Source organism: Kosakonia sp. YIM B13571 (genome assembly GCF_042788095.1).
Lineage (GTDB): Bacteria > Pseudomonadota > Gammaproteobacteria > Enterobacterales > Enterobacteriaceae > Kosakonia > Kosakonia quasisacchari.
Map to the genome: position 1 here is coordinate 115,343 of NZ_JBHZPL010000009.1, position 56,340 is coordinate 171,682.

The 56,340-nt window shown below is 55.1% G+C and carries 56 protein-coding genes and 1 tRNA gene (1 of these 57 running past the window's edge); 18 read left to right on the forward strand and 39 right to left on the reverse strand.

The genetic code is table 11. The annotated features are described in order from the left end of the window. Positions 1 to 537 carry the beginning of a formate dehydrogenase subunit alpha gene (fdhF, locus tag ACFX4O_RS18675; RefSeq protein ID WP_380210191.1) on the reverse strand. It extends 1,611 nt beyond the left edge of the window, so the window shows 537 of its 2,148 coding nt (coding positions 1–537); it begins with the start codon at positions 535 to 537; the stop codon falls past the left edge of the window. Between the two features lie 257 nt (positions 538 to 794). Here fdhF and ACFX4O_RS18680 point away from each other — a divergent pair, with 257 nt between their 5' ends. Continuing rightward, positions 795 to 1,526, forward strand: coding sequence for a response regulator (locus ACFX4O_RS18680; RefSeq protein ID WP_131407112.1), 732 nt, complete (start codon positions 795 to 797; stop codon positions 1,524 to 1,526). Positions 1,527 to 1,529: 3 nt separating this feature from the next. On the opposite strand, the gene ACFX4O_RS18685 is transcribed toward ACFX4O_RS18680, so the two are convergent. From ACFX4O_RS18685 to ACFX4O_RS18710, 6 genes are read right to left on the reverse strand one after another with little or no spacing between them, the layout of a single operon-like run. Then, complete coding sequence (locus tag ACFX4O_RS18685) at positions 1,530 to 2,522, reverse strand: carbohydrate kinase family protein (protein ID WP_380210248.1); 993 nt, start codon at positions 2,520 to 2,522, stop codon at positions 1,530 to 1,532. Continuing rightward, complete coding sequence (locus tag ACFX4O_RS18690) at positions 2,522 to 3,382, reverse strand: ketose 1,6-bisphosphate aldolase (protein WP_131407113.1); 861 nt, start codon at positions 3,380 to 3,382, stop codon at positions 2,522 to 2,524. Before ACFX4O_RS18690 ends, ACFX4O_RS18685 begins: the two co-directional genes overlap by 1 nt. Before the next feature lie 11 nt (positions 3,383 to 3,393). Further along, entirely contained in the window at positions 3,394 to 4,080 is a 687-nt protein-coding gene (locus tag ACFX4O_RS18695) for a D-lyxose/D-mannose family sugar isomerase (protein ID WP_131407114.1), read from the reverse strand. A gap of 51 nt (positions 4,081 to 4,131) precedes the next feature. Next, positions 4,132 to 5,073 (reverse strand): ABC transporter substrate-binding protein, encoded by a 942-nt coding sequence (locus ACFX4O_RS18700; RefSeq protein WP_131407116.1) that lies wholly within the window; start codon positions 5,071 to 5,073, stop codon positions 4,132 to 4,134. Positions 5,074 to 5,113: 40 nt separating this feature from the next. Then, a complete protein-coding gene (locus ACFX4O_RS18705) occupies positions 5,114 to 6,115 on the reverse strand; it encodes a ribose ABC transporter permease (RefSeq protein WP_131407119.1) in 1,002 nt (333 codons plus the stop codon). Then, positions 6,108 to 7,631: a sugar ABC transporter ATP-binding protein gene (locus ACFX4O_RS18710; protein WP_380210195.1), complete on the reverse strand. Its 1,524-nt coding sequence runs from the start codon at positions 7,629 to 7,631 to the stop codon at positions 6,108 to 6,110. The genes ACFX4O_RS18705 and ACFX4O_RS18710 overlap by 8 nt, the downstream gene beginning before the upstream one ends. 125 nt (positions 7,632 to 7,756) lie before the next feature. Between ACFX4O_RS18710 and ACFX4O_RS18715 the strand changes: the two genes are divergently transcribed. Then, positions 7,757 to 10,321, forward strand: coding sequence for an ATP-binding protein (locus ACFX4O_RS18715; protein WP_380210197.1), 2,565 nt, complete (start codon positions 7,757 to 7,759; stop codon positions 10,319 to 10,321). An 80-nt stretch (positions 10,322 to 10,401) separates the two neighbouring features. Next, the gene (gene yjdP, locus ACFX4O_RS18720; RefSeq protein WP_131407127.1) at positions 10,402 to 10,713 is read left to right on the forward strand and encodes a DDRRRQL repeat protein YjdP; all 312 of its coding nucleotides are present in this window, start codon (positions 10,402 to 10,404) and stop codon (positions 10,711 to 10,713) included. A 5-nt stretch (positions 10,714 to 10,718) separates the two neighbouring features. Here the strand turns inward: yjdP and ACFX4O_RS18725 are convergent, their stop codons facing one another. From ACFX4O_RS18725 to ACFX4O_RS18785, 13 genes are all read right to left on the reverse strand, one after another. After that, entirely contained in the window at positions 10,719 to 11,054 is a 336-nt protein-coding gene (locus ACFX4O_RS18725) for a low molecular weight protein tyrosine phosphatase family protein (protein WP_131407129.1), read from the reverse strand. Positions 11,055 to 11,260: 206 nt separating this feature from the next. Continuing rightward, positions 11,261 to 12,019, reverse strand: coding sequence for a phosphonate metabolism protein PhnP (phnP, locus tag ACFX4O_RS18730; protein ID WP_380210199.1), 759 nt, complete (start codon positions 12,017 to 12,019; stop codon positions 11,261 to 11,263). A 60-nt stretch (positions 12,020 to 12,079) separates the two neighbouring features. After that, positions 12,080 to 12,631: a ribose 1,5-bisphosphokinase gene (gene phnN / locus ACFX4O_RS18735; protein WP_380210249.1), complete on the reverse strand. Its 552-nt coding sequence runs from the start codon at positions 12,629 to 12,631 to the stop codon at positions 12,080 to 12,082. Beyond that, entirely contained in the window at positions 12,628 to 13,764 is a 1,137-nt protein-coding gene (gene phnM / locus ACFX4O_RS18740) for an alpha-D-ribose 1-methylphosphonate 5-triphosphate diphosphatase (protein ID WP_380210201.1), read from the reverse strand. The genes phnN and phnM overlap by 4 nt, the downstream gene beginning before the upstream one ends. Beyond that, positions 13,761 to 14,447 (reverse strand): phosphonate C-P lyase system protein PhnL, encoded by a 687-nt coding sequence (gene phnL, locus ACFX4O_RS18745; protein ID WP_380210251.1) that lies wholly within the window; start codon positions 14,445 to 14,447, stop codon positions 13,761 to 13,763. Before phnL ends, phnM begins: the two co-directional genes overlap by 4 nt. Positions 14,448 to 14,457: 10 nt before the next feature. After that, positions 14,458 to 15,216, reverse strand: coding sequence for a phosphonate C-P lyase system protein PhnK (gene phnK, locus ACFX4O_RS18750; protein WP_131407138.1), 759 nt, complete (start codon positions 15,214 to 15,216; stop codon positions 14,458 to 14,460). After that, a complete protein-coding gene (locus ACFX4O_RS18755) occupies positions 15,213 to 16,061 on the reverse strand; it encodes an alpha-D-ribose 1-methylphosphonate 5-phosphate C-P-lyase PhnJ (RefSeq protein WP_380210203.1) in 849 nt (282 codons plus the stop codon). The genes phnK and ACFX4O_RS18755 overlap by 4 nt, the downstream gene beginning before the upstream one ends. Further along, positions 16,054 to 17,118, reverse strand: a complete 1,065-nt coding sequence (locus ACFX4O_RS18760) for a carbon-phosphorus lyase complex subunit PhnI (RefSeq protein WP_380210205.1) — start codon at positions 17,116 to 17,118, stop codon at positions 16,054 to 16,056. Before ACFX4O_RS18760 ends, ACFX4O_RS18755 begins: the two co-directional genes overlap by 8 nt. After that, positions 17,118 to 17,702: a phosphonate C-P lyase system protein PhnH gene (gene phnH / locus ACFX4O_RS18765; protein WP_131407143.1), complete on the reverse strand. Its 585-nt coding sequence runs from the start codon at positions 17,700 to 17,702 to the stop codon at positions 17,118 to 17,120. The genes ACFX4O_RS18760 and phnH overlap by 1 nt, the downstream gene beginning before the upstream one ends. After that, positions 17,699 to 18,151 carry a phosphonate C-P lyase system protein PhnG gene (gene phnG / locus ACFX4O_RS18770; protein WP_380210207.1) on the reverse strand — a complete coding sequence of 151 codons (453 nt, stop codon included), beginning with the start codon at positions 18,149 to 18,151 and terminating at the stop codon, positions 17,699 to 17,701. The genes phnH and phnG overlap by 4 nt, the downstream gene beginning before the upstream one ends. After that, positions 18,152 to 18,877 (reverse strand): phosphonate metabolism transcriptional regulator PhnF, encoded by a 726-nt coding sequence (gene phnF / locus ACFX4O_RS18775; protein WP_380210252.1) that lies wholly within the window; start codon positions 18,875 to 18,877, stop codon positions 18,152 to 18,154. A gap of 159 nt (positions 18,878 to 19,036) precedes the next feature. Beyond that, positions 19,037 to 19,483, reverse strand: a complete 447-nt coding sequence (gene yjdN, locus ACFX4O_RS18780) for a VOC family metalloprotein YjdN (RefSeq protein WP_131407147.1) — start codon at positions 19,481 to 19,483, stop codon at positions 19,037 to 19,039. 93 nt (positions 19,484 to 19,576) lie between these two features. Beyond that, positions 19,577 to 19,912 carry a zinc ribbon domain-containing protein YjdM gene (locus ACFX4O_RS18785; protein ID WP_017459520.1) on the reverse strand — a complete coding sequence of 112 codons (336 nt, stop codon included), beginning with the start codon at positions 19,910 to 19,912 and terminating at the stop codon, positions 19,577 to 19,579. A 602-nt stretch (positions 19,913 to 20,514) separates the two neighbouring features. On the opposite strand from ACFX4O_RS18785, the gene crfC reads away from it, so the two are divergent. Both crfC and ACFX4O_RS18795 read left to right on the forward strand, forming a co-directional pair. Further along, complete coding sequence (crfC, locus tag ACFX4O_RS18790) at positions 20,515 to 22,869, forward strand: clamp-binding protein CrfC (RefSeq protein ID WP_380210210.1); 2,355 nt, start codon at positions 20,515 to 20,517, stop codon at positions 22,867 to 22,869. Then, positions 22,866 to 23,744, forward strand: a complete 879-nt coding sequence (locus ACFX4O_RS18795; protein ID WP_380210212.1) for a diguanylate cyclase regulator RdcB family protein — start codon at positions 22,866 to 22,868, stop codon at positions 23,742 to 23,744. Before crfC ends, ACFX4O_RS18795 begins: the two co-directional genes overlap by 4 nt. A gap of 213 nt (positions 23,745 to 23,957) precedes the next feature. On the opposite strand, the gene kdgT is transcribed toward ACFX4O_RS18795, so the two are convergent. Further along, on the reverse strand, positions 23,958 to 24,956 hold the full coding sequence (kdgT, locus tag ACFX4O_RS18800; protein WP_380210214.1) for a 2-keto-3-deoxygluconate transporter: 999 nt from the start codon (positions 24,954 to 24,956) through the stop codon (positions 23,958 to 23,960). Between the two features lie 651 nt (positions 24,957 to 25,607). Between kdgT and proP the strand changes: the two genes are divergently transcribed. Beyond that, positions 25,608 to 27,110, forward strand: a complete 1,503-nt coding sequence (gene proP / locus ACFX4O_RS18805; RefSeq protein ID WP_131407155.1) for a glycine betaine/L-proline transporter ProP — start codon at positions 25,608 to 25,610, stop codon at positions 27,108 to 27,110. A 35-nt stretch (positions 27,111 to 27,145) separates the two neighbouring features. Here proP and ACFX4O_RS18810 read toward each other — a convergent pair whose 3' ends face one another. The 3 genes from ACFX4O_RS18810 to ACFX4O_RS18820 form a co-directional block, all read right to left on the reverse strand. Continuing rightward, positions 27,146 to 28,099 (reverse strand): nickel/cobalt transporter, encoded by a 954-nt coding sequence (locus ACFX4O_RS18810; RefSeq protein ID WP_380210254.1) that lies wholly within the window; start codon positions 28,097 to 28,099, stop codon positions 27,146 to 27,148. A gap of 78 nt (positions 28,100 to 28,177) precedes the next feature. Continuing rightward, positions 28,178 to 28,789, reverse strand: a complete 612-nt coding sequence (locus ACFX4O_RS18815; protein WP_380210217.1) for a DUF2238 domain-containing protein — start codon at positions 28,787 to 28,789, stop codon at positions 28,178 to 28,180. Positions 28,790 to 29,054: 265 nt separating this feature from the next. Then, positions 29,055 to 29,130: transfer RNA gene (locus ACFX4O_RS18820), tRNA-Phe, on the reverse strand. 183 nt (positions 29,131 to 29,313) lie between these two features. On the opposite strand from ACFX4O_RS18820, the gene ACFX4O_RS18825 reads away from it, so the two are divergent. Continuing rightward, the gene (locus tag ACFX4O_RS18825) at positions 29,314 to 30,159 is read left to right on the forward strand and encodes an AraC family transcriptional regulator (RefSeq protein ID WP_131407159.1); all 846 of its coding nucleotides are present in this window, start codon (positions 29,314 to 29,316) and stop codon (positions 30,157 to 30,159) included. Positions 30,160 to 30,196: 37 nt separating this feature from the next. Next, positions 30,197 to 30,802 carry a LysE family translocator gene (locus ACFX4O_RS18830; protein WP_380210219.1) on the forward strand — a complete coding sequence of 202 codons (606 nt, stop codon included), beginning with the start codon at positions 30,197 to 30,199 and terminating at the stop codon, positions 30,800 to 30,802. Here the strand turns inward: ACFX4O_RS18830 and ACFX4O_RS18835 are convergent. The 5 genes from ACFX4O_RS18835 to aspA all read right to left on the reverse strand — a co-directional run bounded on the left by ACFX4O_RS18835 (position 30,799) and on the right by aspA (position 36,347). Beyond that, positions 30,799 to 31,374 (reverse strand): transcriptional regulator, encoded by a 576-nt coding sequence (locus ACFX4O_RS18835; RefSeq protein WP_131407163.1) that lies wholly within the window; start codon positions 31,372 to 31,374, stop codon positions 30,799 to 30,801. The two genes, ACFX4O_RS18830 and ACFX4O_RS18835, sit on opposite strands and share 4 nt — an antisense overlap. A gap of 47 nt (positions 31,375 to 31,421) precedes the next feature. Continuing rightward, positions 31,422 to 33,113 (reverse strand): protein-disulfide reductase DsbD, encoded by a 1,692-nt coding sequence (locus ACFX4O_RS18840; protein ID WP_380210221.1) that lies wholly within the window; start codon positions 33,111 to 33,113, stop codon positions 31,422 to 31,424. Beyond that, positions 33,089 to 33,412, reverse strand: a complete 324-nt coding sequence (cutA, locus tag ACFX4O_RS18845) for a divalent cation tolerance protein CutA (protein ID WP_380210223.1) — start codon at positions 33,410 to 33,412, stop codon at positions 33,089 to 33,091. Before cutA ends, ACFX4O_RS18840 begins: the two co-directional genes overlap by 25 nt. Before the next feature lie 84 nt (positions 33,413 to 33,496). Continuing rightward, positions 33,497 to 34,798, reverse strand: a complete 1,302-nt coding sequence (locus tag ACFX4O_RS18850) for an anaerobic C4-dicarboxylate transporter (RefSeq protein ID WP_380210225.1) — start codon at positions 34,796 to 34,798, stop codon at positions 33,497 to 33,499. Positions 34,799 to 34,910: 112 nt separating this feature from the next. Continuing rightward, the gene (gene aspA, locus ACFX4O_RS18855; protein ID WP_380210227.1) at positions 34,911 to 36,347 is read right to left on the reverse strand and encodes an aspartate ammonia-lyase; all 1,437 of its coding nucleotides are present in this window, start codon (positions 36,345 to 36,347) and stop codon (positions 34,911 to 34,913) included. A 337-nt stretch (positions 36,348 to 36,684) separates the two neighbouring features. Between aspA and ACFX4O_RS18860 the strand changes: the two genes are divergently transcribed. Next, positions 36,685 to 37,155, forward strand: coding sequence for an FxsA family protein (locus ACFX4O_RS18860; RefSeq protein ID WP_131407173.1), 471 nt, complete (start codon positions 36,685 to 36,687; stop codon positions 37,153 to 37,155). Between the two features lie 31 nt (positions 37,156 to 37,186). Here the strand turns inward: ACFX4O_RS18860 and yjeH are convergent, their stop codons facing one another. Then, positions 37,187 to 38,443, reverse strand: coding sequence for an L-methionine/branched-chain amino acid transporter (gene yjeH / locus ACFX4O_RS18865; RefSeq protein WP_380210229.1), 1,257 nt, complete (start codon positions 38,441 to 38,443; stop codon positions 37,187 to 37,189). A gap of 230 nt (positions 38,444 to 38,673) precedes the next feature. Here yjeH and ACFX4O_RS18870 point away from each other — a divergent pair, with 230 nt between their 5' ends. The 4 genes from ACFX4O_RS18870 (at position 38,674) to ACFX4O_RS18885 (ending at position 43,356) form a co-directional block, all read left to right on the forward strand. Then, the gene (locus tag ACFX4O_RS18870; RefSeq protein ID WP_007372708.1) at positions 38,674 to 38,967 is read left to right on the forward strand and encodes a co-chaperone GroES; all 294 of its coding nucleotides are present in this window, start codon (positions 38,674 to 38,676) and stop codon (positions 38,965 to 38,967) included. 40 nt (positions 38,968 to 39,007) lie between these two features. Then, positions 39,008 to 40,654 (forward strand): chaperonin GroEL, encoded by a 1,647-nt coding sequence (groL, locus tag ACFX4O_RS18875; RefSeq protein ID WP_131407179.1) that lies wholly within the window; start codon positions 39,008 to 39,010, stop codon positions 40,652 to 40,654. A gap of 379 nt (positions 40,655 to 41,033) precedes the next feature. After that, entirely contained in the window at positions 41,034 to 41,387 is a 354-nt protein-coding gene (locus ACFX4O_RS18880; protein WP_131407181.1) for a DUF4156 domain-containing protein, read from the forward strand. A 331-nt stretch (positions 41,388 to 41,718) separates the two neighbouring features. After that, on the forward strand, positions 41,719 to 43,356 hold the full coding sequence (locus tag ACFX4O_RS18885) for a methyl-accepting chemotaxis protein (RefSeq protein ID WP_380210232.1): 1,638 nt from the start codon (positions 41,719 to 41,721) through the stop codon (positions 43,354 to 43,356). Between the two features lie 73 nt (positions 43,357 to 43,429). On the opposite strand, the gene epmB is transcribed toward ACFX4O_RS18885, so the two are convergent. Further along, positions 43,430 to 44,458 (reverse strand): EF-P beta-lysylation protein EpmB, encoded by a 1,029-nt coding sequence (gene epmB / locus ACFX4O_RS18890; RefSeq protein ID WP_131407185.1) that lies wholly within the window; start codon positions 44,456 to 44,458, stop codon positions 43,430 to 43,432. A 40-nt stretch (positions 44,459 to 44,498) separates the two neighbouring features. Here epmB and efp point away from each other — a divergent pair, with 40 nt between their 5' ends. The 3 genes from efp (at position 44,499) to ecnB (ending at position 45,509) form a co-directional block, all read left to right on the forward strand. Next, positions 44,499 to 45,065: an elongation factor P gene (efp, locus tag ACFX4O_RS18895; RefSeq protein WP_380210234.1), complete on the forward strand. Its 567-nt coding sequence runs from the start codon at positions 44,499 to 44,501 to the stop codon at positions 45,063 to 45,065. A gap of 59 nt (positions 45,066 to 45,124) precedes the next feature. After that, positions 45,125 to 45,256 (forward strand): entericidin A/B family lipoprotein, encoded by a 132-nt coding sequence (locus ACFX4O_RS18900; protein WP_017459192.1) that lies wholly within the window; start codon positions 45,125 to 45,127, stop codon positions 45,254 to 45,256. Positions 45,257 to 45,362: 106 nt separating this feature from the next. Then, positions 45,363 to 45,509, forward strand: a complete 147-nt coding sequence (gene ecnB, locus ACFX4O_RS18905) for a lipoprotein toxin entericidin B (RefSeq protein ID WP_020456213.1) — start codon at positions 45,363 to 45,365, stop codon at positions 45,507 to 45,509. Between the two features lie 29 nt (positions 45,510 to 45,538). Here ecnB and ACFX4O_RS18910 read toward each other — a convergent pair whose 3' ends face one another. Continuing rightward, a complete protein-coding gene (locus ACFX4O_RS18910) occupies positions 45,539 to 46,141 on the reverse strand; it encodes a LuxR C-terminal-related transcriptional regulator (protein WP_131407189.1) in 603 nt (200 codons plus the stop codon). Between the two features lie 266 nt (positions 46,142 to 46,407). Here ACFX4O_RS18910 and sugE point away from each other — a divergent pair, with 266 nt between their 5' ends. Continuing rightward, positions 46,408 to 46,725: a quaternary ammonium compound efflux SMR transporter SugE gene (gene sugE, locus ACFX4O_RS18915; protein ID WP_131407191.1), complete on the forward strand. Its 318-nt coding sequence runs from the start codon at positions 46,408 to 46,410 to the stop codon at positions 46,723 to 46,725. Here sugE and blc read toward each other — a convergent pair. From blc to frdA, 5 genes are all read right to left on the reverse strand, one after another. Then, positions 46,722 to 47,252 carry an outer membrane lipoprotein Blc gene (gene blc / locus ACFX4O_RS18920; RefSeq protein ID WP_131407193.1) on the reverse strand — a complete coding sequence of 177 codons (531 nt, stop codon included), beginning with the start codon at positions 47,250 to 47,252 and terminating at the stop codon, positions 46,722 to 46,724. The two genes, sugE and blc, sit on opposite strands and share 4 nt — an antisense overlap. 85 nt (positions 47,253 to 47,337) lie before the next feature. Continuing rightward, entirely contained in the window at positions 47,338 to 47,697 is a 360-nt protein-coding gene (frdD, locus tag ACFX4O_RS18925) for a fumarate reductase subunit FrdD (RefSeq protein WP_131407195.1), read from the reverse strand. Between the two features lie 10 nt (positions 47,698 to 47,707). Continuing rightward, a complete protein-coding gene (gene frdC, locus ACFX4O_RS18930) occupies positions 47,708 to 48,103 on the reverse strand; it encodes a fumarate reductase subunit FrdC (RefSeq protein ID WP_131407197.1) in 396 nt (131 codons plus the stop codon). 10 nt (positions 48,104 to 48,113) lie between these two features. Continuing rightward, a complete protein-coding gene (locus tag ACFX4O_RS18935; protein WP_131407199.1) occupies positions 48,114 to 48,848 on the reverse strand; it encodes a succinate dehydrogenase/fumarate reductase iron-sulfur subunit in 735 nt (244 codons plus the stop codon). Beyond that, entirely contained in the window at positions 48,841 to 50,631 is a 1,791-nt protein-coding gene (gene frdA, locus ACFX4O_RS18940; RefSeq protein ID WP_131407201.1) for a fumarate reductase (quinol) flavoprotein subunit, read from the reverse strand. Before frdA ends, ACFX4O_RS18935 begins: the two co-directional genes overlap by 8 nt. A gap of 307 nt (positions 50,632 to 50,938) precedes the next feature. Here frdA and epmA point away from each other — a divergent pair, with 307 nt between their 5' ends. After that, a complete protein-coding gene (epmA, locus tag ACFX4O_RS18945) occupies positions 50,939 to 51,916 on the forward strand; it encodes an elongation factor P--(R)-beta-lysine ligase (protein WP_200552105.1) in 978 nt (325 codons plus the stop codon). A gap of 53 nt (positions 51,917 to 51,969) precedes the next feature. On the opposite strand, the gene mscM is transcribed toward epmA, so the two are convergent. Both mscM and asd read right to left on the reverse strand, forming a co-directional pair. Continuing rightward, positions 51,970 to 55,302, reverse strand: a complete 3,333-nt coding sequence (gene mscM / locus ACFX4O_RS18950; protein WP_131407205.1) for a miniconductance mechanosensitive channel MscM — start codon at positions 55,300 to 55,302, stop codon at positions 51,970 to 51,972. A 24-nt stretch (positions 55,303 to 55,326) separates the two neighbouring features. Further along, positions 55,327 to 56,295, reverse strand: a complete 969-nt coding sequence (asd, locus tag ACFX4O_RS18955; RefSeq protein ID WP_131407207.1) for an archaetidylserine decarboxylase — start codon at positions 56,293 to 56,295, stop codon at positions 55,327 to 55,329. Between the last annotated feature and the right edge of the window lie 45 nt (positions 56,296 to 56,340).

Consider the following 56,340-nt stretch of genomic DNA (forward strand, 5'->3'; position numbering starts at 1 on the left):
ATCCGCCGGGTTGTAACCAAAGATAAACACTAAATCTGTGTTATCAATTTCATTAATGGCATTACTCATCGCGCCATTACCGACCGACTGGTGCAGACCTGCAACCGATGGGCCGTGTCAGACGCGAGCGCAGCAGTCGACGTTATTAGTACCAATAACGGCGCGCGCGAATTTTTGCATTATGTAGTTGGTTTCATTACCCGTACCGCGGGAAGAGCCGGTGGTCTGGATCGCGTCCGGACCATACTTCTCTTTGATGTCGCTCAGACGACCGGCGACATAATCGAGCGCTTCATCCCAGGATACCGACTCCAGTTTGCCGCCGCGCTGGCGGCGGATCATCGGGGTTTTCAGGCGGGGCGTCAGAATCTGGGTATCGTTAATAAAATCCCAGCCGTAGTAGCCTTTCAGGCAGAGAGTGCCCTGATTGGTCTTGCCCTGCGCTGCCTCCGCCCGAACGATTTTGCCGTTATCGACCACCAGGTGAATCTTGCAACCTGAGGCGCAATACGGGCAAACCGTGACGACTTTTTTCATCACTTTCGCTCCAGTTAAGAATATCGCCCCCGATTATGCATCTTCTATGCCACAGTGTTGCTGGGGGTATTCACTGATATTACGGCGGATATTTGGTCAAAATACTGACGAAACGCAGGTCATCGTCAAAAGTGACGTGTCGAAAGGCGAGGGGGATGTGACCCCGGTTAAAAATCCGGCATTTATTCGCTGCATTTATCAATCGCAGCCAACAGAATGAGCCAGAATGAGCAAACGAAGCCTGGCGGAAGCGGACAATGAAACCTGCGATTCTGGTTGTGGATGACGATACGGCGGTGTGTTCACTGCTGGAAGACGTGCTCAACGAGCACGTCTTTACGGTCTATGCCTGCCATAACGGGCGCGATGCGGTAAACCTCTGTGCGCAGCATGCGGATATCGCGCTGGTGCTGCTAGACATGATGTTGCCAGATATCAACGGATTGCAGGTATTACAGCAGTTGCAAAAACTTCGCCCGTCGCTGCCGGTGGTGATGTTGACCGGGCTTGGCAGCGAATCAGATGTGGTGGTCGGGCTGGAAATGGGTGCCGATGATTACATTGGCAAGCCGTTCAACGCGCGCGTGCTGGTGGCGCGCGTCAAAGCCGTATTGCGGCGTACCGGCGTGCTGGCGGCGGAAGTGACCGCAATAAAAACGCCGGGGTTTGTCTTTAACGGCTGGCATCTCGATCCCGAACGTTGTGAGTTGTTTAACCCGCAGCAGCAGAGTGTTGGCCTTACACAGGGGGAATACAGTTTATTGCTGGCGCTGGTGCAAAACGCGCGTCGGGTACTGAATCGCGAACAGTTGCTGGAGCTAACGCACAGCGAAAGCGTCGATGTGTTTGACCGCACCATTGACGTGTTGATTATGCGCCTGCGCCGCAAAATCGAAATCAATCCCCACCAACCCGCGTTGATCAAAACCTTGCGCGGGCTTGGCTACGTGTTTGCCGCAGACGTTTCTCACGGCGATAAAGCTGCCTGAGTTTCAGCACTCTTGTAATAACGCATCCAGCGTTTTCGCGCCGTCAATGGCGTTGGCGCACAGCAGGCTGGCGCGGGCGCAGGCATGCGCGAGCAGGATGCTTTTTTGCAGCGACCAGCTTTCGTGGCAACCATATAAAAACCCGGCGCAAAAGGCATCTCCCGCTCCCACGCTGCCAATAATTTCGGCCTGGCTCAACATCCGCGAAGGCACCCAACTGCCCGTTTCGCCGGGTGCTGCACCCCAGGCACCTTCCGGACAGTGAATCACTACTCGCTGTTTTACGCCCGCCGCCAGCAGTTTTGCTGCTGCGAGGGCGATATTGTCGATATGCGGCCCGTCGTCGGCAGTGCGCATCGGCAGTCCGCTGAATTCGCCCGCTTCCAGTTCGTTGATCACCAGGTAGTCGAGATGCGGCAAGCAGGGGAGCACCAGCGGCTGATAACGCGGATCGCCCTTGCGCGACACTAAATCCAGCGACGTTTCAAAACCCTGTTCGCGCATTTGCGCCAGCAGGCGTGCGCTGCGGGTGCCAAATTCATCATCTGCTTTATCAAGGCTATCGAGCAGCAGCAAATAACCGAGATGGAAAATCTTCAGGCTGCCATCCAGCCCGTCAAAGGCCGACAGATCCAGCAGACGGTTCGCACCCGGCGAGTGGAAAAAGGTGCGCTGCCCGGAAGGATCGGTCATCACCTGTGACATGGATGTTGGTGCAGAAGTCGTGCGCTGCACATGCTGGCGGTTGACGTGGTACTGCTCCAGCATCGCCAGAACATAGTCGCCGTCGCTGTCTTCTCCCACCAACCCAACTGCCTGCAACGGTAAACCAACGTGCATTTTTGCCAGCGTCAGCAACACATTCAGCGGCGCACCGCCGGTGGAGCGTTCGCTGTGGGTGATTTCCGCCAGCCAGCCGCGCTCCGGCCACTGCACAATCTGGTGGACATGATCGACCAGCATATTTCCGGCGGCGATAACCCCTTTACGTTCCATCACAGTTGCCCCGCGCTGCCAAAGATGCGCATCTGCCCGGCGACGGTATCGGTAATGGCTTCTTCAACACTGAGCAATAGCTGCGCGAACTCATCGTACAGCGGCTGGCGGTTGCCCATGCGCTGCTCAATGGCGCCCAGCGCGGCTTGCGACATGCCGGTGTAGAAATTGATCTTATGAATGCCGAGCGAGATAGCGCGGCGGAAATCCTCATCGCTAATGCCGGAGCCGCCATGCAGCACCAGCGGTAGGCCGGTTTGCTGGCGAATGGCGTCAAGGCGTTCAAAATCGAGTTTCGGTTCGCCTTTGTACTTGCCGTGTGCGTTACCGATGGCGACCGCCAGCGTATCGATGCCGGTGCGATCCACAAAATCACGTGCCAGCGCCGGATCGGTGAAACAGGCTTCATCAGCGTGGCCATATAATGCACCGCCTTCATCGCCGCCCACCGCGCCCAGCTCGGCTTCAACGGAAACGCCCACCGCGTGGCACATCTTCACCACTTCCCGCGTCTGGCGAATATTCTCTTCGTACTCCAGCGTAGAGCCATCAAACATCACCGAGCTAAAGCCGAGCCGCAAGGCACGCACCACGGACTCAAAGTGCAAGCCGTGGTCGAGATTTAATACCACCGGGATCTCACTGCGGGCGGCTTCGAATTTCACCGCTTCAACCAACGAATCCAGCGAGATGTATTTAAAATGCACTTCGGCGATATTGATGATAAAGGGCGATCGCTCCTGTTTCGCGGCGGCGAACAGCGCGCGTAAAAAGTGGGAGTCGAGCACGTTGAACGCGCCTAAAGCGTAGTGATGCTCGCGGGCGTGCGCCAGGCCTTCGGCAAGAGAAATCAGCGACATAGCAATCTCCTTTAGCTTAGAAACAGAGGATACTCGTTACACAACACCAGCAGCGCCGGTTCGTCTTCCAGAACGTTGTTGTAGCGATCCATGGTGTGCAGGAAGTGGTTGTCATGTTCGTCATCGTTAACCGATGAAACCTCCCCGACCAGCACATCGCCAAAGCCTGGCTCGCCCCAGAAGCTGTGATACAGCCCCGGTGGCAGGCAAATACTTTCCCCTGGTGAGAGGCGCAGCTGGCTGCCCGCCGCGTGTGTCTGAATGCAGCCATCAATGACCACGGTAACGTCGGTATTCAGCGTCTCGTCATTCGCCCCGGCGTTCCACAGTTCAATAATTAAATTGCCGCCGCCGCGATTAATGATGTCCTCGCGCTTGCGCCAGTGAAAATGCATCGGTGTCACCTGCGCGTCGCGCACATGCATGATCTTTTCCGCATAGCATTTTTCATAGGGCGCGCCGTTGGGCGAGCCGTTACGCAGCGTAAATAGCGTCAGTCCCTGGGCGTAGAAGTTCTCACTGCCGAAGGCGGTGACATCCCAGCCTAACTTCAGATCAAACACTTCGCGCCAGGCCTCTCTGTCCAGCTGTTTCCATTTGGCTGGCGGAAAGCTGGCAAAAGGAGGCAGATGCACATCGTGCATCGAGAAGAACTGCCGCGTATGGCCGAGAATCTCATTAATGGCGGAGCGTTTCATGGTATCCCCTGTGTTGGCACTCCCTCTCCCTTGCGGGAGAGGGATAAACCGTTATTTCACCGTCCAGCCTTTGTAGCTCCCGACATTCTGTTTATCGATCATGGTCACCGGGATCAGCACCGGCGCTTTTGGCGCCGCTTTGCCTTGCAGGATGTCATAACCAATTTCCACCGCACGGGCGGCCATCACTTGCGGATCCTGCGCCGGGGTGGCGACAAACAGCGAGTTCTTGCGTTTCAGCGCCTCTTCACCGTCCGGGCTGCCATCGACGCCAACAATAAAGAACTCTTTACGTTGTGCCTGTTTGGCGGCCAGATCGGCACCGATCGCCGTCGGATCGTTAATCGCAAATACCCCGTCGATTTTCGGGTTAGCAGCCAGTAATGAAGTCATCACTTCCAGCCCGCCTTCACGGCTGCCTTTGGCGTTTTGGTTATCGGAAAGCACCTTGATGTCCGGGTGGCGTTTAAACTCGGTCTGGCAACCTTCAACACGGTTCTGCACGGCGGAAACCGGTGGCCCGTTGATGATCACCACGTTGCCTTTGCCTTTCAGACGATCGGTGATGTATTTACACGCCATTTCGCCTGCCTGGGTGTTATCGGAAGTGATGGTGGCGTCAGCGCCTTCCGCCGCCACGTCAACCGCTACGACGACGATCCCGGCGTCTTTCGCCCGCTTCACCGCCGGGCCGATGCCTTTTGAATCTGCGGCGTTGAGGATGATCATGTCGACTTTGGCGGCGATAAAGTTATCGATCTGCGCCACTTGCTGACCCAGGTCGTAGCCGCTGGAAACCAGCGTCACTTTGACCTTATCGCCCGCCAGTTTGCGCGCTTCCAGTTCTGCCCCTTTCGTGATTTGCACGAAGAAGGGGTTCGCCAGATCGCCCACCGTGACGCCGATGGACTTCAGTTCTTTGGCCTGCGCGAACGGGGCGCTGGCCAGCAGAGCACCCGCGCAGAGCGCAGTGACAAGAGGTTTAAGACGCATGCTGTAATCCTCGCTTATGTTGCTGTTTTGTAGGGTATTGTTATGCTGCCTGATGATGCCGGGTACGGTATTTGTCGATCAGCACCGCTATGATGATCACCGCCCCTTTGATCACCAATTGCCAGAAGTAGGAGACGCCCATCAGCGTCATCCCGTTATTTAAGGTGGCGATAATGAGCGCCCCCACCAGCGTGCCGGTGATGGTGCCAATCCCGCCGACAAAGCTGGTGCCGCCGAGGATCACTGCCGCGATGGCGTCCAGCTCATAGCCCATGCCGAGGTTGCCGTTGGCGCTGTACAAGCGCGAGGCGCTCATTACCCCGCCAAGACCGGAGAGCAACCCGCTCATGCCATAGACGAACAGTAAAACCAGCCACACTTTGATGCCGGTCAGGCGTGCGGCCTGCATATTGCCGCCGACCGCGTAAATATGAACGCCAAGCGTGGTGCGGCGCAGAATGAACCAGCACACCGCGATCACCGCGAGTGCGATCACCACCAGCCACGGCACCGGGCCGAGGTAGTTATTGCCGATCCATTCAAAACTGATGTCGGAGTTAATCACCGTGGTGCCATCGGCCAGCAGATAGGCCGCACCGCGCAGCGCGGTATAAGTGCCGAGTGTGACAATAAACGGCGGTAACCCGGCAAACGCGACCAGCACACCGTTAAATAACCCCAGCACCAGGCCAAGCATTAGCGCCGCCGGAACCGACAGCATGGAAAGCTCCGGCATTAACGACACCACCATTGCCGCCACCGCCGTGGTGCCAAGAATCGAACCGACAGAGAGGTCGATACCGCCGGTCAGAATGATGAAGGTCATCCCCGCCGCCAGCACGATATTGATCGACGCCTGGCGGGTAATGTTCAGCAAATTGCTTTCGGTAAAGAAGTTCGGCGTGATAAAGCCAAACACGGCGACAATGAGGATCAAAATCGGCAAGATGCCGACCGTTTGCATCAGATCGCCCATCAACATTTTTTTGGCGGAGGCCGATTTGGCGACCTCGGTGGCTGTATTTTCTTTGGAATCAGTCATGGTGTACCGCCGGGTGTAGGGATTCGTTAACGCCGGTCGCCAGCGTCATGATGTTTTCCTGGGTGATGTCGCCGTTGAGTAACTCTCCGGCAATCTCGCCTTCGCGCATGACATACACGCGATCGCTCATGCCGACCACTTCCGGTAACTCACTGGAGATCATCAGGATCGCCACGCCTTTGCGCGCCATCTGGTTCATGATCCGGTAGATCTCGCTTTTCGCGCCGACATCGACACCGCGCGTTGGCTCATCAAGGATCAAAATTCGCGGGCCAATCGCCACCCAGCGCGAGATCAGCAGTTTTTGTTGGTTGCCGCCGGAGAGCCCGCCCGCCCGGACTTGCGCGTGCGGTACGCGGATGTTGAGCAGCTTGATGGCATCATCGGAGATCGACTGCGCTTTCTTGCGATCGAGCATTCCCCAGGCAGCATCGCGCTCAAGCGTCGCCATGGTGATGTTCTCCTGCGCCGCCAGTTCGAGAAACAGCCCTTGTTCTTTGCGGTTTTCGGTCAAAAAACCAATGCCCAAATCAATGGCAGCGCGCGGGGAGTGGATCACCACCGGTTCGCCATCGACTTCGATCATGCCGCCGGTGGCTTTGCGCACGCCAAAGATCAACTGCGCCAGTTCCGATCGCCCCGCACCAACCAGCCCGGCAAGGCCGACGATCTCCCCGGCGCGGACATGCAAACTGACCGGCCGGATCTTTTCGTTATCAGTCAGGTTGTGAATGTTCAACCGCGGGTTGCCGAGCGGAATGTCTCGCTCTTTGTTAAACAGATCGCTGAGCGGCCGCCCGACCATCATGCGAACCAGTTCGGAGGCGTTGAGTTGGTCGCGGGTCAGGCTGCCGACGTATTGCCCGTCGCGCAGTACGCTGACGCGATCGGAAAGCTCATACACTTCCGCCATGCGGTGGCTGATGTAAATAATCGCCATGCCTTGATCGCGCAGGCGCAGGATCAGTTCGAACAGGCGGTGAGTTTCACGCGAGGAGAGGGCGGCGGTGGGTTCATCCATCACCAGGATGCGGCTGTTGCGATGCAATGCGCGGGCGATCTCCACCTGCTGTTGCTCGGCGATGGTTAACGTCATCACCCGGTCGGTGGCTTTAAAATTTGCGCCAAGGCGATCGATCACCGCCTGCGCTTGTGCCGCCATCTCTTTGCGCTGTACCAGACCGCCGCGGGCGATTTCGCTACCGAGAAAAATGTTTTCGGCGACGGTAAGATTGGGCGCGAGCTGCATCTCCTGGTAAATCAAAGTGATGCCCGCCGCCAGCGCGTCTTTCGGGCCTTTTATCGTATAGGGCTGGCTGTCAATCAGGATCTCGCCGCTGGTGGCGCTGTAAGCCCCAGCAAGGATTTTCATTAACGTACTTTTGCCCGCGCCGTTTTCCCCCATCAGCGCGTGGATCTCGCCGGGCCAGACCGTCAGGTCCACCCCTTTGAGCGCGTAAAACTTGCCAAACGCTTTGGCAATGTTGCGCATCTCCAGAACGGGCGTTGTGCTCATGTCAGGCTCCTCGGAAGGACGATATCCGCACTTCATCACACGTTCGTAAATGCACAATGTCAGAAGCTGTTCATATTTGTCATAGTGACGCCACGCAACCGCGTTGAGCCTCTTGTGGAGCCACTATGCCGTATCGCGCGAATTCGTTTTTTTCCAGCGCCCGTGGGCGGCTGCTGTTTTTCAATGTGTTAGTGGTGGCGGTGACCTTAATGGTGTGCGGCGTGGCGGTGTTCGGCTTTCGTCATGCCAGCCAGATTCAGGAACAGGTGCAGCAGCAGACACTGGACGATATGACCGGCAGCATGAACCTGGCGCGCGATACCGCCAATGTCGCCACGGCGGCGGTGCGTTTGTCGCAGGTGGTGGGGGCGCTGGAGTACAAAGGCGAAGCTGAGCGGCTGAAAGCGATGCAAAGTGCGCTGCAACACTCGCTTAACCAACTGGCGAATGCGCCACTGGCGAAGCTGGAACCGCAACTGGTGGCGCAGATTACCCGGCGCAGCCATGAGCTACAGCAAAGCGTCACCGAAATGCTGCAACGCGGGCAGCGCCGTCACCTGGAGCGCAACGCGCTGCTCAGCTCGCTCTACCAAAGCCAAAGCTACCTGCGTCATTTACAGGAGATAAATACGCGGGAAGGGGGAAATATCCCCGACAGTCGCCTGCTGGAAGAGATGGACCGGCTCATCGTTGCCGCCATTCAAACACCTTCTCCGCGCCCAACCATCAAGCAGCTGTCTGAGGTGATGGCAGAACTCCCGTTGCAAAGCACCAGCCCGGTAGTGGCGTTTATCCTGCCTGATTTCAGCGCCGAGTTGCGCAAACTGGAGCCGCTGTCGCTGCAACTGGAAGAGAGCGATCTGGCGATCAGCTGGTCGATGTTTCATATCAAAGCGCTGGTGGCGCTGCTCAACAGCGACATTAACCAGTATGTCTCGGAAGTGGCGAAAGCCTCTGAACTGCGCACCGCGCAGAGCCACCGGGAGATGCGATCCATCATTGCGTTTATCAGCATTTTCGCGCTGTTGGCGCTGGTGATCACCGGCTTTGCCGGGTGGTATATCTACCGTAACCTGGGGTCTAATTTAACCGCGATTTCGCGTGCGATGTCGCGACTGGCGCACGGTGAACAGGACGTTTCCGTGCCAGGTTTGCAGCGGCGGGACGAGCTGGGTGAACTGGCGCGTGCGTTTAACGTCTTTGCCCGTAACACCGCCTCGCTGGAGCACACCTCAAAGCTGCTGAAAGAGAAAAGTACGCAACTGGAAACCACTTTTCACGCCATGCGCGATGGCTTTGCCCTGTTTGATAATCAGGGCTGTCTGGTGGTGTGGAATCCGCAATATCCGCTGCTACTGGGATTAACCGCCGACGCGCTCCAGCGGGGCCAGCATTATCAGCGTTTACTGCATCAGGTGAGTGATTTACCCAGCCATGTGCAGGAGAATCTCGCCCGCCCGCTGCCAAAACCGCAGGAGTTGCGGCTGGCGGATGACCGCACCATTGAGCTGCGCTTCAGCCCGGTGCCAGGGCGCGGAATGGTCAACGTGGTACTGGACCGAACCGAGCGTAAAGGGCTGGAAGCCGAATTGTTGCACAGCCAGAAGATGAAAGCGGTCGGGCAGCTAACCGGCGGCCTGGCGCATGATTTTAATAATTTGCTGGCGGTGATCATCGGCAGCCTTGAACTGGTCGCACCCGGTTCGCCGGATGCGCCACGTATCACGCGGGCGCTGAAAGCCGCCGAGCGCGGGGCGTTGCTCACACAGCGCTTGCTGGCGTTTTCGCGTAAACAGTCGTTGCATCCGCACGCGGTTGAGATGCAACCGTTGCTGGAAAACCTTGGCGAGCTGATGCGCCATTCCCTGCCCGCCACATTGACGCTGGAGATTGAGGCGCAGAACCCGGCGTGGCCGGCGTGGATCGATGTCGGTCAACTGGAAAACGCCATCATCAATCTGGTGATGAACGCCCGCGATGCCATGGAAGGACAAAGCGGCGTTATCAAAGTGCGCACCTGGAACCAGCGCGTGACCCGCAGCGACGGACGCAAGCAGGATATGGTGGCGCTGGAAGTGGTGGATCACGGCTGCGGGATGTCGCAAGAGGTCAAAGCGCAGGTGTTTGAACCGTTCTTCACCACCAAGCAGACCGGCAGCGGTAGCGGGTTAGGGCTGTCGATGGTTTACGGCTTTGTCCGCCAGTCCGGCGGGCGAGTAGAGATTGAAAGCGCGCCAGGGCAAGGCACCACGGTGCGTTTGCAATTGCCGCGCGCGGCAGTGCAGGTGGTCAATCACCCCGAGCCAGATTTGGCGCAAGTGCGCGATACCCGCGACACGCTGATTCTGGTGCTGGAAGATGAAGCGGATGTGCGCCAGACGCTATGTGAACAGCTGCATGAGCTGGGGTATTTAACGCTGGAGGCCGAAAGCGGCGAGCAGGCGCTGCAACTGCTGAGCGCGTCGCCGGAGATTGGCGCGCTGATTAGCGACCTGATGTTGCCCGGTACGTTAAGCGGTGCGGAAGTGATTAACCTTGCGCGTCAGCACTACCCGCAACTGCCATTGTTGCTAATAAGCGGCCAGGATCTGCGCCCGGCGCATAACCCTGCTTTGCCGGATGTCGAGTTGCTGCGTAAACCGTTTACCCGCCTACAGCTCGCCCAGGCATTGCGGCGCATTGCGGCGTAGTGGATTTGAGATTCCTCCGCTACTCGGCGCATGAGTGGCTGAATTAACGTAAGCCTCGTCCCTATTTGAGGCTGGCCTTTATGAAACGTTACGCGAACGCGCTGGTGCTCGGCGCTCTCTTACTCAGTGGTCAGGTTGCCCACGCGGATATGATTGATGATGCGATTGGTAATATCCAGCGGGCGATTGGCGAAGCGTATAACCCGGATAGCCGCGATGACAGGCGCGATGACGACTATCAGAACCGCGACCAGCGCAGGCAGTATGACGACCGTTATCAGCAGCTTGAGGACCGGCGCCGTCAATTGGATGACCGCCAGCGCCAGCTCGATCGCGAGCGGCGCCAGCTGGAGGATGAGCAGCGCAGGCTGGAAGACGATGACTATCGCTAACGCGGCTACGCAGGGATGCGTAAGCCCAGACGCAGCGGAACAACATCTTCCAGCAGTGCGACCAGTTGCGGGTCCATAAAGTGATAGTGATCGGGAATATCCAGCACATAAACCGGTTTATGCTGCACCAGGCGACTGAAGTCTTCCAGAATCCGGCTTTTGTGATGCTCTTCCATGACGCAGATAACATCCGCCCAGGAGAGAATGGCGGGGGAGACGGTTTTTCTCGCCTGGCGCTGCGTGCCAGCGGAACGGGCATTTAGCCCCGGGTAGCGGCGAAAAACCTGCTCAGCTGTGGGGCTGCGCCATTGGTTTCGGCTACAAATAAAAAGCACATTCATGGCAAGCTCAATACTCTGTCAAAGCCGCGATGTGCTAATAACTACCAGGTCACACGCGGGTAAGTAAGACCCCGTTGCGTTATGCGCAACAACTTTTTTGCTTCGAGTCTGTACGCTTAATCCCTCAAACGACCTCTTTACAGGCTGCGTCTGCTTATTCCGCTTCCACCGGAAAAGATGCGACGAATATATCCATATTGTGCGGTCTAATCCAGCACAATCCGCATGCCATCATACCCTGCTTCAATTCCCGTCGGCAGCGGGTTTTTCATCATCCATTGATCAAAGACATGACTGATATGCGTTAGGATAACTCTTGGGCAGCCAATCACCTCATTCAGGGCGATAACCGTGTTCAAATCGCAGTGATTTTTCGGCGTTTGCGCACGCGGTTCATAAGAACAATCTATCACCACGACTTGCGGATGATTATTGAGCAAAAATTTCAGCGTCTTGTCCGGCAACCCGCCGGTATCCGACAGCCACGCCACCCGGCTGTGCGCCGATTCGAACAAATAGCCAAAGGTGAGTTTCGAATGGTTCAGCGGCAGCGGCGTCACCTGTAAACCTTGCAAATCAAACACCACAAACGGTTCAACGGTATGGCTGAAATCGAGCAGGCCGGGGTGCTTAAACAGATCGTCGCAACCCTGTTCATCCGGCGGGCCATAGACCGGGATTTTATCGCCCACGCCCCAGCGCAATGGGAACAGCCCCTGCACATGATCCATGTGATAGTGGGTTAGCAGGAATTGCTGAAAGTGACCGGCGGGGAAGTTATCCATCAGATCGGGAATACCGGCGTCGAGCAGCGTCACCGCGTCGTTAAATTTGACTACTGCGCTGCAGGGCCTGCGGCGATAGGCTTCGTTTTGACGGGCGCGGCTGCAGGCGGCGCAGTCGCAACCAAAAGCCGGCACCAGTTGTGCGCCGCCGGTGCCGGTAAGGGTAATTGTCAGGCTCATAGCGCCTCGCTTTCACGGTGGAGTCAACGTAACCGGCGCAGCAATGCTACGCCGACATCATTACGCGCTTTTCCCTTGTTGCGCACGAATCAGCATGACCAGTCCTTCTACTGACTGTAGCAAACTGCCGTCGTTATTCAGTGTCAGGCAGTTGCCAGGCTGGTAACGCGCCGCACGTTCCAGCCGCGCTTCAATCTCTGTGGCGCTCTCTCGCCCCCGTTTTTCCAGACGCTGGCGCAAAATGTCTGGTGAAACCTGCACGTACACCGGCATTAGCACTTCGCCATATTGCGTTTGCGCCTGTTGCAGATGCCCGCGCGAACCGTTTACCACCACATCAAACCCGGCCTGTAGCCAGAGATCAATCTCTGCGCCAATGCCGTAATAAAAGTCGTTGGCATGCCAGCTCAGCGTAAACAGATGCTGCTCGTCGCGAGTGAAAAACTCCTTCTCACTCAATGCGATATGGTTCTCGCTCCCGGCGCTGGCCGGGCGGGTGATGTAGCGGTGCGCAACCAGTAATTGCGGGTGTTCCCGCTGGCGCAGCGCCGCCAGCAGCGAGTCTTTGCCCGCGCCGGACGGCCCCATTAACCAGATCAGTCTGCCCATCAGAACACCCTTTTCCCCTCACGCCAGACATGATCAATGCGTACGTGGTCGCCTTTGTGGTGTGCCAGCACCAGATCCGCCCGCTTCCCTTCGGCGATCACGCCACGATCGTTAAGATTCAGCGCCTGTGCCGGGTTTTTGGTCACCAGGTGAACCGCTTTCTCCAGGCTGAAATCATTCTCTTCATCGCTGGCCACGCGAAACACCGCATCCAGCAGGCTGGCCGGGTAGTAGTCGGACGATAAAATATCCAGCATGCCAAGTTGCGCCAGTTTGTGTGCCGCCACGTTGCCGGAATGGGAACCGCCGCGCACGATATTGGGCGCGCCCATCAGCACACTTAATCCATGGTCACGCGAGGCTTCCGCCGCCGCGAAAGTGGTCGGGAATTCGGCAATCACGCTGCCTAACTGGTGCGATTCGACAACGTGCTCGCGCGTGGCGTCATCATGGCTGGCAAGCGGCAGGTTGCGCGCGTTGCATATTGCGGCGATGGCTAACCGGTTGGGCTGCGACCACTGCGCGGCGAGCGCCAGTTGCTCCTGTTCAAAGTGATCCATCTGCTCATCGGTGAGGTGATATTTGCCCTGATAATATTCACGATACTTCTCATAGCTGGCGTACTGGCGCTGTCCCGGTGAGTGGTCCATCAGCGACACCAGCGCAACGGGCTCGCGGCCAACCAGTTTTTCAAACAGTGGCAGAGTGGTGTGATGCGGCAGTTCACAGCGCAGATGCAGGCGATGCTCCGCGCGATTCAACCCGCGTTTTTGCGAATCCTCCACGGCGTTGATCATCTTTTCCAGATTTTCCAGCCGGTCGCCGCCGTCGCGCACATCGCCAATGGCTACCGCATCCAGCACTGTCGTAATCCCGCTGGCAACCATCAGTGCGTCGTGGCTGCTCATCGCGGAATGGGCGGGCCAGTCCACTTTCGGGCGTGGGGTGAAAAACTTATCCAGGTTATCCGTATGCAGTTCAATAAGCCCCGGCATCAGCCAGCCGCCATCGCCATCATGCGCACCGGGCTGGCGGCTTTGGGTTTCGGCAAAAGCACGAATCACGCCGTCACGAACTTCCAGCGAGCCGCTGATCACCTCATCTTCGAGGATCAGTTTTACATTATTGATAATCATGCGGAGATCCCCATCGGGTAGAGGCGGTCGGCGACATGTTCCCGGACTGCGCCATCATGAAAGATGCCGACAATCGCTGCGCCGCGCGCTTTCGCCAGCGCGATCAGTTCAACGACGGCGGCGCTGTTTTTCTCATCCAGCGAAGCGGTAGGTTCATCGAGCAGCAAAATCGGGTAGTCGACGATAAACCCGCGCGCAATATTGACGCGCTGCTGCTCACCGCCGGAAAAGGTCGCGGGAGCGAGGTGCCACAAGCGTTCCGGCACATTCAGCCGGGTGAGCAGTTCACCCGCTTTTTGCGCGCACTGTTCGCGGGCAATACCCTGCTCCAGCAGTGGTTGCATTACCACATCCAGCGCGCTAACGCGGGGAATAACGCGTAAAAACTGGCTGACCCAGCCAATGGTGTGGCGGCGCACTTCCAGCACTTTACGCGCCGGAGCCTGTACCAAATCCACCCATTCGTCGCCGTGTTTGACATGAATATGCCCGGCATCGGGCAGGTAGTTGGCATATAGCGAGCGCAGCAGGGTCGATTTCCCACTCCCGGAATGACCGTGCAGCACGACGCATTCACCGGCCTCGACGCTGAGCGATGTCTCGCGCAGCACCGGCAGGCGCACACCGTTTTGATGATGCAGGACAAAGGTCTTGCTGACATTTTCCACACGCAAAACAGTCATCATCCACTCCTTAATTTTGCAATACCGAGGAGACCAGCAATTGGGTGTAAGGGTGGTGCGGATCGTCGAGCACCCGATCGGTTAACCCACTTTCCACCACCTGACCTTGTTTCATCACCAGCAAGCGGTTTGCCAGCAGCCGCGCGACGCCCAAATCATGGGTCACCATCACCACGGCAAGGTTCATCTCCACCACCAGGCCGCGCAGCAGGTCGAGCAAACGCGCCTGTACTGAAACATCCAGCCCGCCGGTGGGCTCATCCATAAACACCAGTTTCGGGCGAGTGACCAGGTTACGGGCGATTTGCAGGCGCTGCTGCATGCCGCCGGAAAAGGTGGTCGGCAGGTCGTCAATGCGCGAGGGTGGGATCTCAACATCGCTGAGCCACTGCTCGGCGCGGCCACGGATATCGCCGTAATGTCGCGCCCCTGTTGCCATCAGACGTTCGCCGATATTGCCACCGGCGGAAACCTGGCGGCGCAGACCATCCAGCGGATGCTGATGTACCACGCCCCACTCGGTGCGCAGCAAGCGGCGGCGTTCGGCTTCGCTCATCGCATAGAGATCGCGCGCCTGGTAAGTGATGGTGCCGTGCTGGGGCACCAGGCGCGCCGAAATGGCATTCAGCAGCGTGGTTTTACCAGAGCCAGACTCACCGACAATGCCCAGCACTTCGCCCGGCCACAAATCGAAAGAGACATCCTGAAAACCCTTGCCTGGCGCATAAAGATGGGAAAGGTGATTCACCGAAAGCAGCGGTTGGGTCATTTGCGTAAAGCCTCGCTCTGTTGGCGGCAATAATCGGTGTCGGAGCAGACGAACATGCGCGTGCCGGTATCATCCAGCACCACTTCATCGAGATAGCTGTGGATTGAACCGCAAATGGCGCACGGCTGATCCCACTTTTGCGGCGCGAAGGGGTAATCCTCAAAATCGAGGCTCACCACCTGTGTGTAGGGCGGCACGGCGTAAATACGCTTTTCACGCCCGGCACCAAACAGTTGCAGGGCGGGCATCATGTGCATTTTCGGGTTATCGAACGCCGGGATTGGCGACGGGTCCATCACGTAGCGCTCGTTTACTTTTACCGGCCATGCATAGCGAGTGGTGAAGTTGCCAAAACGCGCAATGTCCTCATACAGCTTCACCTGCATCACGCCGTACTCTTCCAGCGCGTGCATGGTGCGGGTTTCTGTCTCACGCGGCTCGATAAAGCGCAGCGGCTCCGGGATCGGCACCTGGTAAATCAAAATCTGGTCTTCTTTGAGCGGCGTTTCGGGAATGCGGTGGCGTGTTTGAATCAGCGTGGCGTCGGCGGTGCACTCGGTGGTTTCCACGCCAGTAACGCGGGTAAAGAACTGGCGGATTGAGACGGCGTTGGTGGTATCGTCCGCGCCCTGGTCGATCACTTTCAGCACGTCATCTTCGCCAATCACGCTGGCGGTGAGCTGAATGCCGCCGGTGCCCCAGCCATAGGGCATCGGCATTTCGCGCCCGCCAAACGGCACCTGGTAACCGGGGATCGCCACCGCTTTGAGCAGCGCGCGGCGGATCATGCGTTTGGTTTGCTCATCAAGAAAAGCAAAGTTGTAACCGGTCAGCGCGTTAGCCACGGCGTTTCTCCTGTTGCAGTTGTCTGAGCAAATCCAGTTCCGCCTGGAAATCAACGTAGTGGGGGAGTTTCAGGTGCGAGACAAAGCCCGCCGCTTCAACGTTATCCGCGTGCGCCAGCACAAACTCTTCGTCCTGCGCCGGGCTTTTAATCGGCTCGCCGTAGTCAGCGGCTTGCAGAGCACGGTCCACCAGCGCCATCGCCATCGCTTTGCGCTCGCTCATGCCGAACACCAGCCCGTAGCCGCGGGTAAAGTGGGGTGGTTCATCCTGCGGTGCGATAAAGCCATTGACCATTTCGCATTCGGTTATCAGCAGTTCGCCGACGTTTACCGCAAAACCCAGCTCTTCTGGCACAATTTCCACATCGATGTAGCCACTGCGGATCTCGCCGGCGAACGGGTGGTTGCGACCGTAGCCGCGCTGGGTAGAGTAAGCGAGCGCCAGCAAGTAACCCTCGTCGCCGCGCGCCAGTTGTTGCAAACGCGAAGAGCGCGAACAGGGGTAAACCGGGGGATTACGGGTAATGTCGTCCGGGATTGCGCCGCTATCTTCTTCGGCTTTTGCCAGCCCTTCATTAACCAGCAAACTGAAAACATGCGGTGCGGCGTCCTGCTGCTCTTCGCGCGTGGTGAGCGTCGGCGTTTCACCTTCGGCGAGCAGGGTAAAATCGAGCAGGCGATGGGTGTAATCGTAAGTGGGGCCAAGTAATTGGCCGCCGGGAATATCTTTGTAAACCGCCGAGATGCGGCGTTCTAAACGCATTTTCGCGCTGTCGATGGGTTCGCTCACGGCCAGGCGCGGCAGCGTGGTGCGGTAAGCACGCAGCAGAAAGATGGCTTCGACGTTATCGCCGCTCGCCTGTTTTAACGCCAGCGCTGCCAGTTCCCGATCGGCAATGCCTCCTTCGGTCATTACGCGATCGACCGCCAGGTGCAACTGGTCGGCGATTTGCGCAACACTCAGCTCCGCTAACTCCGCGTCGCCACGGCGTTTATGCTCCTGCAGCGCGTGGGCAGCGGCGATGGCTTTTTCGCCCCCCTTGACAGCAACGTACATCAGTACACCTCCACCAGCGTGGTTCTGGGTATTGCCAGCGCGCGTTCGCCGCAGGTCAGGATCACGTCGATGCCTGTCGGGAACGAATGCGGGCGGTCGGTAAACTCATCGGTAATGCACTCCGGCAACTGCGGGGCAATCATGCGTTCTTCCAGAATGCCCGGCCCGGTCAGGCGCAGCATGCGCCCGCCGCTCAGCGCCGGTAGCTGTAAAATCAGGGTCGCACTGCTTTCCGGGCTGATATCCGTGCCGCTCGGCAGCACGCTCAGTTGCTCGGCGCTCAGGGTGCTGTCGGCAATGGCGAACAGTGACTGTTGCGGTTGATCGACCAGCGGCGCATTGGTATGAAAGCGCAGGTTCTGGCGCACGATGTCGTTATCCACGGCGGCGGAAAGCCAAATTGGCGTGTCGTTATCGGCAAGTGTCAGCAATACGCTGGTGGTGGCCGGGTTGAGCGGCGGCCAGCCATGTTTTAACTGCGGCAGCGAGACAATCACGCCCGGCTCGCTCATGGCTTTTAACAGACGGCGAAAACAGTGTTGGGCATCGTGAACCGCCGAAGCGAAAGCGGGTTGTAAGGTCATGCGTTATCTCCGCGAACCAGCGTAAAGAAGTCGACCCGGCTGGCGTTGACTTCGGCCTGGCGCGCAGTGAGGCGCGCGGCGTGGTCCGCTTCCAGCGGGGTAATAAGGGTTTCCATTAACGTCTGGAAATATGAAGGATCCTGCAACAGCGCATCACAGACAGCGCAGCGTTCGGCGTGGCCTTTATCGCGCCCGAGCACCCAGCTAAAACCGAGCGTGCCGCACTCGAGGCGAACAACTGCCCGCGTTAACGTGGCGTCGCCGGGAAAGAAACGTTCACCGGTCGCGCCCATGCGTGCCTGGATCTGTACCAGGCCTGTCTGCGGGGCGCGCACCTGTTCATATTCCGGGGCGAGCCCGAGTGTGCGCATTCGGCCGCTCAGCATCTCCGGCGTGGAGTGCGCGAGTGCGGCCATCCAGCGCTGTCGGGTTGGCGTATCAAAATGCATTCAGTGCTCCATGGTGAATTCAATCATGTCGGCGCGGGTCAGGCTGACGGAGTATTCCGTCGCGTTGATTTCGCCTTCACGATGGTTAAGGGTGCGCACGCAGAGCAGCGGCGCCATATTGGGGATCTCCAGCCAGCGACTCTCTTTGACTTGTGCGCGGCGGGCGCTGATGCGTGTCTGGGTGCGTTTCAGGCTGACACCGGCCCGATCGCGTAAAAAATCATGCAGCGAACCGCTGTCAAATTGCTGCAACAGCGGCCACAACTGCATGTCGGAGAAATAGTGATCAATAAGGCACAGCGCCACGCCATTCACCCGGCGGCGAGTGCGCAGATGGATAACGTTGTCGCCCTCCTGAATACCTAACGCATCGGCGACGTGTTGAGACGCTGGGCGTAGCACCGCCAGCAGACGTTCGCTGGTGGGATGGCTGCCCTGATCGAGTAGGTTTTGGCTAAAGCGCGCCTGTGCATTGAGGGGGTAATCGAACGGGCGCATCAGCACCATCACGCCAACACCCTGGCGGCGCTGTACCCAGCCTTTTTCCACCAGTTGATCAATCGCGCGGCGTAATGTGTGGCGGTTAACCTCGAAACGCGTCGCCAGTTGCTGTTCGGCGGGTAGCCAGTCGCCGCAGCGATAGCTACTGCGCAGCTCCTGCTCTAACCTTGCGGCGATTTCCTGATAGCGCGTGGGGTAACTGGTCGGATGTCTGGACAAGTGCATGCTCATTGTAGCTCCGCGGGCCAGGTAAAAAGTGGTCTTATCGTGAAGCGCAAATGTTGCATTTGGGTTATACGATGATTGCGCGAGGATGAATCTTGGCGAATAAGAAAAACCGCAGGAAATAAAGAAGGAGCCATTGGCTCCTTCTTAAAGAGGGGATCAAGCGTTGGGTGGCGCTTTGGCGACATTCACCATCCAGGGAATACCGAATTTATCGGTCACCATGCCAAAGCCGTGCGCCCAAAACGTCTCCTGCCACGGCATAGTGATATGCCCGTCAGCGGCAAGCGCATCAAACCAGGCTTTGCCCTGCGCGAGATCCTGAGTGGCGAGGCTTAAGGTAAAACCGCTGTAATCCCCGCTGTTTTGCCGGCCATCGCTCATCATTATTTCGCTACCGGCAATGCGTAAATTCGCATGGGCAATATCATTATCGGCAAAAGCCTGGCCCGCGGCGCAACCTTCATCGTTATTGCTCTCTTGCGGGGACTTAGGCATTTCGCCAAATGTTATCTTATAGGTTAATTCGGCATGGAGTGCCTGTTGGTAAAACTCGATGGCCTGTTCGCACTGACCAGAAAAAGAGATGTAGGGATTGAGCGGCATAATCATTACCTCGGGTAACGAAATCTGCCATTAAGTGTAGGCGTTGCGGGAAAAAGTAAACCAGGCGGGAAGCAAAAACTTCCCGCCAAAACATCAATTCTTTTTAACAAATTCAGATTTGAGTTTCATTGGGCCAAAGCCGTCGATTTTACAATCAATATTATGATCGCCTTCGACCAGACGAATATTTTTTACCTTGGTGCCGATCTTCAACATTGAAGAACTGCCTTTTACTTTCAAGTCTTTAATTACGGTAACGCTATCACCGTCGGCTAAAAGATTACCGTTAGCATCTTTGACGATTAATTCATCTGCATCGTGAGCAGGTTCCGCATCGTTCCACTCGTGAGCGCATTCCGGGCAAATGAACATGCCATTATCTTCATAGGTGTATTCGGAATTACATTTTGGGCAGTGGGGAAGTTGCATAGAGAGTTCCTCGAAAGTACATACAGAGCGGGGTAAACCGCACAAAAGGCTCAGCGCCAGAAAGGCTGCGATTATACAGCAAAACCGTACAATTGCCGTTGTTATTATTTTTTTCAGAAAAAACATAAAAAGATGAAAGTAGTGACATAACCTGTCATTCGGTTAAGCGATGCTTATCCCTGAAACATGATGAGTAAATGCTTATGCCAGTTATTTAGATTATTTTCTGGTGGAAATTGCCAGCATTTACTAATTCAGATAAGGTGGCGTGTAGTATCTGGTGTTATTCGAACCCAAACTGTCATGCCTGCTACGCTGCCAGCAATGGCGGTAATTACCTCTCAAATTGGGTGGGTAAATAAATGATGATATATTCTGGTTGTTCCTGAAAATGAGCTAAGCTGAAACTCTCTGGTTTTTATCACCGGAGTTGCGCCGCTGTCATTTTTTGAGAAAAAAAATATATATTTTCCTGAGTATCATCAGGTATTTATCTTTTCGAAGATATTTTCCACACGTAATTATAAAAGCCGAAACTTCACTAATAAAACATTCCGGCTAAATAAAAGTAAGAAAATTTGCGTTAAGGAAAGACTTTTGACATGCACACACAAACAATTTTTGAATTAAGCCAGGAAGCAGAAAGACTGTTACAACTTTCCTTGCACAATCTCCAGGCTTTAAAAAAAATACCGACGGCGACGTTTGATGAGACGAACGCGACCGGTAAGGCGGAAAACGCCAATGTTTTGCCGTTGCATTTCAGCGCGCGTGGCGTTGAAGCGCAGCAGGCGACGCTGCATAACGAATTACGGAAAATTACCCGGCTGGAAATGGTGCTGGCAATTGTCGGTACCATGAAGGCAGGAAAGTCGACCACCATTAACGCGATTGTCGGCACAGAAGTGCTACCCAACCGCAATCGGCCGATGACCGCGCTGCCAACCCTCATTCGCCATACGCCGGGTCAGAAAGAGCCGGTGCTGCACTTTTCTCACGTGGGGCCCATTGACGCGCTTGCGCAACAGCTTCAGACGCGGCTCTTTAATTACAACCGTGAAAAGCTGGCGCAAAAAATTGAAATCGATAAAGACATGGCCGCGCTGTTGGATCGTATTGCGCAAGGCGATGCTTTTGATAAGCACTATCTGGGCGCAGAGCCGATCTTCCATTGCCTGAAGAGCCTGAATGATCTGGTACGCCTTTCCAAAGCGCTGGATGTGGACTTTCCTTTTTCCGCGTATGCGGCGATTGAACACATTCCGGTGATTGAGGTGGAGTTTGTGCATCTGGCCGGGCTGAATAATCAGCTGGGCCAACTGACACTGCTGGATACCCCAGGGCCGAATGAAGCCGGGCAGCCGCATCTGCAAAAAATGCTCAGCGAGCAACTTGCGCGCGCCTCGGCGGTGCTGGCGGTGATGGACTACACACAGCTTAAATCCATTTCTGATGAGGAAGTGCGCCGCGCAATCTCCTCTGTCGGCCGTTCGGTGCCGCTGTATGCGCTGGTGAATAAATTCGATCAGAAAGATCGCAACAGCGACGATGAAGAACAGGTCAAAGTGTTGATTTCCGGCACGTTAATGAAAGGAAACATCAACCCGGCACAGATTTTCCCGGTTTCATCAATGTGGGGTTATCTGGCGAACCGCGCCCGTCACGAACTGCAGCATCAGGGACGTTTGCCGGATCCGCAGGAACAGCGCTGGGTGCAGGACTTCGCCGAAGCCGCACTCGGACGCCGCTGGCGCCACACCGATTTGGACGATATTGAGCATATCCGCCACGCCGCCGATCTCTTGTGGGAAGATTCGTTATTTGAAAAACCCATTCGCACACTGCTGCATGCCGCACACGCTAACGCCTCGCTTTATGCGCTGCGTTCGGCGTCGCATAAATTGCTGAACTACACCCAAAGCGCCCGCGAGTACCTCGATTTTCGCTACCAGGGATTAACGGTGGCTTATGAAAAGCTGGAGCAAAATATTTCCCGGCTGGAAGAGGACATGGCGCTACTGCGTAGCTGCCAGGAGGGGGTGAGCGATGAAATTGAACACGAAGTGGAAGAGGCGCTCGCCGCAGCCGAGATCTATATCCATGGTCAACAATTTGAAATCACTGAGGCTATTGATGCCTGGTTCCATGATGGTCAGCTCATGACAATGGTCAGAGAAAGCCAGGCTGATTTACGTTTTGATGAACATTTCGCGCCGGGGCAACTGGTGCTGGAAAATGAAGGCCAGGCGCAGGTTGCGCTCAGTAAAATTCGCTCGGTGTGTGAGACGATTTTAGTCGCGGCGCAGGAGCGCATCAGCCGTGAGCTGGCGCAGCGTTTCGACGAACTGGAAAACACGCTGGCGCGCTCGTTGAACGATGCGATGCGCCCGATTGAGACGCGTATTAAAGAGGAACTTACGCATGCGGGTTTTCGTGCGCGTATCAGTTTTCCTGCTTTCCAGGCGAGCGCGCTCAACTTTAACGCCCGTTCGTTGTTTACCAATGTGATAGCGCCGCAAGATTTGCCCGCCGGGCAGGCGCCGCGCGGCGGTAGCGTGCGGGAAACCGTGTCGCGCTGGCTGAATAACCCCAGTTGGGGGTGGGACGATTATGTGGCAACGCGTACCCGCTATGTGATCGACCTTACGGCGTTAAATAAGAAACTTATCGACCATGTTGCTCATTTTTGTGAACAAATCCGTAAAGCTTTGAACGCGCAGGTCGATGTTTCTGTGACGGCGGGAATGGCGACATTTTTCGCCGAGTTCTCGTTAAGTCTCGCGGGACTACAGGAAAGTTTGCGTGACAGCCTGGCGATACGGCAGCAGAACGAATCGTCAGTGTTGGCGTTGCGCCAGCAGTTGCAGCACAGCATCAGTACGGCCAATTGGATCCATGAAGACGCACGCCTGTTACGCGATGATATTCAAACTCTCTTCGCGGCGGATCAACCATGAAAAATCAACTACTGGACGGGCCCGGACGCGTACTTGAGTGTATTCATCCGAAATTTATCGTGGATTTGGTGCAGGGTGTCGATGCGCCGCGCCAGACGCCGATTGTGCCCCAACAGCAGTTGTTCCGTGAGCGGCTGACGCAGGAAATCATGGCGCAAACGCAGCTGCGCCCGTGGGCGATGTCTGGCGTATTAAATGAGAACGATGCGCTGCGCCTGGGGCTGGCGGAAAAACTGGCCAGCATGCTTGATCCGGGGTATCTGGCATTAACGCGTATTACCGAGCGGCTGGCGACGTTGCAACAAGCGGAGCGCCGTCCTGCCAACGCGACACCTGGTGTGCAGCAGCAATATGACGAGCTGGTTGATCATTTTAGCCAACGCGCCGCGTGGAAAGAGAAAGCGCTGACTCAGCGCGGGCTGGCAGTACAGGCGGGGAACCATAGCGAACAAGTTTTTGTCCACTGGCGCGCCGGGAATTACAACGGCTGGTCGATGGCCGGGCGCTGCTACATCGCGCTGGAAGAGTTGCGCTGGGGGGCGTTTGGTGACGCCTGCCGTCTGGCGAATGAAGGTGTGGCGAAGATGCTGAAAGATAATCTGCGTGCCATGGCTACCGATTTTCTGGCGCAGGGTATTAATGCTTCTCCGGCGACCCGACATTTCTACCACCAATGGCTGGCGACACCCTCAACGCCAGGATTGATGGACTATAAAGATTTACTCGGCTGGCTTGGCGACTGGTGTGATGCTGAACGCCACCCGATCTGCTGGTCTGTCACCCAGAGCTGGCAAACAGTGGCGCTGGGCATGCCGCGACTCTGTTCAGCGACACGCATCGCGACGGCGATGGTGGATGAAGTATTTGGCGAGTAACCCGCTTTTACACCTGTAAACATTCGCCTTTTATATATAAAGATGGCATTGAGTAGCGGTGAAAGGGTTAGTCAAAACACGTAAGGTGCATTTTCTCCCCGTCATACGTGAGAGCATGTCAAAGCCAACATCTGTTGCTGATCGCGCGCGGCGGATGCGGTTTTCTACTGGCAACAAAAAAGCCCCTGACCGGGCTTTTTTGTTCGAACACCTTTAGTGTCCTGTCGATTCGACGGGGTTCTCCGCTTTTTCTTTCGCTTGCGGCACATCACCGAAGCGTTTCGCATACAGCGCGGTGATAATCGGCACCAGAATAGCCGTCACGATTACACTCGCAGCTACCAGTGCGGTTGCGGAGGCGGCAACCGGTTCGAACGCCGGGTTAATCTGCGCGATAATCACCGGGTTCGCCACCGCCGCGCCTGCCGCAGAAGAGGCCGCCACACCTGCCGTTCCGTTACCGCCGCCAATTACACGGTCGGCGATAATCAACGGAATACCGGTGATGATAATCACCGCAACGCCGAGGAAGATGCCCAGCAGGCCGGTTTGTATGATGACGCTCAGGTTGATGGTGTTACCCAGCGCGAAGCCGAAGAACGGGATCAGCACCGGCGTTGCTTTACTGAAGAAAGCGCGTAAATCGTGGTCAAGATTACCCAGCGCGAAACCAATCAGGAACGGTAGCACGGCGCCAACAAAGTGGTGTGGCTCAAAGGATGCCAGACCCGCGGAGCCAAGGATCACCATCGTCATCAGCGGGCCAGATTCCAGCGACATCAGCACGAACGCACCGGACTCCTCTTTGCTGCCGTACTGGTTCATCAGGCTCGCGTACAGGCCGCCGTTGGTCATATCCATGGCTGACACCAGCGCCAGCACGGAAAGCCCGGCGAAGAATCCGGTCTGGATGCCGGTATCCGGAATAAACGATGCGGCGATCATCGCCACTACCCAAGCGACGGCGATTTTGGTGAGCACCAGCGTGCCGGATTTACGTAAAACGGTGCCGGTAGCGCGTAAATCAATGGATGCGCCGATACAGAAAAACCACACGGCGAGAATGGGTACAGTGCCGGTAATCATTCCTTTTGTGAATGAGCCGAAATAAGCACCTGTATCCGGTGCCAGCGTATTCAAAATTGCGCCTAACAGCAGCGGTACCAGCATCATCCCGCCAGGAATGCGTTCTATCGTGGCCTTGATTTTCATAATAAATCCTCACTGCTCGTCATTACCATGAACGAGGAAAGCTAAAAATTAAAAGTGAATATTTTCAATTCATTAAAGAATTTCTTAGGCAGGGCATTCGCTATTGATTGCCGCTGGTTTCCGCATCATAAAGACATTGCATTGCACCGTGTTGCGGGTTTATGTCGCTATCATCTGATCAATGGAATATCTATTCAATAAGAATGAAACAATGTTTTAGTTACATTGATCACATATTTTTCGTAAAGATAATCTGAGGTTTGATTATTTATTTTTGCTGTAAATGAGTTGTGACGAAATATGTGGGATAAAGAAGTTAGATCATAATAACGTGGGTTATTACCGATGCTTTTTCAGCCCGCTTAGCATTAGATGTTTCTTATTCCCGGCGGTGAAAAAAGAGTGAAAACTGTGAGGAGGATTATTGCGGAGGAAAAGGGTGTGAATTTGATCACATTTTTAAACCCTGTTAGGGTAAAAAGGCCATTCACTGCCCGACAGGCGTCAACAGGTTCGGTTGTACAGGCTTTAAACAGCCCGTGTAAGTAAACCTGCTACGCTTGAACTGGAAGGCTGAAAAGCCATTTAAAACGCCTGGCAGGGAGAGTACGCCGGGCGGTTCAGGGCGAAAGTCTAAAGAGGAATAGATGCATGCTAAAAAGGAAAAAAATTAAGCCCATCACCTTGCGTGATGTGACCATTATTGATGATGGCAAGTTGCGTAAAGCGATTACTGCCGCATCGTTGGGTAATGCCATGGAGTGGTTTGATTTCGGCGTTTACGGCTTTGTGGCCTACGCCCTTGGTAAGGTGTTCTTCCCCGATGCAAACCCCAGCGTACAGATGATTGCCGCGCTTGGGACCTTCTCCGTTCCGTTCTTGATTCGTCCGTTAGGCGGCCTGTTCTTCGGCATGTTGGGCGATAAATACGGCCGACAAAAAATCCTCGCGATAACGATAGTGATCATGTCCGTCAGCACCTTCTGTATTGGTCTGATCCCGTCGTATGCCACCATTGGTATCTGGGCGCCGATTTTACTGCTGCTGTGTAAGATGGCGCAGGGCTTCTCGGTTGGGGGCGAATACACCGGGGCATCTATCTTTGTCGCCGAATACTCGCCGGATCGAAAACGCGGCTTTATGGGTAGCTGGCTGGACTTCGGTTCCATCGCCGGTTTTGTGCTCGGCGCGGGCGTAGTGGTTCTGCTTTCTACCATTGTCGGTGAGGATAACTTCCTCGACTGGGGCTGGCGTATCCCGTTCTTCCTGGCGCTGCCGCTGGGGTTAATTGGACTCTATCTGCGCCATGCGCTTGAAGAGACTCCGGCATTCCAGCAGCACGTCGACAAACTGGAGCAGGGCGATCGCCAGGGATTGCAGGAGGGGCCGAAAGTCTCGTTTAAAGAGATTGCGACTAAACACTGGCGCAGCCTGCTGACCTGTATTGGTCTGGTGATTTCCACCAACGTGACCTATTACATGCTGCTAACTTACATGCCAAGTTACCTGTCGCATAACCTGCACTATTCCGAAGATCACGGCGTGCTGATCATCATTGCTATCATGATTGGTATGTTGTTTGTACAGCCGGTGATGGGGCTGTTAAGCGACCGTTTTGGCCGTCGTCCGTTTGTCATTCTGGGTAGTATTGCGCTGTTTGTGCTGGCGATCCCGGCCTTCATTATGATTAACAGCAACATTATTGGCCTGATCTTCGCCGGTCTGCTGATGCTGGCGGTGGTGCTGAACTGCTTTACGGGGGTGATGGCGTCAACGTTACCGGCGATGTTCCCGACACATCTTCGCTACAGTGCGCTGGCGAGCGCGTTCAACATCTCTATCTTGATCGCCGGTCTGACGCCGACGCTGACAGCATGGCTGGTGGAAAGCTCGGCTAACCTGCTCATGCCTGCCTATTACTTGATGATTGTGGCGGTGATTGGCCTGATTACCGGCCTGACCATGAAAGAGACGGCGAACTTACCGCTGAAAGGGGCGACCCCGGCGGCGTCGGATTTGCAGGAAGCGCGGGAAATCTTGCAGGAGCATCACGATAACATTGAGCAAAAAATCGAAGACATCGATGAAGAGATCGCCCAGTTGCAGGAAAAGCGTACGCGCCTGGTGCAGCAACATCCAAAAATAAACGAGTAATGACTATCCCGGATGGCGCTGTCATCCGGGATTTTTTAACATCCCGCCGCAATATAATCCCCGTTCGCGCTTACCGGAATAACGGTTAAAAACAGCACCACTGCAAACAGAATCAGCGCCGCGCCACCGACAATTTTCAACGCCGGAACGAACCTGTGTAACGTGCTTGCTTCTCCGCCAAAAAACGCCGCCGTGCTGTTACGCGCATAACGCACCGCCAGCGACAACCCGGCGATCGACAGCGCAGTGCCGGTGGCCATGGTCATCACCGCAGCAATGCCCCAAGTTACGATGCCGAGTGCATTGGCGAAGAGCAAAATCATGATCGCACCGCTGCATGGACGCGCGCCGATAGCGAGGATCACGCCGAGACGCGTTTTCCAGTCGCCTTGCGTGCTAACGCCAACGCCGTGGTGGCCACAACCACAATGAGCGTCGTGCTGATGCGCGGGGGTAAGCGAGCGGATTGCCAGCTTGCGCGGCTTCAGGCTTTTCAGGGCGTTCCAGACGACAAACGCACCAAAACCGCCAATCATCACCGCGCTTATTTTCTCAACGTACCAGCGACTTTCACTGAGATCGCCTGCGGCAAGGTTGAAACCGACCGCCAGAATAAAGACGAACAAAATGGCGCTGACGCCTTGCATCAGGCTGCCCAGCACGGGAATGACCCGCGCCGCGGTCTGGCTTTCGTTGTTGGTGCTAAGCCAGGCGGTAACGATAAATTTGCCGTGACCAGGGCCAATAGCGTGCAGCACGCCATAAAAGAAAGCGCCGGTGAGCAGCCATAAACCGCCGCTGTACTGGTGGTTGTTCAGTTGCAGCAAATACATCACCAGATAGCGGTGCAGGGTGATTTGCGTTGCCAGGCACCATTGCAAAAAGGCCGCCCAGTGCGCATGTAATGTGAAGGCGACAGCCAGTACCACCGCCAGCAGGATAACGGCGGCGGGCAAGCGCCAGTCGCGGGTGAGAAGTTGCGTGGTCATAAGTGTGTGGGCGTTGGGGGTAATGCCCGGAGTATAGGCGGCGAACACCGTTGGCTCCAGTCTTCGCCGCAATTTGTCTTAGGCGTTGAGCAGCCGTTTGTTCCAGCGTCCCAGTAACAGCACCGTAGTCAGCGCGCCAAGCAGGGCACAGAACATATCCGACTGGGTATCCCAGGGATCGCCCTGGGTGCCGAGAAACTCGTCCGCGCCCTGGCCCATTGCCAGCGCCGCCCACCACTCAATTAATTCGTAGGTGGCACTAATCGCCAGCGCAATGCAGCAGACGATAAAATCGAGCATCTTCCCGCCCCGCACATATTGCCCGCGCAGGAGAATTTCTCTGGCTGCAAGCGCTGGCACCAGCCCCTGGAAGAAGTGACCGAGTTTGTCATAGGGGTTACGGCTCAGCCCTAAAAGATGTTGCACATCAAAACCAACCGGGACTTTAGCGTAGGTATACATTCCGCCGACCATCAGAATAATGGCATGGAAAAAGATCAGTCCATACAGCAGAGATGTCAGCGGATAACGGCGCCAGGTGACGAGCAGCAATGGCACGACAATCATTACCGGAACCACTTCCATCAGCCAGGTCACCCGGTCTTTGGCAAACCAGCCGGTATAGATAAGGATCACTAACAGCACCAGCGCCGCCGCAGACAGCGAGGCGCGACTCACGCTCTTAACCATAGGAATATCCGTTTCAGGAAAAAAGACACTATTGACGCGATTGCCGGGAAAAACAAGGCGCTGCGCTTTTCAGCAGAACAAACTGGCGTGACAGGAGAGAGCAATGAAGAGTTGTGTGTGGCGAAAACATTCCAGTGATGTGGAGGCCCGCAGGGTGGCAGGGCCGGTTAACAAACATGTGGGGCGAATAATCGAACGCAGTTCGCTGGAGAGTCCGAATCCCCAAAAGCAAAAACCCGCCTTTTGGGCGGGTTCTCTGAATAAGTGGTGCCCGGACTCGGAATCGAACCAAGGACACGGGGATTTTCAATCCCCTGCTCTACCGACTGAGCTATCCGGGCAACGGGGCGCATTAAACCTTAATCGTCTTAAGGCGTCAACTTTATTTCCTTCAATTCTATCCAGTTGCTCAACTTTACGGCAATCTGAACAATTGCACGGCACAAATCGACCATTGCACAAATCTTCCAGACTTTTACCTTTAGGAGATGAATGCTAATTTCCGGTGGAATTTTGGAGTTGATATGGCGAAAGACTGGCTGGAACTGCGGCAACACGCGGACACGGGAATTGAAACCATCCGTGCTCATTTTGAAGGGCACGCTTACGATCCGCACTGGCACGACAGCTACCTGGTGGGCATTACACTTTCCGGTACGCAGCAGTTTCACTGCCGACGGGAGCGCCACCGCAGCACGCCGGGTGATGCTTTTTTGCTTGAGCCGGGCGAGATCCACGATGGCGACGCCCCGGTAGAAGGCGGGTTTACCTATCTGACCTTTTACCTTGATGACCGCTGGCTCAGCGACACGTTACGCGGCCTGTATGAATCGGTACCGTCCAGCTATTCACTGCATTTTTCCCACACTATCGCCAGGGAACCGCAACTGATCCGCGCGATTGCGCACACCTTTTACGCGCTGCACAGCGAAGAGATGCGCATTGTCCAGCAAAGCGCCATGGATGGGCTGCTCAGCCAACTTACGCACCATTGCCAGTGGCGCAAACGGCTGCCGTCGCAATTGCAAAGCACAGCCATTGCACACCGTGCGCGTGATTATCTGCATGCGCACATTGGCGATAACGTTGGCCTTTCGGATCTGGCGCGGGAAACGGGAACCGACCGTTTTACACTGACACGCTGTTTTAAACGCGAGTTCCACTTAAGCCCGCACGCCTGGCTTATCCAGTTACGGCTTGCTACTGCGCGTTCGCAGCTGGCGAAAGGGGAGACGCCAGCAGGCGTTGCTGCCGCGCTGGGGTTTGCCGATCAAAGCCATCTTGGTCGCTGGTTTCAGCGCGCGTACCGCCTCTCGCCAGCGCACTACCGCAGGCTGTGCACAAATCTTCCAGACGACGACGGCAAATAACGCGACAGTTTAAGGCTCATTGATAAGGAGCCTGCCTGTGAACCTGTTTTATAGCTATCTGCCGTTTTTACTCTTCGCCTTTGTGGCGTCAATTACCCCCGGCCCAACCAACATTTTGATTCTGACCAGCAGCCAGCGCTTCGGTATCAAAGCGACATTGCCTGCGGTGGTGAGCGCCTGCGTGGCGGCCAGCGTGATTGTATTTGTTTCCGGCGTGGGAGCGGGCGAAGTGTTGCGCAGTTACCCGCTGGTGCGCGAGATGATGAGCTGGGCGGGCGCGTTGTGGTTAAGCTGGATGAGCTGGCAATTGTTTAGCGCACCTGCTGCCGATTTGCAGAGCGAAGCGCAGCGACCCTTTAGCGGCCGTGCAGCGGCGCTGTTGCAACTGATTAACCCAAAAACCTGGATGATGGCGTTGGCAGTGGTCAGCCTGTTTGCTCCGCACGGTGCGCATCCACTGCGCGAAGTGTCACTGATGTCGCTGTGGTTTTTGCTGATCTCATTGCTGTGCCTGAGCGCGTGGACGCTGCTCGGCAAGGCGGTCAACCGGCTGTTTCGCACCACCACATCGCTGCTCTGGTTTCAGCGAGTGATGGCACTGTGCCTGTTGCTTTCCGCCTGGGCGGGATTTTTGGAGGCTTAAGTCAGCGCGCCGCCCTGGCGGCAGCGGGCAAAACGCAGGATATCTTCCGCCAGCCGCTGGGCCGTATCGACATCGGCCTGGCTGCGGTTAACCAGCATCCGGCTCAGGCAACCCTCCAGCACCAGTTCCATCTGCTTCGCCACCATCGCCGGATCGTCCACTTCTAACTGCGTCAGCAACTGATGCGAGAAGTCATGTGCGTCGCGCTTTTGCTGGTCCGCCAGTTGGTGAATCGGGTGCGCAGGATCCGGGAAGAAGGCGCAGGCGGCAATAAACAAGCAACCCGGATAGCGGTTATTGCTGACGCACTCGGTTAGCGCGCCGTAGCGAGCCAGCAGTTTTTGCTCATTGCTGAGCGTTTCGTCTAACAGCAGTTGCCTGCGCCAGATATCCACCTGCTGGCTGAGATAACGCAGCGCGTCATACAGCAGCGCCTCTTTGTCTGGCCAGAAACGGCGGAACTCATCGATGGGATAGTCGATGCGCTCGGCAACCATTTCAAGAGTGGTGTCCGCAATCCCTCTTAATTCAAGTAATTGCAAAGTTTGACTCAAAACGTCTTCGCGTTGCACGGTGATATCCTCCGTTATCTGAAGCGAATTCCCCCACAAAGTGTTGTTTATGGGGCGCGATTGCGCAAATGCGCGGCGAACGCAGCGGCGTCCATAAACCCGGTCACCCGCGCTGCCGGTTGCTCATGGCCTTGCGCGTCGAAAAACAGAATCGTTGGCAGACCCAGCACATTGAGATGGCGCAACAGCGCGGCGTCCTGCGCATTGTTGGCCGTTACGTTGGCCTGCAATAACACGGTATCTTTCAGCGCCGCCTGTACGCTCGCGTCGCTAAAGGTGTACTTCTCAAACTCTTTACACGCCACGCACCAGTCGGCGTAGAGATCCAGCATCACCGGGCGGCCGTTGGCCTGCGCCAGTGCCTGGTTCAGGTCGTCGACGGTTGAAATAGGGGTAAACGCCAGCGGCGAATGCGTCTGCGCGGTGGGGGCACCAAACGCCCAATCCTGTAACGGACGCGCGCAGACCAGCGCCGCGCCGAGCAGCGCGATTTGCAGCACGCGGATAAATGCGCGTTTCGCACCCAGACTGGTGATAAATGCCCAGCCGAAAAACGCCACGCCGAGCAGCGACCACAGTCGCAGCCCCCACGCTTCACCGAGCACGCGCTCCAGCAGAAAGACCGGCAAGGCGAGGATCACAAAGCCAAAAGCGGTTTTGACCTGCTCCATCCACGGCCCGCTTTTTGGTAGCAGACGATTGCCAAACACAGTCACGAGGATCAGCGGCAAGCCCATGCCCAGCGCGTAAAGATAGAGCGTGCCGCCGCCGAGCCACAGGTTACCGCTTTGCGCAATATAGAGGAGGATCGCGCTTAATGGCGCAGTGGTGCAGGGCGAACAAATCAACCCAGCTATTGCACCCATGGCAAATACCCCGCCCACGGAGCCGCCCTGCTGGCGGTTGCTCCACAGGGTTAAACGGGTTTGCAGCGCAGAAGGAAGCTGTAAGGTAAACAGGCCGAACATCGACAGCGCCAGCAGGGTGAACAGCACCGACAAGCCAATCAGCACATACGGATGTTGCAGCGCCGCCTGGAATGATAAGCCCGCCGCCGCGACTACCAACCCCAGCGCCGTATAGGTGAGCGCCATCCCTTGCACGTAGATAAACGCCAGCAGCAGCGCGCGCGGTGTGGCAAGACGCTGTTTCCCGCCAAGCACAATGCCGGAAATCAACGGGTACATTGGCAGCACACAAGGCGTAAACGCGATGCCGATGCCGATCAACAGTGCCCACAGGGCAGAGAAGGGGAGCTGATTTTCCGTCGTTTCCTGCGTTGCGGCTGGTGGCGCATTTACCGGTGTAGCCGCCGCGACTTCCATCAGCGGCACCACTTTGGTCTCAGGCGGGTAACAGAACCCGGCATCGGCGCAGCCCTGATAGGTGACGGTCAGCGTCGCGCCTTTTGCCGCCGCGTTGATATCGAGCGGCAGGTGCAGGCGCTTGCGGTAGATTTCCGTTTTGCCGTAGAACTCATCTTCGTGCATCTCCCCTTTTGGCAGCGTTAACGCGCCAAGGGTTGCTTGTGTCGGGGTGACACGAATTTGCTGGCGATAAAGGTAGTAACCCTCTTTAACTTGCCAGTTGAGCGTTAAATCATGCTGATGTTGCTGAAAATCAAAGGTAAACGCCTGGTCGGCGGGCACAAAACTGGAGCGACCGGGCGCGTCGAATAAGCCCGCAAAAGCGGATGTGCTGCACAGCAGCAGGATCAGCGTAAAGATGCGTTGAGCCATGAGAGGTAATCGTAATCTCCGTGGGTGACGGGTAAAGCCAGTAATTCCGGGGTTTGGTAAGGATGGTGCGATTTGATGCTGGCGAAGAGGTCTTCGAGATGTGCGACGTCGGTTTTGAGCAGCAGTTGCACTTCATACTCTTGTTCGAGTTTGCCTTCCCAGTAATAGAGCGAGGTCGCGCCCGGCAAAAGGGTGACACAGGCAGCAAGCTTATCTGCCAGCACTTTGGCCGCCAAATCCTGGGCGGTGGCTTCATCCGGGGCGGTGCAGAGTACAACAACGGCGTCAGGCGTGTTCATCGTCAACCTCGTAAGCACGAAAGCAACGACTATACCACGCGAAGTGAGAGGATCGGGCCGCCGGGCGACCCGATTTTAAGACCTTTACAACAAGATACCGCCGACGACAAAGCCCAGCATGACGCACAGGGCGATGGCGATCACGCCGGGAACGAGGAACGCATGGTTAAAAACAAACTTGCCGATGCGCGTTGAACCGGTGTCATCCATTTCGACCGCCGCCAGCAGGGTTGGGTAGGTTGGCAGCACAAACAGCGCGGAAACGGCGGCAAACGACGCAATTGCCGTCAGTGGGGTGACGCCGAGCAGCAGCGCGGCGGGCATCAGCGCTTTGGTGGTCGCGGCTTGTGAATAAAGCAGCGTTGCGGCGAAGAACAGCACCACCGCCAGCAGCCACGGGTAGCTATGCAACAGATCGCCCGCGACTATCTGGATATCTTCAATATGGTGTTTCACGAAGGTGTCGCCGAGCCACGCCACGCCGAGCACACAGATACAGGCGCTCATACCGGATTTGAAGGTGCTGGCGTTAAGGATCTCGCCGGTGTCGATTTTACAGGTCAGGCAAATCAGCGTGGCGATAGTCAGCATAAACACCACAATCGCTTCGTTACGCGGCAGTACCGGATTGGTGATTAACCCAACGGTAGGGCTGATAGCGGTGGCGTAAAGCATTACGGCGACAATGCCAACCAGGAACAGCAGCACCGAGCGTTTGGCATGCGGCTTCATCGCAAAAACCTGGCTGCCGCGCAGCTTCACTTCGCCTTTTGCCAGGCGCTCCTGGTACACCGGATCATCTTTCAGCTCGCAGCCGAGGAAGTTACAGACTACCGCCGTCAACATGACGGCAATCAGCGTCACCGGAATACAGATAGCCAGCAGCGTCAGGTAGCTGACGCCAAGCGGTTCGAGGATGCCTGCAAAAAAGACCACCGCAGCGGAAATGGGCGACGCGGTGATGGCGATTTGCGACGCGACCACGGCAATCGACAGTGGGCGCGACGGGCGAATGCCTTGCTCTTTCGCCACTTCTGTAATGACTGGCAGCGTAGAAAACGCGGTGTGTCCGGTGCCGGCGAGGATAGTCATAAACCAGGTGACCAGCGGCGCGAGAAAGGTAATGTACTTCGGATGGCGGCGCAGCATCTTTTCCGCCAGGCTCACCAGGTAATCCATACCGCCCGCTACCTGCATGGCGGCGATAGCGGCGATGACCGCCATAATAATTTCTATGACATCGAAGGGAATAGCGCCTGGTTTGATTTGAAAGAAAAGGGTCAGAACCAGTACACCAAGGCCACCGGCAAAACCAATGCCGATGCCGCCTAATCTGGCACCCAGGTAGATAGCAATCAGGACGAGGACAAGCTCTGCAGCAAACATAGTTGGCTTCCTTGTTTAACTAAGTGATATCGAATTGTTATATTTTGGTAACCATCCAAAAGAAAAAGGCACGTCACTCAGGACGTGCCTTTTGTCTTTCTAACCGTCGGAATTACTGTTCGCTTTCATCGGTATAACGCTTCGCTTTGTACGCCGGGTGCATCAGGTTTTGCGCGGAGAAGATGTCATCCAGCTCCGCTTCCGTCAGCAGGCCGCGTTCCAGCACCACTTCACGCACGCTCTTACCGGTTTCGGCGCAAATCTTGCCAACGATGTCACCGTTGTGGTGGCCGATAAACGGATTGAGGTAGGTGACGATGCCGATGGAGTTGTAGACGTAGCCTTCGCATACTTCTTTGTTGGCGGTAATGCCGTTGATGCATTTTTCCAGCAGGTTGTAGCAGGCGTTGGTCAGAATATGCACCGACTCAAACATCGCCTGGCCAATCACCGGCTCCATCACGTTCAACTGCAGCTGACCCGCTTCGGATGCCATGGTGACGGTGGTGTCGTTGCCGATCACTTTAAAGCACACCTGGTTCACCACTTCCGGCACCACCGGGTTCACTTTCGCTGGCATGATGGACGAACCCGCCTGCAACTCCGGCAAGTTGATCTCATTCAGCCCGGCGCGCGGCCCGGAGGAGAGCAGGCGCAGGTCGTTACAGATTTTAGAGAGTTTCACTGCCAGGCGTTTCAGTGAACTGTGCACCATTACGTAGGCACCGCAGTCGGAGGTCGCTTCAATCAGGTCTTCCGCCGGAACCACCGGCAGGTTGCTCACTTCCGCCAGTTTTTGTACGGCCAGTTGCTGGTAGCCGTCCGGGGTATTGAGACGCGTACCGATTGCCGTTGCGCCAAGGTTCACTTCCAGCAGCAGCTCGGCGGTACGCAGCAGGTTTTTGGTTTCTTCATTCAGCAGCACGTTGAAAGCGTGGAACTCCTGACCAAGGGTCATTGGCACCGCGTCCTGCAACTGGGTGCGGCCCATTTTCAGGATATCCTTGAACTCTACGGCTTTGTTTTCGAAGCCTTCGCCGAGCTGTTTGATGGCATCAACCAGTTTTACGATGGAGGCGTACACCGCGATACGGAACCCGGTCGGGTAGGCGTCGTTGGTGGACTGGCATTTGTTAACATGATCGTTGGGGTTGAGGAACTGGTATTCACCTTTTTGGTGGCCCATCAGTTCAAGACCGATGTTCGCCAGCACTTCGTTGGTGTTCATGTTCACGGAGGTGCCTGCACCGCCCTGATAAACGTCTACCGGGAACTGGTCCATGCATTTGCCATTGTTGAGGACCTCATCACATGCGGCAACGATAGTGTTGGCGATATTTTTCGGGATGGTTTGCAGCTCTTTGTTCGCCAGCGCTGCCGCCTTTTTCACCATCACCATGCCACGGACAAACTCAGGAATGTCGCTGATTTTGCTGTTGCTGATATAAAAGTTTTCAATCGCTCTCAGAGTATGCACGCCGTAGTAGGCATCCGCTGGCACTTCCCTGGTACCTAACAAGTCTTCTTCGATACGAATGTTGTTTAACATGTGAACCTTCTTTTTCAAGCTACGAATGAATACACCAAACACACAATATTAATGTGGTTATGTGTCTTTTTCGACCGACGATTATCCCCTTAATCGGCCGGATGACTGAAATTATATGCTGAAGGAGAGGAAATGCCGTAATCGGGATCACTTATTATCCCCGTCAATGCATCATAATTAATAATATGTGAAATAAGTCACCGCTTCGTAACAGACAAAAATTTACAACCGCCGCGAAATTGAATTTTCCGCATTTGCCACCATTTGGTAGGGATGCGATTTGCAAACCCATTTCGACAGACGCTCTGAAGCGTCTGTTCATTGACAGGAGAAGCCAGTGCGCTGGATACCGTTTATTGCCGTCTTTTTATATGTTTACATCGAGATCTCGATCTTTATTCAGGTCGCGCATGTTTTTGGCGTGCTGATGACACTGATTTTGGTGATCTTCACCTCGGTGATTGGCATGTCGCTGGTGCGCAACCAGGGATTTAAGAACTTTTTGCTGATGCAGCAGAAAATGGCGGCGGGCGAAAGCCCGGCTGCGGAGATGATCAAAAGCGTGTCGCTGATTATCGCCGGGCTGCTGTTGGTGCTACCGGGTTTCTTTACCGACTTCCTTGGTCTGTTGTTACTGTTGCCACCGGTGCAAAAACATCTGACGCTGAAATTGATGCCGCATTTACGTTTTTCCCGTATGCCGGGCGGCGGGCCTGGCGCAGGCGGTACTGACGGGCAGACATTTGAGGGTGAATATCAACGCAAAGATAATCAGCGCGATCGCCTGGATAACAAAGACGATCGCTAATTTCTGACGCCCGGCAATGCCGGGCTTCTTTTTATAGCTGGGTGGAATGAAGTGAGGTTGTGCGGCGCTTTGGCAGCAGCAACCACAATGCGAACAGCATGAAAATCGCGTAAAGACTCTTCCAGCCGGGGATCACCAACAGCAGCAAACATAGCGCACTTCCGAGTACTGCCAGCGCTTTAAATCGCCCCTTCAGCAAGCGGCAGCCCGCCAGCATGCACAGCAGATAAATCATGATGAAAATACCGTTCGCGTAGATGATCAGCGTATCAAGATTAACGCTGAAGGCGTAAATCGCGAGGGTGCAGAATATGCAGCAGATAATCACCGCGTTCAGGGCATTCAAGGGCAGCTGGCGTTTGGAGAGCTTCGCCAGCGCGCTCTCCGGTTTGTATGCTGCCTGCGACCACACCAGCCGGGCAAAACTCTGGATATAGATATTCAGACTGGCGAAACAGGCCAGATAGCCAATAATGCAGGCAATCCACAGAGCTTGTTTACCAAACAGCTCGACGACAATCACCGGCAGCGACGCCGCTGCGCCCTGAGTGCGCCAGACATCGAAATGCAGCACCACAACGGTACAGGCCCAGTAAACTGAGCCCGCGATCAACAGGCCAATCATCAACGCGCGGGGGAAATCCCGCTCGGGGTTTTTGAATTCAGAGGCCAGATGGGCAAAGGCTTCAAGCCCGACGAAACACCAGAACATCACCGCCAGCGAAGCTGACATTGCCGAAACGGGCACCTGCGAAATCGGCGGAAAGGGAATATCGCTCAAGCGAATGCCGCCGCGCCACCAGATAGCCACAATTAATGCCACGATCAGCCCGGCGATAATCGATTGCAGATTCGCGCTGGAACCTGCGCCGCGCGTACCCAGCAACCAAATCAGCGCCAGCGTACCCAGCTCAGCCATCAATAATTGTGGCCCCTGCCAGCCAAACATGCCTTGCCAGAAACCAGCGGCAATGTGCAGCGCGGCGGGCAATCCAACTGGGATAACAGAGAGAAACAACCAGCCCGTTACGCGTTCAAGACGCGGGCCGAAGGCCATGCCGACGAAATACGCCACGCCGCCCGCGCTGGGAAAGTGACGGCCCAGCACGGCAAAGACAATGGCTACCGGGAACACGAGCACGATCAGTAACGGCCATGCCCACAGGCTGCTGTTACCCGCCGCCAGTGCGGCCAGCGCCGGAACGGCGAACACGCCGGTACCCAGTAAGGAGGTGGAAAGTAACCCAATGCCCTGGGCTAGCCCCAGCTCTTGTTTTAATCCGCTCATTGTCTTTTGTCTGCTTATCGTCAGGAGCGTCGATGTTATCACAATCAGTTTTACTGATGGCTGCTGCAGCCCTGCCGGCTTATGGACGGATAAATTTTCGCAAATTTTTTTGCTGTTCCCCCTTGAAGGGAGAGAAAGCCAACCCCATCTCTCAGGTCACCAGCCGGACAACCGTTTGTGGCCCGGCGTCATCCATAACTGATAAAGACTTTCTCAAAGGAGAGCTATCAATGAGTATTCGTCCGTTACATGATCGTGTGATCGTCAAACGTAAAGAAGTTGAGTCTAAATCTGCTGGCGGTATCGTTCTGACCGGTTCTGCGGCAGGTAAATCAACTCGTGGCGAAATCATCGCTGTCGGTAAGGGCCGCATCCTGGAAAACGGTACTGTGCAACCGCTGGACGTGAAAGTGGGTGATATCGTGATTTTCAACGATGGTTACGGTGTGAAAGCTGAGAAGATCGACAACGAAGAAGTGCTGATCATGTCCGAAAGCGACATTCTGGCAATTGTAGAAGCGTAACAGCGCGCGCGAACCTGAACGAATTTAAGGAATAAAGAAAATGGCAGCTAAAGACGTAAAATTCGGTAATGACGCTCGTGTAAAAATGCTGCGCGGCGTGAATGTTCTGGCAGATGCAGTGAAAGTTACCCTCGGTCCGAAAGGCCGTAATGTGGTTCTGGATAAATCTTTCGGTGCACCGACCATCACCAAAGATGGCGTTTCCGTAGCACGTGAAATCGAACTGGAAGATAAGTTCGAAAACATGGGCGCGCAGATGGTGAAAGAAGTGGCTTCCAAAGCGAACGACGCTGCGGGCGACGGCACCACCACTGCAACCGTACTGGCGCAGTCCATCATCACTGAAGGCCTGAAAGCCGTTGCTGCGGGCATGAACCCGATGGATCTGAAACGTGGTATCGACAAAGCTGTCGCTGCTGCGGTTGAAGAGCTGAAATCCCTGTCTGTACCGTGCTCTGATTCAAAAGCCATTGCACAGGTTGGTACTATCTCCGCTAACTCCGACGAAACCGTAGGTAAACTGATCGCAGAAGCGATGGACAAAGTCGGTAAAGAAGGCGTGATCACCGTTGAAGACGGTACTGGTCTGCAGGACGAACTGGACGTGGTTGAAGGTATGCAGTTTGACCGCGGTTACCTCTCTCCTTACTTCATCAACAAGCCGGAAACTGGCGCAGTAGAACTGGAAAGCCCGTTCATCCTGCTGGCTGATAAGAAAATCTCCAACATCCGCGAAATGCTGCCGGTTCTGGAAGCCGTTGCGAAAGCAGGCAAACCGCTGCTGATCATTGCTGAAGATGTTGAAGGCGAAGCGCTGGCGACCTTGGTTGTGAATACCATGCGCGGTATCGTGAAAGTGGCTGCGGTTAAAGCGCCTGGCTTCGGCGACCGCCGTAAAGCTATGTTGCAGGACATCGCAACCCTGACTGGTGGTACCGTGATTTCTGAAGAAATCGGTATGGAACTGGAAAAAGCGACCCTGGAAGATCTGGGCCAGGCTAAACGCGTTGTGATCAACAAAGACACCACCACCATCATCGATGGCGTGGGCGAAGAAGCGGCAATTCAGGGTCGTGTGACTCAGATTCGTCAGCAGATCGAAGAAGCGACTTCCGATTACGACCGTGAAAAACTGCAAGAACGCGTAGCGAAACTGGCTGGCGGCGTTGCGGTTATCAAAGTTGGTGCGGCGACCGAAGTTGAAATGAAAGAGAAAAAAGCCCGCGTTGAAGATGCGCTGCACGCAACTCGTGCTGCCGTTGAAGAAGGCGTGGTTGCCGGTGGTGGCGTGGCGCTGATTCGCGTAGCCAGCAAACTGGCTGAGCTGAAAGGCCAGAACGAAGACCAGAACGTGGGTATCAAAGTCGCGCTGCGCGCAATGGAATCTCCGTTGCGTCAGATCGTGCTGAACTGCGGTGAAGAGCCGTCTGTTGTGGCGAATACCGTTAAAGCTGGCGACGGCAACTACGGTTACAACGCTGCTACCGAAGAGTACGGCAACATGATCGACATGGGTATCCTGGATCCGACTAAAGTGACCCGTTCTGCTCTGCAGTACGCGGCATCCGTAGCCGGTCTGATGATCACCACTGAGTGCATGGTTACCGATCTGCCGAAAGGCGACGCGCCGGACTTAGGTGCTGCTGGTGGTATGGGCGGCATGGGCGGTATGGGCGGCATGATGTAATCGCTGCCGAACGCGCGTTCAGGGCAACCTGGCGTGAGTTCAACGAAAAAGAGCGGGCTTCGGCCCGCTCTTTTTTTATTGTTAACTGAACACCACGTGCTGCGGACGCGCTCATCATCAGATCATGGTTCAGCCGTATTGTTTTTGGATTTTAACGAGCTGGCCAGGCACCTTTTAAGGCCGTTGGTACGCTTTTTCGTAGCGTAATCGCTGCCGCTTTCAGTGAGGTTGGATTTTTACACTTCGCGCCAGCCCTTTTTTCACTATTTTCCCCAATTTGTGCGGCCTGAGATGGCGGCATTTTTCTTTTGGTCATCTTTTTAGTATAAGGTTTACACACGGGCGACATGCGTCCAGCTCATTGATTATGGGGAATAACATGTACGTAAAACATTTAGCAGGGATTATTGGCGCCTCGCTGTTGCTGGCAGGGTGTAGCAGCAGCAATGAATTGACCACCGGCGGGCAGAGCGTTCGCTTCGTCGAGGAGAAACCCGCAGCATCCTGCCAATATCTCGGCACCGCCACGGGTTCGCAGAGCAACTGGCTCTCTGGCCAACATGGTGAGGAAGGTGGTTCGTTACGTGGCGCGGCGAATGCGTTGCGTAACCAGGCGGCGGCAATGGGGGGTAACGTGTTGTACAGCGTCTCCAGCCCAACACAAGGCTTCTTATCCAGCCTCGTGCCGACTGCCAGTGAAATGAATGCGCAAGTGTATAAATGCCCGAATTGATAAGTTTACTGCCCCGCCAGTAATGGCGGGCGCGTCACTGCTGCAACATTACCTCTCTTTAATTCTCATTGAGTTAGTATTACTTTTTTATTATGCGTAAGCGTGAATATAATTCCTCTGCTAATTAATCGTTACTAACGACCTGAATATTAAGATTTCTTAAGACTTATCTAATGTGATTATATTCACAGGTTTGGATATATTCTTTACCCAAAAATGCATTCGTGACTAAAGTAATATTACGAACTGCCGATACTGACCTCAGGAGAAAAAACGAGGGACTGTGTAATCTAACAATATATTTTATGCATGATGGTGTCGGGAGTTACTAATGAATATTACAAAGAGATTGTTACTTGCTTTCTCATTACTGATCTTAAGCCTCATCGGCACTAATGTTATCGCTATAATTTCTCTGTCTAAAATTGGTGAGTCACAAAATTACTTTCAGGAAAATATCTTACCTAGCCTCGATGCAATGAATAAAGAGACAATGCAGATCTTAAAGATTCGCGGGCAGCTCTTTTTACATGGTTTGACGGATGATCCCGCCGGGATGGCAGAAATAAAACAGAATACAATAAAATTGTATGACGATCTCTACGCCATGCACCAGGGTTACCTTAAAGATCTCATCTCTGACCAACATGATCAGGATTTATCAAATAAAACTTTAAGTGATTTAGATAAGTTCCGTCCGGTGATGGATCAGTATTTTAAAATATCTGAAAGTAATGACCGTGCTGCCATTATTAAGTCTATGCAGAAAGGTGGGTTTGTTGCCGATAATATTGCGCTGTTAATTAATGATTTCTCTGAGCAAGTGACCTACAACTCATCATTAGTTACTAAGGCTGTTCAAGACAGCGAGAATTTAATTTCCCGGGCAATGATTCTTTCGCTGACGGCGACGATCGCCGCAACCCTCATTCTGGGTTTGTTCGGACTCTTCACCGTGCTTAATATCAAACGTCGCCTGAATGGCATGAAAGACGGCATGGTGAATATTAGTGAAAAACTGGATCTCAGCCATGCGTTACCGACAGGGCGTATGGACGAAATCGGTCATGCGGTAACAGCATTTAATAACCTGGTTGAGCGAGTTGCTGAATCGCTGACCATGGTACGTGCCGCTTCCGGTTCGGTGAACACGGCTGCCAATGAGATAGCGCTGGGCAACAATGAACTCTCTGCTCGCACCGAGCAACAATCGGCAGCCGTGGTTGAAACCGCCGCCAGTATGGAAGAGCTAAGCTCCACGGTAAAACAGAACGCAGAGAACGCGCATCAGGCCAGCCAGCTTGCCCTTACCGCCTCTGACACCGCTTCTCAAGGGGGGACCGTCGTTGGGACTGCCATCAGCCGCATGAAAGATATTATTGACAGTTCCAAACGTATTTCGGAAATTACGTCGGTCATCAACGGCATCGCTTTTCAGACCAACATTCTGGCGCTCAACGCGGCCGTTGAAGCGGCAAGAGCCGGGGATCAAGGGCGAGGTTTCGCCGTGGTGGCCGGTGAAGTGCGCTCATTAGCCCAGCGCAGTGCTCAGGCGGCAAAAGAAATTGAGTCGCTTATCAGTGAGTCCGTGACGTTTGTCGAAGAGGGTTCGCGGCAGGTAGACCTGGCGGGCGAAACCATGAGCGGCATTGTGAACTCGGTGCTGCAGGTGAAAGATTTGATGCAGGAAATCGCCGCTGCCTCTGACGAACAAAACCGTGGCATTTCGCAGATTGCCCAGGCGATGTCCGAGATGGATACCACCACCCAGCAGAACGCCGCGTTAGTTCAGGAATCGTCTGCGGCGGCCGGTAGCCTCGAAGATCAAGCCACCAAACTGCAACAGCTGGTTGATGTCTTCCGTTTGCCGGGCCAACAACCGGCTGCCGTGAAGTCTTCCGTGCTGCCAGTGAGACAGCCGCGCCCGGCAGTGGCTGGCGGTGGGGATGATGGATGGGAAACCTTTTAAGTTTTTGCGACGAGCCGTTTTAGGCTCGTCCGCTTCGCGGCTACGTTCGCTCTCATCACGTAGCCGTTTTTTTTTAGCTTTGACGAAGCTGCAGATCCAGCGGCGTTTTACTGGGTTCGCCACCAATCTCACGGGCCAGTTTCGGCACCATATAACCCGACACTAATGTCAGCAGCTCGCGCATAATCGTGCGAGCCTCTTCATCACTGACCATAAAGTGCGCCGCACCCTGTACTTTATCCAGCACATGCAGGTAATAAGGCATTACGCCCGCATCGAACAATGCATTACTTAAATCCGCCAGCGTTTGCGCATTATCATTCACGCCGCGCAGCAGCACACTCTGGTTCAGCAGCGTTACATTGGCCTGACGCAGCTGCGCCATTGCATGGCGAAAATCATCACCGATTTCCTGCGCGTGGTTGATGTGGTTTACCAGCAAAATTTGCAGTGATGAGCGAGCAAAACGCGCGCTTAGCGTATCGGTGATCCGCGCCGGAATCACAATCGGCAGACGGCTATGAATGCGCAGGCGCTTGATATGCGGGATAGCTTCCAGTTGGGCAAGCAGCCAGTCCAGCTCATGATCTTTTGCCATTAGTGGATCGCCGCCGGAAAAAATGATCTCATCCAGTTCCGAATGCACCGCAATATAGTCCAGTGCGCCTTGCCAGTTGCGTTTGTTGCCCTGGTTATCGGCATAAGGAAAGTGGCGACGGAAGCAATAACGACAATTCACCGCACAGCCGCCTTTAACCAGCAGCAGCGCGCGGTTGCGATATTTGTGCAGCAAACCGGGTACAACACTGCTCTGTTCTTCCAGCGGATCGGTGCTGAAACCCGGCGCGGCGATGAACTCTTCTTGCGAGGTAAGTACCTGACGCAAAAGCGGATCATGAGGGTTTCCCGGCTGCATGCGTGCTGCGAATGCACGAGGAACACGCAGCGGAAACAGGCGCTTTGCCGCACCACCAGCGATTAAATTTTCATCAGTGTCTATCTTTAGAAGACGTAACAGTTCATCCGGATCGGTGATTACATCGGCAAGTTGTATTAACCAATCTTCTCTGGATGGGGTTTTTAGGGTTACAATATGCGCCATTTTGTGGCTTAGCTACCAGTTAACAATTTCAGAGGGCCTTATGGCGACTTACTATAGCAACGATTTTCGTGCCGGTCTTAAAATCATGATGGACGGCGAACCTTATGCGGTTGAAGCCAGCGAATTCGTTAAACCAGGCAAAGGCCAGGCTTTCGCACGCGTTAAACTGCGTCGTCTGCTGACCGGTACGCGTGTAGAGAAAACCTTCAAATCTACTGATTCCGCAGAAGGCGCGGACGTTGTCGATATGAACCTGACTTACCTGTACAACGACGGTGAGTTCTGGCACTTCATGAACAACGAAACTTTCGAACAGCTCTCTGCTGACGCGAAAGCCATTGGTGACAGCGAAAAATGGCTGCTGGACCAGGCTGAGTGCATCGTGACGCTGTGGAACGGTCAGCCTATCTCTGTTACTCCGCCGAACTTCGTTGAACTGGAAATCGTTGAAACCGATCCAGGCCTGAAAGGTGACACCGCAGGTACCGGCGGCAAACCGGCTACCCTGAGCACGGGCGCAGTGGTTAAAGTTCCGCTGTTTGTGCAGATTGGTGAAGTGATTAAAGTAGATACTCGCTCTGGCGAATATGTATCTCGCGTGAAATAATCCTTACGACGTCGGCGTAGCACCGTGCTACGCCGTCGAACTTTGCAGGCAGGGATGATATGAAACGTCTGACGAAATTCCTCTCTCTACTTCTTATCAGTTGCGCACTGCTTTCCGGTTGCAATACTGCCCGTGGCGTTGGCGAAGATATCCAAAGTCTGGGCCATGTCATCTCGCGCGCAGCGAACTAAAACTTCCTCTCTTCCTAAAAATGCTTCCGTTCCGGTAACCTTCCCGGATTTTGTCTATGCTTAAGTGGCTATACACAAACAATATTGGCTACAAAAGGAAGATATTATGGTTAAGAAGACAATTGCTGCGATCTTTTCTGTTCTGGTTCTTTCCTCAGTACTGACGGCCTGTAACACCACGCGTGGTGTGGGAGAAGATATCTCCGATGGCGGTAACGCGATTTCTGGTGCGGCGTCAAAAGCGCAACAGTAATCACTGTCGGTACGGCGTTTGCCGTACCGTTAGTTTGAGTTTTCCGGCAGTGATAAGAACGGCGTAAAACGGTTTCCCATCCCCAGCTTCATTCTGATATTGCGCTTGTAGGTATAAACAGTCTTACCGTTAATGCTGAGATTACTGGCAATCGCCTGGTTATCATTCCCTTCCATCCACAGTGTCAGTACTTTTTCTTCCTGCTTTGTCAGTAGAGGAGTGGCGATGTGCGGTATCGCACGGATCGGGCGCGCTAGCATCATTGCGTCGATGATTTGCGCCAGTTTTTCCAGTGGTTCTGTTTTCAACATCGTCGCCTGAATAGCAAACTGCGCGCAAAATTCTGACAATTGAGCATCTTCGCCAGACTCTAGCAACATCACCTGCGTCGATTCGCTACAGACGGAAAAGAATGACGCAAGTTGTTGAATGTGATGTATTTCATTCTTGAATCCATGAAGATCGGCAATGACCAAATCCGGCTGCCACTGTACAATATGTTCTTTGGCGAGCATTAAGTTATGCAACGCGGTTACCAGGAAGGAAGCGGGGAATAAATCGGTTTGATTGAGCCAGGATTCCATCCCTGAGCGGGTGAAGTAACAGCGGTCAATCACGAGAATCTTGAACATATTTTTCTTCGCAGTCAGAGAGTGGCGCACAACGTCCTGAATTCAGGAGAGCGGATTTATCATAGGGGGTAGATATGGTGAATAAATGCCGGAATTCCGCTGCGAACAGTGGCTATTTCTCGCTTTAAAACGCCTAAAATTGAGCAAGAACAAAAATATTGAAATAATGGGCCTAAATCGGCAAAATTTGCCTCTCTTCACACGCCGAACGGGACGACCCGTTTGCGCCAATTCACATTGGGGACGGCCCCGCACTGGAGCCAAAAATGTCCTGGTTAATTCTTCTTATTGCAGGTCTTCTTGAAGTGGTTTGGGCTATCGGCCTGAAATATACCCACGGTTTCACCCGGTTAATGCCAAGCATTATTACCGTGACGGCGATGGTCGCAAGCGTCGTGCTGCTGTCATGGGCAATGAAAACATTGCCGGTGGGAACCGCATACGCCATCTGGACAGGCATTGGCGCAGTCGGCGCTGCAGTCGCCGGCATTGTGCTGCTCGGCGAATCTGCAAGCCTGGCGCGTATCCTCAGCCTTTGTTTGATTGTGGCCGGGATTATCGGATTGAAACTCAGCGCCCATTAATGGGGCTGGTTTATCCATAGCAGTTTTTCCACGGCAAACCCTTGTCGGGCCGCGATGTCGAGCATCTGCTGTTTTACGTCAGCCGGAAGGGTGGGCGTGCGTGACAGTATCCAGAGATAGTCGCGGTCCGGCCCGCAAACCAACGCGTAGCGGTAGTCGCTGTCCAACGCGAGAATGTTATAGCCGCCGTAGAAGGGGCCAAAGAAGGAGACTTTCAGCGCGGCGGTACGTGGGTTACCGGTGAAATACGCGGTGCCGATGGCTTGCTGCCACATGTCGCGTTCCGTGTTGTAACCGCGATTCACCACCGTCAAACCGCCATCGTCGCGCAGGCTATACGTGGCGGTGACCCTTTCCAGACCGCGTTCGAATGAATGATCAAAGCGGGCAATTTCGTACCATTTACCCAGATAGCGTTGTGTATTGAAATCCTGTACGACGGTCACGCCATCAGGAGGAGTGGGAGAGCTACAGCCGGAGATGAACAGCGCAGCGATAACAGTCACGATGAGAAGCATCAGGCGCATGAGAATTTCCTTCCAGATCTTTTCTTTAGGGTATAGACGCTGGCGGGAAATTTGCTCTCCCGCTTACGCAGGAGAGCGACTGATATCAAAGAAATAGAATACCGATCAGGGTAACAACGGTGAGAATGGCGGCAAGGCCATAAAACACCCATTTACCGCTGGGAACATGGATTTTTAAATCATGCATCATGTGGTGGATACGATGCAGACCGCACCACACCGGCAATACAATCATCAAAAAGATAAAGACGCGGCCAATAAAGCTTTGCGCAAACGCCAGCACGCGATCGTAACCGAGTGCATCGCCGGGGTAGAACCCTAGCGGCAGCAGCACGCCAATCAACAGCACGATAACCGGTGTGACAATCGCGCCCCACATACCACCAGCGCCAAATAATCCCCAGAAAACGGGTTCGTCAGAACGTTTTGGATTCGGGTTAATCACGTTGGCCTCCTTACCAGAACAGTGCGACAAACAGGATCACCACGGTGACCACTGCCGTTACCACCCAAAGCCCTTTAATTACCGGCTCTGGACCCATTTTTTCGCCCTTAACAATAATGAGCTGCGCTTTCGGCGCGAGATCAAACCAGGTTTTGGTGTGCAGCAATGCTGCCGCCAGGGCGATCAGGTTGAGGATCAGCACAATCGGGTTTTGCAGAAAATGCACAAACCCGCCCCAGCTTTCCGGCCCATGTTTCAGCGAAAATAGGCCAAAGATCAGTTCGAGACTGAACCAGACCGCCGCGACTGCCGTTCCTTCACGCAGCATATAGAAGCGATAAAACGGCAGGGTTTTCCACCAGGTTGATGGCATGGGACGAACCCAGGCTTTGCGTTTAGTCGTCATAATGCACTCCTTAGCGTGGTTTCAGGGTGGCGATAAGAAAGTCTTTCGAGCTTTCCACCTTGCCCTGCTGGATGGCGGCGGCCGGATCGACATGCTTCGGACAGACTTCCGAGCAGTAACCGACAAACGTACAGCTCCACACGCCATTCTGGCTGTTGAGCTGCGCCATGCGCTCTTTCTTACCTTTGTCGCGGCTATCGAGGTTATAGCGATGCGCCAGCGTGATCGCTGCCGGGCCGATAAACTCAGGATTCAGACCGAATTGCGGGCACGCGGCATAACACAAACCGCAGTTGATACAGCCGGAGAATTGGTGATACTTCGCCATCTGCGCCGGGGTTTGCTTGCCTGGCCCCTGATCCGGCGTGCGCGTGTTACCAATAATGTAGGGCTTAATCGCTTCGAGGCTCTCGATAAAGTGGGTCATATCGACCACCAGATCGCGCTCAATCGGGAAGTTCGCCAGCGCTTCGACTTTCATCCCTTTCACGTAATCACGCAGAAAGGTCTTGCAGGCGAGTTTCGGCACTTTGTTAACCATCATGCCGCAAGATCCGCAAATCGCCATACGGCACGACCAGCGATAGCTCAGGTCCGGCGCGAGGTTATCTTTGATGTAGTTCAGCGCATCGAGCAGAGAAGTGGCTTCATCGTAGGGCACATCGTAAAAAGCACTGTGCGGCGCGCTGTCCACTTCCGGGTTGTAACGGACAATCTCGATTTTCAGATTCTTCAACTCAGCCATTGTTCGTCTCCTTCTTCTCGGACGCTTCAGCTTCAGCACCGTAGACGCGTTTTGCTGGCGGCAGCGTGGTGATCTTCACGTCGCTGTACTCCAGACGGGTCGCGCCATCGGCACCGCGGAACGCCAGCGTGTGCTTGAGGAAGTTAACGTCATCGCGCTCGGTACAGCCTTCATCCAGACGCTGATGCGCACCGCGAGACTCTTTACGTGCCAGCGCGGAGTGCGCCATACATTCGGCGACATTCAGACCGTGGCCCAGTTCAATGGTGTAAAGAACATCCGTGTTGAAGACGCTGGAAGTATCGGTGATGCGTACACGTTTAAAGCGCTCCTGCAACTCCGCCAGTTTATCCACGGTTTTCTGCATCAGCTCCGGCGTACGGTAGATGCCGCAACCTTCTTCCATGGATTCACCCATTTCATCGCGGATTTTTGCCCAGCTTTCGGTGCCGTCCTGATTCACCAGCGCTTTCAGACGTTTTTCCACGTCGGCGGCTTGTGCGTTCAGCGCACTGTCATTGGCCTCGGTTGCGGTTGCGGCGCGTTCCATGGCGCGTTCACCAGCAAGACGACCAAATACCACCAGTTCCGCCAGCGAGTTCGAACCCAGACGGTTTGCGCCGTGCAGGCCGACAGAAGAGCACTCGCCCACAGCAAACAGGCCGCTGATGCGGGATTCGCAGTTTTGATCGGTTTCGATACCGCCCATGGTGTAGTGCGCGGTTGGGCGTACCGGAATCGGCTCTTTGATGGGATCGACGCCAACATAGGCTTTTGCCAGCTCGCAGATAAACGGCAGACGTTCGTTGATTTTTTTCGCGCCGAGATGGCGCAAATCGAGGTGCACCACATCGCCACGCGGCGTAGAGATGGTGTTGCCTTTGCGCCACTCGTGCCAGAACGCTTGCGACACTTTGTCGCGCGGGCCAAGCTCCATATATTTGTTCTTCGGCTCGCCGAGCGGCGTTTCCGGGCCCATGCCGTAATCCTGCAAATAGCGGTAGCCGTTCTTGTTGACGAGGATCCCACCTTCACCGCGGCAACCTTCGGTCATCAGAATGCCGGAGCCGGGCAGGCCGGTCGGGTGATACTGCACAAATTCCATATCGCGCAGCGGCACGCCGTGTGCCAGCGCCATGCCCATGCCGTCGCCGGTGACAATACCGCCGTTGGTGTTGTAACGGTAAACGCGGCCCGCGCCGCCCGTTGCCATCACCACCGCATTGGCACGGATCTGCACCAGCGTGCCTTCCATCATATTCATGGCGACCAGCCCGCGGGCATGGTTGTCATCGACCAGGATATCCAGCACAAAATGCTCGTCGAAGCGCTGGATTTGCGGGAACTGAAGGGATGTCTGGAACAATGTATGCAGCATATGGAAGCCGGTTTTATCGGCGGCGAACCAGGTGCGTTCGATTTTCATCCCGCCGAAGCGGCGCACATTGACCGTGCCGTCAGGACGGCGGCTCCACGGACAGCCCCACTGTTCAAGCTGGGTCATCTCTGTCGGGCAATGATGCACAAAATAGTCAACGACATCCTGTTCGCAGAGCCAGTCACCGCCAGCAACGGTATCGTGGAAATGGTACTCGAAGCTGTCATGATCCTGGGCGACGGCGGCAGAGCCGCCTTCCGCAGCAACAGTGTGGCTGCGCATGGGATAGACTTTTGAAATCAGTGCGATTTTGGCATTTGGGTGGGCTTGCGCCGCAGCGATCGCGGTACGTAATCCCGCTCCGCCTGCGCCAATCACAGCGATATCGGCTTGAAAGGTATGCACGACATTCCTCCAGATTATTGTTGTTCCGCAACGACAAGCCTGAAGCGCTCAAGGTAGTTGCGGATATGTTCCACTGCTCCTTTTTGGGTAAAGGCAGTATAACCGTAGAGATTCGGGGGAAATTTGATGCGTTCGATTTTTTTGCTGTTCTTTGTGGTGATATGTCATCGATCTTGATTGATATCACCATAAAATGTTTACCCATCTAGTTATAGACGACATTAATGAAATTATTCTGCGCAAAATTTGTCTCTGCGGATCGATGCGGGTAGACTTCGTGCCCTTGTCTGAAATCGGAGAAAGTACCATGAGCGAGACGGCAACCTGGCAGCCGAGCGCATCCATCCCCAACCTATTGAAACGCGCGGCAATTATGGCGGAAATTCGCCGTTTCTTTGCCGATCGCGGTGTGCTTGAGGTGGAAACGCCCTGTATGAGCCAGGCGACGGTGACAGATATTCACCTGTTCCCGTTCGAGACCCGTTTTGTTGGCCCTGGCCACTCTCAGGGGCTTAATCTCTATTTGATGACCAGCCCGGAATACCACATGAAACGCCTGCTGGCTGCGGGTTGTGGCCCGGTTTTCCAGCTGTGCAGAAGCTTTCGTAACGAAGAGATGGGACGTCATCACAACCCTGAATTCACCATGCTGGAGTGGTATCGCCCGCACTACGACATGTATCGCCTAATGAACGAAGTGGATGATTTGCTGCAACAGGTGCTGGAGTGCCCGGCGGCAGAGTCGCTCTCTTACCAGCAGGCTTTCCAGCGTTATCTCGAAATCGACCCACTCTCGGCAGATAAAACCCAGTTGCGTGAAGCGGCGGCGAAACTCGATCTGAGCAATATCGCCGATACGGAAGAAGACAGAGATACGCTGCTGCAATTGCTGTTCACTATGGGCGTTGAGCCGCAGATCGGTAAAGATCGTCCGGCTTTTGTATATCATTTCCCGGCAAGCCAGGCGGCGCTGGCGCAGATCAGCACGGAAGATCACCGTGTTGCGGAACGCTTTGAGGTTTATTTCAAAGGCATCGAGCTGGCGAACGGTTTCCATGAGCTGACCGATGCCCGCGAACAGCAGCAGCGTTTCGAGCAGGATAATCGCAAACGTGCCGCGCGCGGTTTACCGCAGCAACCCGTGGATGTCAATCTGCTGGAAGCGCTGAAAGCCGGCCTGCCGGATTGCTCCGGCGTAGCGCTGGGTGTTGACCGTCTGGTGATGCTGGCGCTGCAAGCTGAAAGCCTGGCCGACGTGATTGCGTTTACCGTTGATCGGGCCTGATGACCCGATGAGTTAACAGTAAAAAAGGCGCCTGAGGCGCCTTTTTTGTTGGCTTACAAGCTGCCCGCCGGGCGGCTACTTTTGCCTGAGGACGTCAGCGTTCTTGCGCTGCGTTTGCCATCGAGGCTCTCCAGGCGCATCTGGAACGGCGGGAACGGCAAATCAATACCGTGTTCGCGGAAGCCCGCCAGAATCAACTGGTGGATTTCGTGGCGCAGCGGCATGCGATGTCCCATCTCCGCCGCATAAATGCGCAACTCAAACAGTTGCAGGCCTTGCTGCAAGTCGACGAGGAACACTTCCGGCGCCGGGTTATCAATCACCAGCGAACAGCGTTCGGCTGCGGTGTAAAGAATCTGCGTGACCTCTTCGCTGTTGGCATCGGCTGGCGCCGGTACCGTCAGCACAACGCGCGTGACCGAATCTGACAACGACCAGTTAATAAACTGCTCGGTGATAAATGCTTTGTTTGGCACGATGATCTCTTTGCGATCCCAGTCGCTGATAGTCGTCGCGCGAGTATTGATCTTGGTGATGCTGCCGGTTAGATCGCGGATAGTTACCGTATCGCCAATGCGAATCGGTTTTTCAAACAGGATAATCAGGCCAGAGATAAAGTTGGCGAAAATCTCCTGCAAGCCAAAACCAAGCCCAACACCGAGCGCCGCGACCAGCCACTGTAATTTGGCCCACTCAATGCCGATCATTGAGAAACCAACTAACCCGCCAAACAGCATCAGCAGGTATTTGGTGATGGTGGTGATGGCGTAACCAGTGCCCGGTGCCAGATCCAAGTGTTGTAACAGCGCCAGCTCCAGCAATGCGGGGAGGTTGCGCACCAGTTGGGTGGTGATAATAAACACCAGAATGGCGATCAGTACCGCGCCGAGGGTGATGGGCTCCAGGCTTTCCACGCCTTGTACCGTTGAGGTGACATCCCACAGCGGGATGTTTTCCAGAAAGCCAAAGGCGGAATGGATCTCGGACCACAGCACAATCACTGACAGCAGGGCGATCAGCATCAGGATCGAACGCACCAGACGCAATGACTGCACGCTGATGGCATCAAGATCGACTTCCGGCTCATCCACCTCGGCAGTGCCTTCGGTGCTGGTGTGATGGGGAACATCTTCTTCACCTCGGGCGCGCTGGGCGAGAATCTCTGCGCGGCGGTGACGGGCGCGTTCAAAGGCCAGACGGCGGCGCTGGATCAGCATCCAGCGGCGGATGATGTGATACACCACCAGCAGCAGAAACCAGATGGCGACCGAGGTTTCCAGACGCGCAAGCAGCGCCTGCGCCGTGGCCAGATAACCAACGCAGGCGGCCAGAATCGCCGCCAGAGGCGCACTCAGCAGCAGGTTCCACAGCAGGTGATTGGGCATATTGTCGCTGTTGCCTGCTTTATCGACATACAGTGGGATCCCAGCGCGTTTCAGGCTGAGCGTCACGATCGCCAGCGCCCCACAAATAAGAATAAAACAGAGTCGCCCCAGCGACGCGGAGAACTCACGGTCGTTAAGGTTATCAAACATGATCAGCGCCATGATCAGCGGCACAATAAAGCCGATGCTCATCAGATAGTAGCGCATGCCGCGAGCCACGCGGTTACGCGGCCAGCCAAAGTGGGCGACAAACAAGCCGGTCGGTCGGGCGAACGTGGCACAAATCATCACCACCCACAGCAGCGGCACGGTGGCTGTCACGCCATCGCCAATCGCCACCGCCAGCGGGTAGGGCCAGGCCTCCTGCAATCCATAGCCGAGCGTTTTCCATAATACCGGCAGCGGCGACGCGACCAGAATTGACCAGAATACGGTACGCATGGTGAGCCAGAAGTGATCCTGCGTCACTTTGCCCACGCGGGCGCTGGAACGCTCCAGAAAGCGCGTAAAGTGACGGCGGGAGTAAATGCTAAAGCCCACCAACAGCAACGCACCAAACAGCGGAAATAGCGTCTCTTTGCTGGTAAGCATCATGGCGCTGGCTTTGCCCAACTGGCTGATGGTGTCGAGCGATAGCAAGCGCCGCAGATCCTGTACGATCTCAATCGGCCAGGAAAAAGAGATAGGGCTGACGTCCGCCGTCCAGAATAAGTAGCGATGGGTGGCTTCATTAACTTCTTTTAGCGCATCTTCCAACTGGCTATTGGAAACTTTGAGCTTGGTGAGCTCAAGGATCAGCGTATCGCCGCCCTGTAATAGCGAGTTCAGCAGCTCGCGCTGGGTGCGAAGTTGCGCTTCCAGAATGCGGTTTTGCTCAGCCGTCAGCGGCTGGCCATCCGCCTGGCGGATTTGTCGCAGTTGCGGCTGCTTATTCAACAGATCTTCATAGCGCATGCGATGCACACGTAACTGCGCCATTTCGGTATCCAGTTGCTGTGGTTTTGGCATCTCTGGCAGACGAGCGACCTGCGCGCGCAACGCTTCGCCCAGCATATTGGACGCGCCAAGCCATTGCGATTGCTCGCGCAGGGTATTTAGCGCCTGACGAACCTGTAATGTCTGCCCGGTAGCCTGCCGCTGCTGTGAGGCCACCAAATCCATGCGCTGCGCCTGCTGGTTCAGTGCCTGTGATAGCTCACGGTTAATGCGGAACTGCTCGACAATCCCCGCCGGTAAGTTGGCGCTGTTTTCCGCCAGTAATTCGGTGCTCTCCAGCGCTTGTTCTGCTTCGCGCTGGCGCTGGCTATTGAGTTGATTACGCAACGCTTGCAAATAAGCATCTAATTGCTGGCTCTGTTTTTGCGCCAGCTCGGAGCGCATACGCGCCAGCTCCTGGCGGTTATTTGCCGATAACTGCGCCAACTCCAGTTCGTCAACCAGCGCTTTCAGCTTTGCCGATTCCGCCTGTGCGCCAAAGTTTTGTGCTTGTGCCAGCGGAGTATTGCTGTTTTGTGTGCCGAGGCGGCGTTCCACTTCGGTGACCTGGCGGCGCGCATCGGTTTGCTGCTGCGGTAGCTGGCTTAGCGAATCGCTAATTTCCCGGGCGCGCTCCTGCTCCTGCTGGGCTAAACGGGTTTTTTCCAGCAACTGGCTGCTGACTTGCAGGATCTCCTGATTTAGCGCATCGCTGCTCATGCCCGCTGGCGCGGGTTTCGGTTCGTCGCGCAGGTTGTCCAGCTGCGCGCGCAACGTTCTGGAGAGTTTAGGGAAGTTATCAATAACTTCTTGATATTGTTTGGCGCGCTCGAGTGAACCTTTACGTTCTTCGAGCGCGTTTAGTGCCGCCTGAAGTACCTCGACGGTTTCTGCCTGATCCGGCGTGTTTTTCGCCGCCTTGGCTTGCTCCAGCTCCTGGGCGATTTGTCGGGCATCGGGGGCCGTTGCAGCGATAGCCCCCAGGCTGAGGCACCAGGCCATCAGAAAAACGATAATCAGGCGCAAATCAGTCTCCCGGGTCGTTAAGGATTAGCTTTCGTCTTGCTTGTCATCTACCAGCGGGCTGGCGTCATGCTCTGCTTTGATTTCCGCTTCCGGGAGCGGTGCCGGTTCTGCATCAACAGGCGCGAAGGTTTCGGCGGAAACCGCCAGCGGTTGGCCAATTTTGGTGACTGACAGGCTCTGTAACTGCTCGACTAAATTCACTTTGCCCGGCGCAAATAAGTTAATCACCGTGGAGCCAAGTTTAAAGCGGCCCATCTCCTGGCCTTTCAGCAGCGCAACCGCACCTTCGCTTTCACCGGCAGGCCAGGTCCAGCGTTTGATGATGCCTTCGCGCGGCGGAGTAACGGTACCCGCCCATACGGTTTCGATGCTGCCGACAATCGTCGCACCAACAAGAATTTGCGCCATCGGGCCGAACTCGGTCTCAAACAGGCAGATCACCCGCTCGTTACGTGCAAACAGGTTCGGCACGTTCTGTGCCGTCAAATGGTTCACGGAGAAGAGATCGCCCGGCACGTAAATCATTTCGCGCAGGATGCCGTTGCACGGCATATGAACGCGGTGATAATCGCGCGGCGAGAGATACGTAGTAACAAAGCTACCGTTACGGAACAGGTCCGCCATCAGATAGTTGCCCGCCAGCAGCGCTTCCAGGCTGTAATTATGCCCTTTGGCCTGCAGGATTTTATCATTGTCGATTGCGCCAAGCTGGCTAACGACGCCGTCCGCCGGCATCACCAGTACGTTCGGATCGGTGTTAAGCGGGCGCACTTCGTCACGCAGCGGGCGGACGAAAAAGTCGTTAAAAGTGCGGTAGCTGGCGGTGTCCGGCTTCTGCGCTTCTTTCATATCGACCTTGTAGTATTTCACGAACAGATCGATAACCAGTTTGGTCAGCCAGCCTGCACGTTTACTTGCGCCCCAGCCCGCCAGGCGAGTGAGCCACAGTTTCGGCAGAATGTATTGAAGCGAAAGTTTAAATGAATTTAACAAGGTAGCCTCCAGGCTATTGTTTTTGTCGTTCCTGACCCGGCGCAT

Excerpts from the sequence above, each read along its gene's own strand:
- ACFX4O_RS18680 (WP_131407112.1), top strand. The coding sequence starts at position 795 with ATGAAACCTGCGATTCTGGTTGTGGATGACGATACGGCGGTGTGTTCA.
- ACFX4O_RS18685 (WP_380210248.1), bottom strand. The coding sequence starts at position 2,522 with ATGGAACGTAAAGGGGTTATCGCCGCCGGAAATATGCTGGTCGATCAT.
- ACFX4O_RS18690 (WP_131407113.1), bottom strand. The coding sequence starts at position 3,382 with ATGTCGCTGATTTCTCTTGCCGAAGGCCTGGCGCACGCCCGCGAGCAT.
- ACFX4O_RS18695 (WP_131407114.1), bottom strand. The coding sequence starts at position 4,080 with ATGAAACGCTCCGCCATTAATGAGATTCTCGGCCATACGCGGCAGTTC.
- ACFX4O_RS18700 (WP_131407116.1), bottom strand. The coding sequence starts at position 5,073 with ATGCGTCTTAAACCTCTTGTCACTGCGCTCTGCGCGGGTGCTCTGCTG.
- ACFX4O_RS18705 (WP_131407119.1), bottom strand. The coding sequence starts at position 6,115 with ATGACTGATTCCAAAGAAAATACAGCCACCGAGGTCGCCAAATCGGCC.
- ACFX4O_RS18710 (WP_380210195.1), bottom strand. The coding sequence starts at position 7,631 with ATGAGCACAACGCCCGTTCTGGAGATGCGCAACATTGCCAAAGCGTTT.
- ACFX4O_RS18715 (WP_380210197.1), top strand. The coding sequence starts at position 7,757 with ATGCCGTATCGCGCGAATTCGTTTTTTTCCAGCGCCCGTGGGCGGCTG.
- yjdP (WP_131407127.1), top strand. The coding sequence starts at position 10,402 with ATGAAACGTTACGCGAACGCGCTGGTGCTCGGCGCTCTCTTACTCAGT.
- ACFX4O_RS18725 (WP_131407129.1), bottom strand. The coding sequence starts at position 11,054 with ATGAATGTGCTTTTTATTTGTAGCCGAAACCAATGGCGCAGCCCCACA.
- phnP (WP_380210199.1), bottom strand. The coding sequence starts at position 12,019 with ATGAGCCTGACAATTACCCTTACCGGCACCGGCGGCGCACAACTGGTG.
- phnM (WP_380210201.1), bottom strand. The coding sequence starts at position 13,764 with ATGATTATCAATAATGTAAAACTGATCCTCGAAGATGAGGTGATCAGC.
- phnL (WP_380210251.1), bottom strand. The coding sequence starts at position 14,447 with ATGACTGTTTTGCGTGTGGAAAATGTCAGCAAGACCTTTGTCCTGCAT.
- phnK (WP_131407138.1), bottom strand. The coding sequence starts at position 15,216 with ATGACCCAACCGCTGCTTTCGGTGAATCACCTTTCCCATCTTTATGCG.
- ACFX4O_RS18760 (WP_380210205.1), bottom strand. The coding sequence starts at position 17,118 with ATGTACGTTGCTGTCAAGGGGGGCGAAAAAGCCATCGCCGCTGCCCAC.
- phnH (WP_131407143.1), bottom strand. The coding sequence starts at position 17,702 with ATGACCTTACAACCCGCTTTCGCTTCGGCGGTTCACGATGCCCAACAC.
- phnG (WP_380210207.1), bottom strand. The coding sequence starts at position 18,151 with ATGCATTTTGATACGCCAACCCGACAGCGCTGGATGGCCGCACTCGCG.
- phnF (WP_380210252.1), bottom strand. The coding sequence starts at position 18,877 with ATGCACTTGTCCAGACATCCGACCAGTTACCCCACGCGCTATCAGGAA.
- yjdN (WP_131407147.1), bottom strand. The coding sequence starts at position 19,483 with ATGCCGCTCAATCCCTACATCTCTTTTTCTGGTCAGTGCGAACAGGCC.
- ACFX4O_RS18785 (WP_017459520.1), bottom strand. The coding sequence starts at position 19,912 with ATGCAACTTCCCCACTGCCCAAAATGTAATTCCGAATACACCTATGAA.
- crfC (WP_380210210.1), top strand. The coding sequence starts at position 20,515 with ATGCACACACAAACAATTTTTGAATTAAGCCAGGAAGCAGAAAGACTG.
- ACFX4O_RS18795 (WP_380210212.1), top strand. The coding sequence starts at position 22,866 with ATGAAAAATCAACTACTGGACGGGCCCGGACGCGTACTTGAGTGTATT.
- kdgT (WP_380210214.1), bottom strand. The coding sequence starts at position 24,956 with ATGAAAATCAAGGCCACGATAGAACGCATTCCTGGCGGGATGATGCTG.
- proP (WP_131407155.1), top strand. The coding sequence starts at position 25,608 with ATGCTAAAAAGGAAAAAAATTAAGCCCATCACCTTGCGTGATGTGACC.
- ACFX4O_RS18810 (WP_380210254.1), bottom strand. The coding sequence starts at position 28,099 with ATGACCACGCAACTTCTCACCCGCGACTGGCGCTTGCCCGCCGCCGTT.
- ACFX4O_RS18815 (WP_380210217.1), bottom strand. The coding sequence starts at position 28,789 with ATGGTTAAGAGCGTGAGTCGCGCCTCGCTGTCTGCGGCGGCGCTGGTG.
- ACFX4O_RS18825 (WP_131407159.1), top strand. The coding sequence starts at position 29,314 with ATGGCGAAAGACTGGCTGGAACTGCGGCAACACGCGGACACGGGAATT.
- ACFX4O_RS18840 (WP_380210221.1), bottom strand. The coding sequence starts at position 33,113 with ATGGCTCAACGCATCTTTACGCTGATCCTGCTGCTGTGCAGCACATCC.
- cutA (WP_380210223.1), bottom strand. The coding sequence starts at position 33,412 with ATGAACACGCCTGACGCCGTTGTTGTACTCTGCACCGCCCCGGATGAA.
- ACFX4O_RS18850 (WP_380210225.1), bottom strand. The coding sequence starts at position 34,798 with ATGTTTGCTGCAGAGCTTGTCCTCGTCCTGATTGCTATCTACCTGGGT.
- aspA (WP_380210227.1), bottom strand. The coding sequence starts at position 36,347 with ATGTTAAACAACATTCGTATCGAAGAAGACTTGTTAGGTACCAGGGAA.
- yjeH (WP_380210229.1), bottom strand. The coding sequence starts at position 38,443 with ATGAGCGGATTAAAACAAGAGCTGGGGCTAGCCCAGGGCATTGGGTTA.
- ACFX4O_RS18870 (WP_007372708.1), top strand. The coding sequence starts at position 38,674 with ATGAGTATTCGTCCGTTACATGATCGTGTGATCGTCAAACGTAAAGAA.
- groL (WP_131407179.1), top strand. The coding sequence starts at position 39,008 with ATGGCAGCTAAAGACGTAAAATTCGGTAATGACGCTCGTGTAAAAATG.
- ACFX4O_RS18880 (WP_131407181.1), top strand. The coding sequence starts at position 41,034 with ATGTACGTAAAACATTTAGCAGGGATTATTGGCGCCTCGCTGTTGCTG.
- ACFX4O_RS18885 (WP_380210232.1), top strand. The coding sequence starts at position 41,719 with ATGAATATTACAAAGAGATTGTTACTTGCTTTCTCATTACTGATCTTA.
- epmB (WP_131407185.1), bottom strand. The coding sequence starts at position 44,458 with ATGGCGCATATTGTAACCCTAAAAACCCCATCCAGAGAAGATTGGTTA.
- efp (WP_380210234.1), top strand. The coding sequence starts at position 44,499 with ATGGCGACTTACTATAGCAACGATTTTCGTGCCGGTCTTAAAATCATG.
- ACFX4O_RS18900 (WP_017459192.1), top strand. The coding sequence starts at position 45,125 with ATGAAACGTCTGACGAAATTCCTCTCTCTACTTCTTATCAGTTGCGCA.
- ecnB (WP_020456213.1), top strand. The coding sequence starts at position 45,363 with ATGGTTAAGAAGACAATTGCTGCGATCTTTTCTGTTCTGGTTCTTTCC.
- ACFX4O_RS18910 (WP_131407189.1), bottom strand. The coding sequence starts at position 46,141 with ATGTTCAAGATTCTCGTGATTGACCGCTGTTACTTCACCCGCTCAGGG.
- sugE (WP_131407191.1), top strand. The coding sequence starts at position 46,408 with ATGTCCTGGTTAATTCTTCTTATTGCAGGTCTTCTTGAAGTGGTTTGG.
- blc (WP_131407193.1), bottom strand. The coding sequence starts at position 47,252 with ATGCGCCTGATGCTTCTCATCGTGACTGTTATCGCTGCGCTGTTCATC.
- frdC (WP_131407197.1), bottom strand. The coding sequence starts at position 48,103 with ATGACGACTAAACGCAAAGCCTGGGTTCGTCCCATGCCATCAACCTGG.
- ACFX4O_RS18935 (WP_131407199.1), bottom strand. The coding sequence starts at position 48,848 with ATGGCTGAGTTGAAGAATCTGAAAATCGAGATTGTCCGTTACAACCCG.
- epmA (WP_200552105.1), top strand. The coding sequence starts at position 50,939 with ATGAGCGAGACGGCAACCTGGCAGCCGAGCGCATCCATCCCCAACCTA.